At 57.5% G+C, this 56,363-nt stretch carries 58 protein-coding genes and 2 pseudogenes (1 of these 60 running past the window's edge); 32 read left to right on the forward strand and 28 right to left on the reverse strand.

Features of this window, described 5'->3' with window-relative positions:
- Positions 1-674: hypothetical protein (locus EV281_RS31490; RefSeq protein WP_207896906.1), on the forward strand; the 674-nt coding region annotated here is incomplete at its 5' end.
- Positions 675-780: 106 nt separating this feature from the next.
- Here EV281_RS31490 and EV281_RS31875 read toward each other — a convergent pair.
- From EV281_RS31875 to EV281_RS28090, 6 genes and pseudogenes are all read right to left on the reverse strand, one after another.
- Positions 781-923, reverse strand: a pseudogene (locus EV281_RS31875) (DUF6429 family protein); the annotation flags it as partial.
- Between the two features lie 169 nt (positions 924-1,092).
- On the reverse strand, positions 1,093-3,417 hold the full coding sequence (locus EV281_RS28070; RefSeq protein ID WP_132657840.1) for a tetratricopeptide repeat protein: 2,325 nt from the start codon (positions 3,415-3,417) through the stop codon (positions 1,093-1,095).
- A gap of 4 nt (positions 3,418-3,421) precedes the next feature.
- Positions 3,422-4,615, reverse strand: a complete 1,194-nt coding sequence (locus tag EV281_RS28075; protein ID WP_132657842.1) for a M12 family metallo-peptidase — start codon at positions 4,613-4,615, stop codon at positions 3,422-3,424.
- A 26-nt stretch (positions 4,616-4,641) separates the two neighbouring features.
- Positions 4,642-5,145 (reverse strand): hypothetical protein, encoded by a 504-nt coding sequence (locus EV281_RS28080; RefSeq protein ID WP_132657844.1) that lies wholly within the window; start codon positions 5,143-5,145, stop codon positions 4,642-4,644.
- Positions 5,146-5,768: 623 nt separating this feature from the next.
- Positions 5,769-6,724: pseudogene (locus tag EV281_RS28085) on the reverse strand (DUF4158 domain-containing protein); the annotation flags it as partial.
- Between the two features lie 39 nt (positions 6,725-6,763).
- A complete protein-coding gene (locus tag EV281_RS28090) occupies positions 6,764-7,645 on the reverse strand; it encodes a hypothetical protein (RefSeq protein ID WP_132657846.1) in 882 nt (293 codons plus the stop codon).
- Between EV281_RS28090 and EV281_RS28095 the strand changes: the two genes are divergently transcribed.
- The 5 genes from EV281_RS28095 to EV281_RS28115 all read left to right on the forward strand — a co-directional run bounded on the left by EV281_RS28095 (position 7,645) and on the right by EV281_RS28115 (position 11,778).
- Positions 7,645-8,103 (forward strand): hypothetical protein, encoded by a 459-nt coding sequence (locus tag EV281_RS28095; protein WP_245508386.1) that lies wholly within the window; start codon positions 7,645-7,647, stop codon positions 8,101-8,103. The genes EV281_RS28090 and EV281_RS28095 overlap by 1 nt on opposite strands.
- Positions 8,104-8,362: 259 nt before the next feature.
- Entirely contained in the window at positions 8,363-8,623 is a 261-nt protein-coding gene (locus EV281_RS28100) for a WGR domain-containing protein (protein ID WP_165911987.1), read from the forward strand.
- 157 nt (positions 8,624-8,780) lie between these two features.
- Positions 8,781-9,374, forward strand: coding sequence for a DUF6088 family protein (locus EV281_RS28105; RefSeq protein ID WP_132657849.1), 594 nt, complete (start codon positions 8,781-8,783; stop codon positions 9,372-9,374).
- Positions 9,367-10,380, forward strand: coding sequence for a nucleotidyl transferase AbiEii/AbiGii toxin family protein (locus EV281_RS28110; RefSeq protein ID WP_132657851.1), 1,014 nt, complete (start codon positions 9,367-9,369; stop codon positions 10,378-10,380). Before EV281_RS28105 ends, EV281_RS28110 begins: the two co-directional genes overlap by 8 nt.
- A gap of 21 nt (positions 10,381-10,401) precedes the next feature.
- Positions 10,402-11,778 (forward strand): hypothetical protein, encoded by a 1,377-nt coding sequence (locus EV281_RS28115; RefSeq protein ID WP_132657852.1) that lies wholly within the window; start codon positions 10,402-10,404, stop codon positions 11,776-11,778.
- A 191-nt stretch (positions 11,779-11,969) separates the two neighbouring features.
- Here the strand turns inward: EV281_RS28115 and EV281_RS28120 are convergent, their stop codons facing one another.
- Together EV281_RS28120 and EV281_RS28125 are read right to left on the reverse strand one after the other, a co-directional pair.
- Positions 11,970-12,869, reverse strand: a complete 900-nt coding sequence (locus EV281_RS28120) for a DUF2971 domain-containing protein (RefSeq protein WP_132657854.1) — start codon at positions 12,867-12,869, stop codon at positions 11,970-11,972.
- A gap of 173 nt (positions 12,870-13,042) precedes the next feature.
- On the reverse strand, positions 13,043-13,501 hold the full coding sequence (locus EV281_RS28125) for a hypothetical protein (RefSeq protein ID WP_132657856.1): 459 nt from the start codon (positions 13,499-13,501) through the stop codon (positions 13,043-13,045).
- Here EV281_RS28125 and dinB point away from each other — a divergent pair.
- Entirely contained in the window at positions 13,466-14,551 is a 1,086-nt protein-coding gene (gene dinB / locus EV281_RS28130; protein WP_132657857.1) for a DNA polymerase IV, read from the forward strand. The genes EV281_RS28125 and dinB overlap by 36 nt on opposite strands.
- A gap of 15 nt (positions 14,552-14,566) precedes the next feature.
- On the opposite strand, the gene EV281_RS28135 is transcribed toward dinB, so the two are convergent.
- From EV281_RS28135 to EV281_RS28165, 7 genes are all read right to left on the reverse strand, one after another.
- On the reverse strand, positions 14,567-15,700 hold the full coding sequence (locus EV281_RS28135) for a DUF3800 domain-containing protein (protein ID WP_132657859.1): 1,134 nt from the start codon (positions 15,698-15,700) through the stop codon (positions 14,567-14,569).
- A 34-nt stretch (positions 15,701-15,734) separates the two neighbouring features.
- The gene (locus EV281_RS28140) at positions 15,735-16,331 is read right to left on the reverse strand and encodes a DUF1353 domain-containing protein (protein ID WP_245508387.1); all 597 of its coding nucleotides are present in this window, start codon (positions 16,329-16,331) and stop codon (positions 15,735-15,737) included.
- A 328-nt stretch (positions 16,332-16,659) separates the two neighbouring features.
- Complete coding sequence (locus tag EV281_RS28145; RefSeq protein ID WP_132657861.1) at positions 16,660-17,316, reverse strand: hypothetical protein; 657 nt, start codon at positions 17,314-17,316, stop codon at positions 16,660-16,662.
- 73 nt (positions 17,317-17,389) lie between these two features.
- Complete coding sequence (locus EV281_RS28150) at positions 17,390-18,013, reverse strand: hypothetical protein (RefSeq protein ID WP_132657862.1); 624 nt, start codon at positions 18,011-18,013, stop codon at positions 17,390-17,392.
- Positions 17,988-19,172 (reverse strand): XRE family transcriptional regulator, encoded by a 1,185-nt coding sequence (locus tag EV281_RS28155; RefSeq protein ID WP_132658046.1) that lies wholly within the window; start codon positions 19,170-19,172, stop codon positions 17,988-17,990. The genes EV281_RS28150 and EV281_RS28155 overlap by 26 nt, the downstream gene beginning before the upstream one ends.
- 5 nt (positions 19,173-19,177) lie before the next feature.
- Positions 19,178-20,557: a 7-cyano-7-deazaguanine synthase gene (locus tag EV281_RS28160; RefSeq protein ID WP_132657864.1), complete on the reverse strand. Its 1,380-nt coding sequence runs from the start codon at positions 20,555-20,557 to the stop codon at positions 19,178-19,180.
- Entirely contained in the window at positions 20,554-21,132 is a 579-nt protein-coding gene (locus EV281_RS28165) for a hypothetical protein (protein WP_132657866.1), read from the reverse strand. The genes EV281_RS28160 and EV281_RS28165 overlap by 4 nt, the downstream gene beginning before the upstream one ends.
- Before the next feature lie 88 nt (positions 21,133-21,220).
- On the opposite strand from EV281_RS28165, the gene EV281_RS28170 reads away from it, so the two are divergent.
- The 3 genes from EV281_RS28170 (at position 21,221) to EV281_RS31880 (ending at position 23,955) form a co-directional block, all read left to right on the forward strand.
- Entirely contained in the window at positions 21,221-21,850 is a 630-nt protein-coding gene (locus tag EV281_RS28170) for a hypothetical protein (protein WP_132657868.1), read from the forward strand.
- Between the two features lie 23 nt (positions 21,851-21,873).
- Complete coding sequence (locus tag EV281_RS28175; RefSeq protein ID WP_132657870.1) at positions 21,874-22,722, forward strand: hypothetical protein; 849 nt, start codon at positions 21,874-21,876, stop codon at positions 22,720-22,722.
- Between the two features lie 72 nt (positions 22,723-22,794).
- Positions 22,795-23,955: a hypothetical protein gene (locus tag EV281_RS31880; RefSeq protein ID WP_132657871.1), complete on the forward strand. Its 1,161-nt coding sequence runs from the start codon at positions 22,795-22,797 to the stop codon at positions 23,953-23,955.
- Between the two features lie 80 nt (positions 23,956-24,035).
- On the opposite strand, the gene EV281_RS28185 is transcribed toward EV281_RS31880, so the two are convergent.
- Positions 24,036-26,327: a restriction endonuclease gene (locus EV281_RS28185; RefSeq protein ID WP_132657873.1), complete on the reverse strand. Its 2,292-nt coding sequence runs from the start codon at positions 26,325-26,327 to the stop codon at positions 24,036-24,038.
- 89 nt (positions 26,328-26,416) lie between these two features.
- On the opposite strand from EV281_RS28185, the gene EV281_RS32090 reads away from it, so the two are divergent.
- Entirely contained in the window at positions 26,417-26,608 is a 192-nt protein-coding gene (locus EV281_RS32090) for a hypothetical protein (RefSeq protein ID WP_132657875.1), read from the forward strand.
- Between the two features lie 268 nt (positions 26,609-26,876).
- Positions 26,877-28,016: a DUF4062 domain-containing protein gene (locus EV281_RS28195; RefSeq protein ID WP_245508388.1), complete on the forward strand. Its 1,140-nt coding sequence runs from the start codon at positions 26,877-26,879 to the stop codon at positions 28,014-28,016.
- Between the two features lie 145 nt (positions 28,017-28,161).
- Here EV281_RS28195 and EV281_RS28200 read toward each other — a convergent pair whose 3' ends face one another.
- The 3 genes from EV281_RS28200 to EV281_RS28210 all read right to left on the reverse strand — a co-directional run bounded on the left by EV281_RS28200 (position 28,162) and on the right by EV281_RS28210 (position 30,710).
- Positions 28,162-28,776 carry a hypothetical protein gene (locus EV281_RS28200; protein ID WP_132657876.1) on the reverse strand — a complete coding sequence of 205 codons (615 nt, stop codon included), beginning with the start codon at positions 28,774-28,776 and terminating at the stop codon, positions 28,162-28,164.
- Between the two features lie 11 nt (positions 28,777-28,787).
- The gene (locus EV281_RS28205) at positions 28,788-29,405 is read right to left on the reverse strand and encodes a hypothetical protein (RefSeq protein WP_132657878.1); all 618 of its coding nucleotides are present in this window, start codon (positions 29,403-29,405) and stop codon (positions 28,788-28,790) included.
- A gap of 168 nt (positions 29,406-29,573) precedes the next feature.
- The gene (locus EV281_RS28210) at positions 29,574-30,710 is read right to left on the reverse strand and encodes an RHE_PE00001 family protein (protein WP_165911976.1); all 1,137 of its coding nucleotides are present in this window, start codon (positions 30,708-30,710) and stop codon (positions 29,574-29,576) included.
- A gap of 184 nt (positions 30,711-30,894) precedes the next feature.
- On the opposite strand from EV281_RS28210, the gene EV281_RS28215 reads away from it, so the two are divergent.
- Genes EV281_RS28215 through EV281_RS28230 form a run of 4 tightly spaced genes read left to right on the forward strand, consistent with a single transcriptional unit; the run spans position 30,895 to position 33,002 of the window.
- The gene (locus tag EV281_RS28215) at positions 30,895-31,152 is read left to right on the forward strand and encodes a type II toxin-antitoxin system VapB family antitoxin (RefSeq protein WP_132657882.1); all 258 of its coding nucleotides are present in this window, start codon (positions 30,895-30,897) and stop codon (positions 31,150-31,152) included.
- Entirely contained in the window at positions 31,149-31,550 is a 402-nt protein-coding gene (locus EV281_RS28220; RefSeq protein ID WP_132657884.1) for a type II toxin-antitoxin system VapC family toxin, read from the forward strand. Before EV281_RS28215 ends, EV281_RS28220 begins: the two co-directional genes overlap by 4 nt.
- Before the next feature lie 13 nt (positions 31,551-31,563).
- The gene (locus tag EV281_RS28225) at positions 31,564-31,854 is read left to right on the forward strand and encodes a hypothetical protein (protein ID WP_132658049.1); all 291 of its coding nucleotides are present in this window, start codon (positions 31,564-31,566) and stop codon (positions 31,852-31,854) included.
- Positions 31,851-33,002, forward strand: coding sequence for a site-specific integrase (locus EV281_RS28230; protein ID WP_132657885.1), 1,152 nt, complete (start codon positions 31,851-31,853; stop codon positions 33,000-33,002). The genes EV281_RS28225 and EV281_RS28230 overlap by 4 nt, the downstream gene beginning before the upstream one ends.
- A gap of 191 nt (positions 33,003-33,193) precedes the next feature.
- On the opposite strand, the gene EV281_RS28235 is transcribed toward EV281_RS28230, so the two are convergent.
- Positions 33,194-33,925 (reverse strand): SDR family oxidoreductase, encoded by a 732-nt coding sequence (locus EV281_RS28235; protein ID WP_132657887.1) that lies wholly within the window; start codon positions 33,923-33,925, stop codon positions 33,194-33,196.
- A gap of 81 nt (positions 33,926-34,006) precedes the next feature.
- Here EV281_RS28235 and EV281_RS28240 point away from each other — a divergent pair, with 81 nt between their 5' ends.
- A complete protein-coding gene (locus tag EV281_RS28240) occupies positions 34,007-34,399 on the forward strand; it encodes a helix-turn-helix domain-containing protein (RefSeq protein WP_132657888.1) in 393 nt (130 codons plus the stop codon).
- Between the two features lie 153 nt (positions 34,400-34,552).
- Positions 34,553-34,846, forward strand: coding sequence for a hypothetical protein (locus EV281_RS28245; protein WP_132657890.1), 294 nt, complete (start codon positions 34,553-34,555; stop codon positions 34,844-34,846).
- Positions 34,847-35,175: 329 nt separating this feature from the next.
- Here the strand turns inward: EV281_RS28245 and EV281_RS28250 are convergent, their stop codons facing one another.
- The 5 genes from EV281_RS28250 to EV281_RS28270 form a co-directional block, all read right to left on the reverse strand.
- Positions 35,176-35,478: a DUF2934 domain-containing protein gene (locus EV281_RS28250; protein ID WP_348631036.1), complete on the reverse strand. Its 303-nt coding sequence runs from the start codon at positions 35,476-35,478 to the stop codon at positions 35,176-35,178.
- 203 nt (positions 35,479-35,681) lie between these two features.
- Positions 35,682-36,962, reverse strand: a complete 1,281-nt coding sequence (gene repC / locus EV281_RS28255; protein WP_132657894.1) for a plasmid replication protein RepC — start codon at positions 36,960-36,962, stop codon at positions 35,682-35,684.
- A gap of 154 nt (positions 36,963-37,116) precedes the next feature.
- On the reverse strand, positions 37,117-38,124 hold the full coding sequence (gene repB / locus EV281_RS28260) for a plasmid partitioning protein RepB (protein ID WP_132657896.1): 1,008 nt from the start codon (positions 38,122-38,124) through the stop codon (positions 37,117-37,119).
- Between the two features lie 4 nt (positions 38,125-38,128).
- Positions 38,129-39,322: a plasmid partitioning protein RepA gene (gene repA / locus EV281_RS28265; RefSeq protein ID WP_132657897.1), complete on the reverse strand. Its 1,194-nt coding sequence runs from the start codon at positions 39,320-39,322 to the stop codon at positions 38,129-38,131.
- 1,177 nt (positions 39,323-40,499) lie between these two features.
- Complete coding sequence (locus tag EV281_RS28270; RefSeq protein WP_132657899.1) at positions 40,500-40,721, reverse strand: hypothetical protein; 222 nt, start codon at positions 40,719-40,721, stop codon at positions 40,500-40,502.
- A gap of 143 nt (positions 40,722-40,864) precedes the next feature.
- On the opposite strand from EV281_RS28270, the gene EV281_RS28275 reads away from it, so the two are divergent.
- The 11 genes from EV281_RS28275 to trbI are packed head-to-tail and all read left to right on the forward strand — an operon-like array spanning position 40,865 to position 50,789.
- On the forward strand, positions 40,865-41,494 hold the full coding sequence (locus tag EV281_RS28275; RefSeq protein WP_132657901.1) for an acyl-homoserine-lactone synthase: 630 nt from the start codon (positions 40,865-40,867) through the stop codon (positions 41,492-41,494).
- A 10-nt stretch (positions 41,495-41,504) separates the two neighbouring features.
- The gene (gene trbB, locus EV281_RS28280) at positions 41,505-42,464 is read left to right on the forward strand and encodes a P-type conjugative transfer ATPase TrbB (protein WP_132657903.1); all 960 of its coding nucleotides are present in this window, start codon (positions 41,505-41,507) and stop codon (positions 42,462-42,464) included.
- Positions 42,454-42,822, forward strand: coding sequence for a TrbC/VirB2 family protein (locus EV281_RS28285; protein WP_132657905.1), 369 nt, complete (start codon positions 42,454-42,456; stop codon positions 42,820-42,822). The genes trbB and EV281_RS28285 overlap by 11 nt, the downstream gene beginning before the upstream one ends.
- The gene (locus tag EV281_RS28290; RefSeq protein WP_132657907.1) at positions 42,819-43,118 is read left to right on the forward strand and encodes a conjugal transfer protein TrbD; all 300 of its coding nucleotides are present in this window, start codon (positions 42,819-42,821) and stop codon (positions 43,116-43,118) included. The genes EV281_RS28285 and EV281_RS28290 overlap by 4 nt, the downstream gene beginning before the upstream one ends.
- Before the next feature lie 8 nt (positions 43,119-43,126).
- Entirely contained in the window at positions 43,127-45,556 is a 2,430-nt protein-coding gene (locus EV281_RS28295) for a conjugal transfer protein TrbE (RefSeq protein ID WP_132657908.1), read from the forward strand.
- Positions 45,557-45,590: 34 nt separating this feature from the next.
- Entirely contained in the window at positions 45,591-46,340 is a 750-nt protein-coding gene (gene trbJ, locus EV281_RS28300) for a P-type conjugative transfer protein TrbJ (protein WP_245508394.1), read from the forward strand.
- A complete protein-coding gene (gene trbL, locus EV281_RS28305) occupies positions 46,334-47,536 on the forward strand; it encodes a P-type conjugative transfer protein TrbL (RefSeq protein WP_132657912.1) in 1,203 nt (400 codons plus the stop codon). Before trbJ ends, trbL begins: the two co-directional genes overlap by 7 nt.
- 17 nt (positions 47,537-47,553) lie before the next feature.
- Positions 47,554-48,213: a conjugal transfer protein TrbF gene (gene trbF / locus EV281_RS28310; RefSeq protein WP_132658051.1), complete on the forward strand. Its 660-nt coding sequence runs from the start codon at positions 47,554-47,556 to the stop codon at positions 48,211-48,213.
- Between the two features lie 14 nt (positions 48,214-48,227).
- A complete protein-coding gene (gene trbG / locus EV281_RS28315) occupies positions 48,228-49,058 on the forward strand; it encodes a P-type conjugative transfer protein TrbG (protein WP_132657913.1) in 831 nt (276 codons plus the stop codon).
- A 1-nt stretch (position 49,059) separates the two neighbouring features.
- Positions 49,060-49,485: a hypothetical protein gene (locus EV281_RS28320; protein ID WP_132657915.1), complete on the forward strand. Its 426-nt coding sequence runs from the start codon at positions 49,060-49,062 to the stop codon at positions 49,483-49,485.
- Between the two features lie 11 nt (positions 49,486-49,496).
- Complete coding sequence (gene trbI / locus EV281_RS28325) at positions 49,497-50,789, forward strand: IncP-type conjugal transfer protein TrbI (protein WP_132657917.1); 1,293 nt, start codon at positions 49,497-49,499, stop codon at positions 50,787-50,789.
- A gap of 214 nt (positions 50,790-51,003) precedes the next feature.
- On the opposite strand, the gene EV281_RS28330 is transcribed toward trbI, so the two are convergent.
- Entirely contained in the window at positions 51,004-52,155 is a 1,152-nt protein-coding gene (locus EV281_RS28330; protein WP_281027732.1) for a YbfB/YjiJ family MFS transporter, read from the reverse strand.
- 353 nt (positions 52,156-52,508) lie between these two features.
- The gene (locus EV281_RS31320; RefSeq protein WP_165911977.1) at positions 52,509-52,664 is read right to left on the reverse strand and encodes a hypothetical protein; all 156 of its coding nucleotides are present in this window, start codon (positions 52,662-52,664) and stop codon (positions 52,509-52,511) included.
- A 261-nt stretch (positions 52,665-52,925) separates the two neighbouring features.
- On the opposite strand from EV281_RS31320, the gene EV281_RS28335 reads away from it, so the two are divergent.
- On the forward strand, positions 52,926-53,429 hold the full coding sequence (locus tag EV281_RS28335; RefSeq protein WP_132658053.1) for a VOC family protein: 504 nt from the start codon (positions 52,926-52,928) through the stop codon (positions 53,427-53,429).
- Positions 53,430-53,537: 108 nt separating this feature from the next.
- On the opposite strand, the gene EV281_RS28340 is transcribed toward EV281_RS28335, so the two are convergent.
- Positions 53,538-54,821 carry an epoxide hydrolase family protein gene (locus EV281_RS28340; RefSeq protein WP_132657920.1) on the reverse strand — a complete coding sequence of 428 codons (1,284 nt, stop codon included), beginning with the start codon at positions 54,819-54,821 and terminating at the stop codon, positions 53,538-53,540.
- Positions 54,822-54,982: 161 nt separating this feature from the next.
- On the opposite strand from EV281_RS28340, the gene EV281_RS28345 reads away from it, so the two are divergent.
- Positions 54,983-55,915: a LysR family transcriptional regulator gene (locus EV281_RS28345; RefSeq protein ID WP_132657922.1), complete on the forward strand. Its 933-nt coding sequence runs from the start codon at positions 54,983-54,985 to the stop codon at positions 55,913-55,915.
- Between the two features lie 136 nt (positions 55,916-56,051).
- A protein-coding gene (locus EV281_RS28350; protein WP_207896909.1) for an SDR family oxidoreductase crosses the window boundary here: on the forward strand, positions 56,052-56,363 show its 5' end (the start). The gene runs 402 nt beyond the window's last position; only the first 312 of its 714 coding nucleotides appear in the window; its start codon is at positions 56,052-56,054; its stop codon lies off the right edge, out of view.

Genomic DNA, 56,363 nt, shown 5'->3' on the forward strand with positions numbered 1-56,363 from the left:
CTCCGTTCGGGCTACGCCCTCTCTGCGTTCCACCGCTGCTGCAGAGTCTCATCTTGATTGACGCTTCGTCTCATCTTGATTGTCGCGCTGCAAACGGCGGGCTGCACGGCTGGGCGCGGCTAGCTATAATTCCCCCATCTATGCTCGCCGACTGGATCGATAATGCGTGCCAATCGAAGGGAACGAAATGCCTATCCCGCGTCACCGCCTATAGCTGGTGTTCCAATCAGCTGTCGTTTCCAATCGCCGCGAACATCATCGAGCCGGGAAGTTCCGGGGGAGGACAAGACGCGGGCTCTCACAACTTCATTTTCTTGCATGGAATAACGGTGCCACGCCCGGCTTGGATCGGCGCTTCTCAGGATCTTGACGCTGATGCGCAAGCAAAAAATCTGGCACCGCTGTCGGAGGTTGAAGAACCGAACGCACTCACAGGCCAGGTGGCGCGACCGGCGGGCATCCGCCGCGAAATATACAGCGAGTTCGGCCCCGGCCCTAAACTCCGTGATATTGGCAACTCATGTCCAGCAACACAGAGAAGCGCCTTCTGGTTTAACGCGTCCAGAAAGGCACTTTTGGCGGCGTGGGACAAACGCCACAACATCATGTTTGATGCGCTGGCGGGTGCGTTGGAAGAGGGACGAGCTGTTGGGGTAGTAAGGTGCTCCCGATAGTGCACCCCCCGGGCCAGCCTTTTGACCAACGTAGCCTTCATGGAGAGAGTGGAAACACAGGCGATCTTGTCAAAGCGGGTTCGGATCTTAGTTTCGCAATCAGTTCAACCGGATCACAGATCAGTCCCTTCTCATGCAACCGGTCCATCGTCGCCCAGTCAAATCCCTTCCAGGCGCAACGTTCGTTGTGAAGCGTAGCCTTAACAGTGCCAGGACCGCGTCATCGATCTTGCCCTCATCGATCTTCATCCTGCTACGCTATCACGCGGGGGACTCCAAGTCCCGCGGCCCGCCTCGGATGGATACTGATGGCCTGGGCCAAGGCTCAGACGAAAAGACACATTTTCGCCGATTCAAAAATTGGCATTAAGTATGGGTTGCCTCATTCGACGTAATATCCGACTGTCGATATCAACCCTCACTCGTTCAAGAGTGCGCGGTATCCCTCGTCCGTTTTAGAAATAATTTTGTTCATTGCCGGACTTGAGAGCGCTCGGCCAACCATAAGTTTATTCACAGCCACTTCCTTGCCGCCAATTATTTGGAGTGTTTCATCGTTCGGCTGCCTGAAATCGTTTAGTTCGTCGAGCTTCTCTTGAGCTTGGATCAGTTGGCTAGCCGCCAAAAATTTGTCTCCATTCAGGTAGCTGGCAGCCGCGAATGCTTGCCTAGAATATTCGATAGCAACCGGATCAGCCTTGCCTGCCGTCCGCAAGTCCAGCGCTCTTTTCGCTGCTTGCAAACCTCGAAAGTCTCCCAGCGAAACGTAACTTGTAGCGAGATTGTGCCAAACCGTCCCCTCCTCAAGATGGTCTCTATCGGTCAGGGCTTCGTCGATTTTCAGGCTTTCTTCCAAACAGGGAATCGCTTTGACGAAAGCAAAATTCATCATGTGCGCAAAACCAAGCTGATTTAATGCCAGCCCCATTTGCTGGGCCGAATGCTCGACGGCGTCCGGGTAATCCGACTTTGCGAGATCTAGCACTTGGCGTCGATAAGCGAAAGAAAGCTGTGCATGGTAGACGGCTTCGGGACCAAGCCGCATTTCCATCATAAGACGGGTGATGCGATCGTTCCAATAAGCCCTGAATGGCCATGACCCCTCGCTCATATCACTAAGAGAGGCTAGGCCTTGTTTCATGTATCGGGCAGCTTCGGCGGGGCGATCGAACTTTTCCAGAACTTGCCCAACAGCCATGAACTGATTGATCCTTTCCTCAGAGGGGGATGTCCGTTCTTCGCTTAATATAATCTGCCACCGCGTGATGAAGTCCTGCTTTAGGAGAAGAAATCCGCCGCTGGAAAGGCGGGCCACAGTTGTTTCATACACTGCTTTGGTAGCAGGATCATCAAACCCATAAGTGCGTGCGAAGGTCTCCCAGATGTCGAGCAGCAGATAGGAGCCGTACCGAGTTTCTGGGGCGCGTTCCGCCAATGCGCCTAGAGAAGCCTTGAGGGGAGCTATCTTCGCCCTTCGCTCTACTGGATCGCTGATTATACGTGCCGCGGTGCGAGCATAGGTTACGGTGAGAAAGATTTCGGGTTCGGCAATTTTGTCGAGAAGGCCCTTCGACTCTGCTAGTTCATGGTTCGCAGTTGTTGCATCACCCGACGCCATCCTCCCGTTCGCGTCGATCAAAGACACATAGATGCGCCGTGCCTCGGGGTTGATCTCGTCGTCAGAAACCGAGCGTTCGAACCAATCAGTATAGGACTTTAGGGAAATATAGTCGGTCTCGTAAATTAGTCGGTCGAGGAACTCCGAGTCTGCCGCCACGTCGTGATTGGGCAATTCAGTTACATCGGCTCCGATAATCGTATCGGCGCACTTCCATTCAGGAGGACTTAATAGACGATCGGGGAGTTCTACTTTTTTAATGCGTGAACGCAGCGCCTCCCAGTAACCTGTTGTGTCGACGATGCCTGGATAGTGCACCCTTAAGATGTCAAAAAGATCGATCGTCCGCACAAACCACGGTGGATGCCAGTCACGTCGCCAAGTGACAACGACGTCAAGCATCGTGCCGAAGACGGGATTCTTGCCGTCATCAACCAAAGCCTGGAATTCATGAGGATGCTGTTGCTTGGCAAGCTTTGCGTAAAGGGAGGTTGCTAGTTGGCTAAGCGTGAAGAAGGATGCGGATTGTTGTTCTGAGTGGTGTGCCATTCTCGAGGCCACGAACGTGTCCGCCTCGAATTCCTCATTGCGGCCCCAGTTTTCACCAGCGTCGGATGCCAGCGTTGGTGCATTTAGTTGATGGCGGAGAACAATATGGCCCATCTCATGGCCGAGCAGCCATAAGCTAAGAAAGCTACTATATAAGGAGGTGAGTACTGTCGCATACCCTGCGTCCTCTGTAGCCGGTACGTTAATCGATCCGATGAAACTGTTTACGAAATCGGCGTCGCAGATAATACTTTCTTGATCGGGGATGCTGTGGCAGTTGCAAGTAGCTGACGAAAGAGAAGTCTTTCGCAAAGCGGCGCGGCGGAGCATGAAGAAATTGAGATAGCCTCTCTTGGGTGGAAGATTGATACGGACGCGGCCACTATATCGCGTTCCTTTGAGGACTTGATCGCCAACGCTTTCGATCAAGTTGTCAAACGTCGACGTCGAGCCGCCGGTTTCAACCAACCGCGTAGTAGTTTCGGACAGACTGCCTGCTGCGGCGAAAGCTGCCGACACTGTGCCCATCACTGATATCAAGACCAGTAGAGTAAGGAGCCAAAGTGCTCTCGCCATGGCTTCACCTAAATTGTGCCGCCCTCGGAGACGTCTCCTCGATAACCTTAGCGTCATAGCTCACACTGTCGTCACCCCAAACCGGTGGGCGGGCCCACTGGGTCGTCCTTGGACAATCATGGTTTAGGCAATCGTAAGCCATAACCGTTCTCATTCGTTTGCCAGCGTCAAGGAATCCATGTCCATAGGCGAATGGTGAACAATCGGGATTGACCTCCGGATTGTGACAAGCGCCTAGTAGATGACCTATCTCATGAGGAAACGAGAGGTTATCAACAGCGCACAGCCAATAAACGGTAGCAAATGCATTTGATGAATTCGCGAAGATGTCGCGAGCCAATCCGCAGTAGGAGTCGTCGTTGGTAAGCAGGACAACGACATCAGCCGAAAGTGAATCACGTTCTTTTGTGATATCATCAAGCACGCCGTCGGTACCATCAGCGAGGTGTGCAAGGTCGGCTTCATGGCTGCCAGCCTCCTTGTAGTTGCTTACGTAAGTTCCTGCCAGTTTAAACTTGGCGTGGATGCCCGAGTTATTGAATGACTCGTTTGACACATTCACTGCGAGCTGGGCAAACCCTTGGAGATCGATCTTTGCAGCCGCCGCTGTGGTTGCTGCAACAAGCACAGAGATTTCAGCGATGCTGTCGTCGCCAGCTTTCCGTAGCTCCGACCTGTTGATGTCGCGCTGTTGGTCACGGGGACTGGGAGCGGAATTCGGATGCTCAGCGGGAAATCCACTTTGCTTGATCTTAATGAGCGCATGGAGGCCGTCAGCGAGGGGTTGCAGACGAAACACGCCCTCGGAGGTGCGGATGCTTGCCGAGACTTTGCCATCGTTGACCGCGATAGTTGCGGCACCCTCGATACCGCCTCCCATCGCCAGCGCAGCAGGCGTGGTTCCACTCCAGACATATTGCTTATCGGCGGTCTCTGCAGAAGCTGTCTTCTCGAGACTAAGAATGTCGCGCTCATCGAGAGCAATGGTCAGGTCCGACGAACTACGCAGAAACTCCGGCGAGACGCGCACGATTTCGACCGATTCTGTCGTGGGCAGCGCCTGAAGTACCTGTATGCTCTCTCGAGCGGCTGGAGGCACATCCGCAGCGGCAGGGAGACGTTCTAGGAGTTCATCGGCATGCGAAGCCGACGCGAGTATCACAAAGGAGAGAGCCGCGAATCCCCGTAGAATCAACATCTGTCTTCCTTCCCCTAGCTAGCTTTTTAGATCAGTTTGTCCCAGCGCACGGGGATAACGTGATCGATGAAACCTGCTTGATTATATTGAAGTCGGTAGAGGCCCTTGCATCCGGCAATTGCTGGCCGGGCTGTTTTGGAATCTGCCGTCGCGCCGGCTAATCCATTTGGATAAGCACTCTTTATGAGCGACGCGATCGCTGTAAGATTTTCGCTTGTTTTCGAATCAGCATCGGCCTGAAGTGAATCTAGGCGCCATCCGTCATGCAAAGTGGGTGTTGCTTTAACGCTTCCGAAGCCGGGGGTGAAAGTAACGGCGTATTCTTCAGTTCTGTTCGGAAGCGTTACAATGGAAATCTCGCAGGACGTAATGCCGTCTTTAAAGTTTTCACTCAAAAGAAAATAGTTATCGGGTCGCCAGTAGCGCAGTCCGCTCTGGTTGTCGCTCGTTACTCTTCGGACAGTAACGTTTGCGCAGCCCGAGAGAATTAATAGCAATAGAAGAACAACGCAGCTTCGGAAATACGCCATCTCCCACCCCCCGTACATAATATACTTGCAAAAGGGGAAATGTAAATGCGGCATTCCTAACTTATGGTCGTGAAGGAAAGGCTGGCGTCCGCGATCGTTGACGGTTCCCTCCTTGCTATAAAATGCTGAATGCCTCAGGCATCGTCGCGTGCCCAGAGTGCCCCGGACAGACTTTGGCCGAAACAGCCTGCAGATTTCATCTGGAATATTTCGGGTCAGCGAAACAGGCGCAAAGGCGTGACGCTATCATCCCTCGATGCGGCCGACGATGACGAAGGGTCGCAGCTCGCCTTGGCGCTACGATCGAACCATCGACCGACGCTGCCGGTGACGTGACGGACGACGACCTCCCCATGAGCTTTGGGGTCGGCGCCACAGCGAACTGGTACGCGGCGAAGTCCTACTAACCCTTCATTTATTTTTCTGACGAGTATGCCCCTATGGCGATTACCATCTGGGTAGAACAACATGACCATGCGAATTCGACAAGGGTGATTGCCCAGATCTCGCACTGAGTTTTCCCTTCAAGGTCATGGAGTGGCGGCACGAAGGCCATATGCAGATCGCCGCCGTCGCCCACGAGCGGTTGAGCCCGCAGATCCGGGGGGAAGGCCGATGGGCTGGGCGGTGATCGTATCTAGAGACATGCGCAGCGCTTTGGCGGTGGTCGCTCTGCAGTCCATCTGGCGCTGCTTCTTTCGATTGTTGGCTTGCGAGAACAACTTGCCCATCAGCTTGATGAACATCGTCACCGCATCGTCAGTGAGCTTCTGGCTAAGCTTGTTGACCTGAGCCACGATCAGAGCGTGGCGACGGCTGGCGTTGAAGTCGTTGGCAAGCCAGGCCGGCGTTGCGTTGCCCTCCCAGATCATCTGGTCCCACCGTCCCGATGACACGCGCGCCTGCCGTTTTCGATCGATCTCCAGCCGCCGCAGAAAAGCTATCCGCTCGGTCAGCCCGCCGAGGTTCGACGCAGCCGGCGAGCGCAACCAATGAAAGCGCGTCTGGCCGATCGACGGGCCGTCCGCCAACAGCCTATCCAGAGTTCTTTCTGCCCATCGCCAGGCTATGGCACGGCCGGCAAGGCCGATGCGTTCGATCGTGTCGATCGCCGGCAGAAAAGCTCCACGTTCGCGAACTGCGGCGACAGCCGAGCTGGCTATCGCAGCACCGTCGTCGCACAAGGTCGCCACTTGAATTGCCGCCAATAGTGCAGCGCGGCGATCTTGCAGCGTCGCGCATCTCGTATCCAGATAGAGCATTAGCCGCGCCATACAATCCCGACGGGTTTCTTCACGACGTGCATAAAGGGCAAATTCGTCTGGAGCGGCGCCGATCTGATCAGCAACATATCTCAGCATGGCACGAGGCGGAGTTTCTTCTGCTCCAAGAACTCGGCCCGGGTATCGCATTAGATATAGCTGGATGGCAATCCGAGCCGATTGTGATTACGTCTCCCCAGTTCGATCTCCAAGCGGTCCGACAATGACAACGAATAGTGTCGGATTAAGTTGTCCTCGTCGACTGGGATATCGACAAGCTTCCGGCGCGCCCGAAAACCGCGAATAACTCGGATGATTTTATGGTCGCGTCAGCATGAAGACCATGATGTGCGAAATCACGATCGTTTCTTTTTCTTTCCCGAAGAAGGACCTGAGCCTGCTATGATCGAGGGCATTGGGGTTACGCTGCCTGTCGTTGGCCAGACTGGATCGGCGTGAGCGGATGCGCATCGAAACTCATCGATCTTCCATTTGAGCAAATCCCGGACACATACTTCGTACATCGACTTCTTTTTCTTGTCTCCCCAGAGCCAAGGCTTCGCGTGTACATCTGCTTTTCCTTCCCCATGCTTCTCACCGAATAACGGATGCAACGCAGAGGGAGATCCTGAAGGCCGTTGCCATCTGGTGTCCCAAGCCAGAAGCGCATCTGAGCGTGTCCTGGGATCGAGCAGGTAGTGATAATGCCAACCGACCCCGGGATGATTTTCGCGCTTCACGTAATCATTCCATCCGGGGATTTTCGTGAGAAAGGCCAGGACGAGTTCTGGGACCCGTTCAACGACGGGAAAGTTCCGAACGGGCTGGAGATACCCGCGATGGATCTTGCGCGCCGGGACACGCTGCTCCACCCGGCCAAATGTCCAGAATCCTGCGAATTGGGTCGGATCAAATTTCCCGTCCGGCCGCCAGTTTTCTTCCGTCAGAGCTCGTTCGAGTTCATTGACCAGACGGGTGGCGTGCTCACGGACAGGACCAATCGTCGGCGCTTCCATCGGTAGATCCAGCCATTCACCTTCGTCCAGCACAGCTGCGTCTTCTCGCTGCTCGCGATTGTACGACGGCACCAGGTGCAGCATCTCGAAAGCAATTATCCTGGACCGCACCTGTTCTCCTCGCGAAAGTCTACGTTGCAACCGCGATTTCCATTTTTCGCTCGATTGACGCAATATCAAAATCTGTAAACTTTTATAGCGCAATCCCGAAGCTGCGATCATTGCAAGCGAGCGCCATGAGCAACCCCTACACAGCTGCCGAAGAATTCGCCCGCGACTTTCGCGCCACTGAATATGCCCTGAAACGATCCGGCTTCTTGCGGAAAAATCGTGAAGCTGCCGAAGCAGACTGGGATCTATTCGCCCAATCTCTCGGAAAACCCTTCTTCGACCACGTCATCGATAAGGAAATTGCCACGACACTCGTCCGAAACCCGCCACGTCGACTTTTATCGGACATGTCCTGGTCGCCAGAACAGCCGGCCCGACTAACCAACGTTGCGCAAGTCATCATCAACGGCGTATGCCGGGTCCGAAACAGCTACATCCACGGAGAGAAGTTTACCGGTGGCCCGGAAGGTCAATGGGATCGTGATCTCATCTTGATCAAGGAGGCGCATGCGGTTCTAATCGAGGCGATGCAATTTCCTGGAAGCCCGCTGCGAGACGAGGACAAATAGCTTGGCAGACCGAATAATTCGGCTCCAGCGGCGTGCGAGGTACTGGAGCAGGAGGGAGGCGGACCTTTTCACCACTGCGGGAAGATCGGACCGGTATGAGCGGTGACCTAGAGCTTCGTTCGCGTTAGCGAATAGAGCTACACGCCGCAGGCGGACCGCCCATGGGTTTCAACAGAACTTCACGAAAATGAATCGGTCAGACGAAATCGATTCATATCTCTCTTTGGACGGAATCCGACGGACGGGCGAGTATGCTGCCATGCTCACTCAACCCTACCAGCTCTACGTTGAGCGCACAGACAAAGCCCGCAACATGGCTCGTTACTATGCGATGGCTATCGAGCCTGGTCTATTCGGCGAGATCTGCCTGACGCGCCGTTGGGGCCGGATCGGAGTGCACGGCCAGATGAAGGTCCAGCATTTTGCCAGCGAGCGAGATGCAGTTGCGGCTTTTCTCGATCTTCTCCGACAAAAGCGAAACCGAGGATACCGTGTCGCCCCTTCGGCAGTCCTTTATTGAGGGTCGGCGAACTCTGCCAGACACTGGCTGAGCAATGAGAAAACAAGAGCACTGGACGTTTCGCATATCGCCATGGTCACTCCTGGGCCAAATGCATCGTTGGAGCCGCTTGTAAAGTGTCAGAAACTTACATATATTTCTGACAGGAGAAACGCCAATGCAACGACTGACATCTCAAATCCTCAGCTATGCCGAGCAGTTGCCGGAAGGCACAGCACTGTCCGCGAAAAGCCTCCTGCATCTCGGAAACCGGGCCGCAGTAGACCAGGCCTTGTCGCGCCTGAGTGAGCGTGGAGAACTGATCAGGACTGGGCGTGGGATCTACATGAAAGCCATCAAAACCCGGTTCGGGACCAGACCGCCGACTGTCGAGCAAGCGGTAGAGGCCGTCGCACATCAACGTGGCGAAGTCATCGTTTCGAATGGAGCGGCCGCCGCCAATGCCCTGGGGCTCACGACGCAGGTTCCGGTTCGCTCCATCTACCTGACCTCCGGGCGCAGCCGGACAATGAACGTCGGAAGCCAAAAGGTCGAGCTTAAGCATGTCCCTCGCTGGCAGTTGTCCCTCGCCAGCCGGCCGGCCGGCGTCGCTGTACGCGCGCTCGCCTGGCTGGGGCCGGAGCGAGCGGACGAGGCCCTCGTGAACATCAGGCGGAAACTGCCCCCCGAGGCGTTCAACGAGCTTGTTGCTGCAGCATCGCAGTTTCCGACCTGGCTCGCTCGAAGCGTCGGAAAGGCAGCGCATGGCTGATCAATTCCTGCAGCTCTCGGCCGAGGACAAGCGAGAGATTCTCGCCATTGCGTCAGATCGATCGAAACGTCCGGTCCACTTGCTCGAAAAGGACGTCTGGGTGGTCTGGGCGCTTCGAACGCTATACGCCACCTCGCTCGGCGAGAGCCTTGTCTTCAAGGGCGGGACTTCGCTTTCGAAGGCCTACAGCGCCATTCGACGATTCTCCGAAGACGTCGACCTCACATACGACATCCGCGCGCTTGCCCCTGATCTTGTCGGGGACAAAGAAGAAGCGCTCCCGAAATCCCGGAGCGAGGAGAAGCGCTGGTCGAGCGAGGTGCGCCGGCGACTACCGATCTGGGTAGCTGACACGGTTGCGCCTGTCATCGCCGGTGAACTCCAGAAGCAGTCCCTTTCCGCAGAGATCCGTATTGAGGCCGACAAGCTCTACATCGACTACCAGGCGGTCGGTTCAGGATCTGGCTATGTCGCGCCCAGCGTCATGCTGGAGTTTGGAGCCAGGGCGACGGGCGAGCCGGCCAGCGTTCGAGACATCGCATGTGATGCAGCCGGTCTCATTGATGGAGTCGACTTTCCGACGGCCAAACCGAGGGTAATGCACGCCGAGCGGACGTTCTGGGAGAAGGCAACTGCTATCCATGTCTTTTGCCTGCAGGAGCGGCTCCGGGGCGATCGCTTTTCGCGCCATTGGCACGACATCGTGCGCCTCGACGACATTGGCCTGGCGGACAGCGCGATAGCCGACCGCGGACTGGCAAGCGCCGTCGCAACGCATAAGTCGATTTTCTTCGCCGAGAAAGCCGCCGATCGATCGTCAATTGACTACGAGGCGGCCGTAAACGGCAACCTGATGCTGACGCCTGCCGGCGAGGGACGGAAAGCCCTCGAGGAAGACTACTCCAGCATGATAGCGGACGGTCTCCTCTTTGAGAACGCCGAGACGTTCGACGAGTTGCTTGAACGGTGTGCTGCCATCTGTGGCAAGGCAAACGCTGAAGCCTGATAGCTGCCTGGAGGGCCTCGGATGGCAAGACGCGAGCTGTCGAGAGAAGAGCTTTTCGCATTGGTATGGGAGCGCCCGACCAGCGAGATCGCCAACGAGCTCGGCATATCCGACGTCGCAGTCGGAAAGCTTTGCGAGAAACTGCAGGTTCCCAAGCCCCCGCGGGGATATTGGGCGCGTGTGGAGGCCGGCCAGATGCCGCGGCGCCCGGCCCTGAAAGCATTTCGAGAGGAATTGGAAGCGAAGCGGAAAAGCGCGCTACAAGCCCGCACCGCCGGACATTTCACTGAACTTCAATCGAAATTTCTCAATGCAGCACTAGAGGAACTTCGCAGACGCGGCATCGAACATCAGGTCGATACCTCCCGCCTGAAACATATCTCGAACCTTGATCAGGATATCGCCGCCCAGACGCTGCTTTTGATCCAGGGGCAAGCACAGAAGTGGGCGGAGAGTGGTCGGGTTGCCGTCAAATGGGGGACGTCGGTCAGGGCAAGCATCGGCAAGCTCGTCGAGCGACTGATGCCTCTTGCCCGTCCGCAATTGCTGGCTTTCGAGACAGAAGGCAAGCGCCATTCTTTTTCGGCTGCAGGTCCGATCGTATTCGTCAGGTGGACGGCAGAACTTCAGACCAGAATTGCAACGCTTGCGCGGATCGCACGGGATCAAAATCTTAGCCACCTAGTGCAACCGCTGTCGGCCGCGGACCATGCGTGGTCGAGCACGCATCTCTATCAGCCGGAATCAGATTTCATTCTGAATAGCTACCTATGCATTTCGCCAGACGCGGCCTGGATAGAATGGTATCGGCGGTCGTGGCGCGAGGAAAACCCACCGGAGCGACACTTCACAAGCAAGATCAAATTGCGTGACGTTATGCCGATCGACTTCCTGGATGGAGAGGAGGACAAGGTACTACCACCCGCCATTTCCGAAGCGAAAGTCAAACCCTATCTGGCGCGTTTGCAGGCACTCAATGAGGCCGAGCGGATCTTCGAAATGATCACCAACGCAGCTTATGCCCTGGACAGGTCGGTTCCAAACGAGACCTTGGCCATGGCTGACAGGATCTGGTTTGGATCAGAACGCCCGTTTCAGGCCGCCCGCGAAGCATTTGCCCATATTGAAACTGATCTGGAGCGCTGGGAACAACAAATCGAGGTCGAGCGGTCACAGCTGGCGCAGGCCGTTCTCGGCGTCAGGCCTGGCGACATCGTCGCGTCACAGCAGAACGGGGCGCTCACGCGTATCTCAGCCGAGTCAATGTCGCTCTATTCTACTGAGAAACGAGTTACGTTTGTTGTCTCTGGCAGGCGCTTCCGCAAAGACGGAACCCTCGGCAAGATAAGCGACACCATGAGTTTTACCCTGGATCGCTCTGCTGGAGATGGCAATTAGTCTCCTCAGCAGAGGTCAGATCATTCGCGGCGCTATTGCCAGTCTCCCGCTCTTGAAGGGAGCTGAACCAACGACCCGACATTCCGCGAAGTCAAATGCCTGAAAATATTCTACAATCCTCATCACGGGCAGCCTCCGTGTCGAATTGGGAACATAACCTCGCCCGCGCTTACTTCTGCCCATCAACTGGGTCACGCTCCAGCAAGGCTCGTCTTTTCGGCCTGCTCAAGTGATTCCATATCTACCCACTGGCGAAATTCGCGCCAGTTGTCTCCGAAGTGATGTTGCCCATGAAGAATTCTCCAGGCAAAGTCGCGACCGGTTTGGATTTCGAGCCCCACAAGGCGGCTGCTGAAAGATGCCTTTTGAACAACGACATGCGCAAGTTCGTGAGTGCTCTGAATGTGCTTGATCGCCTCTTCTTCGGTCGGTCCAAACGCACGAGCGCCAAAGGTTACCGTCTTAATGGCAGTCGCGGGTATGTCGATCACATAGACATCCTCGACCTTCTGCCGCAGATCTTTGAGGGATCTTATAAGGCGCCATTCTCGCTCGTACGCCCAAGCTTCGCTTTTGAAGAATAAGGTGCTCCAAACTGGTAGCCGCTCACCGTAGAAGTCTACTCGCTTGGCGCAATACTCGACCTGACCAAGATATTGGAACTCGAGGTCGGCACCCGCGACAACGAGTTGGCCGACATCGATCTCGATGACTGCGCCGCGGTGCTCGTTTGCATAGTGGGCCCAGAGCAGCATGTTTTCCAAAGAATCTGCGAGCGACAGAACACCATACTCTTCACGGCGTGACCTGATGTCGTCCACCTGATCGATGACCATTCCGATCAAATTTCGGCTGGAAATATCGTTCGCCTCTTCCGGCGAATACCCCCTGCCCAGAAGGTGATCATAGAAATGTTTTTTTACACTGAGCCCGTTCACTTCGACGCAGAGCTCATGAGGGTCGTTCAAGAACCGCGGTTGCGTCATTCGAATTTCACCGCTTTTCAAAATTGAAAGAGCACGGTCAAGTGTGACGTATTTGTAGAGGGATGGTACTTTTTTGACTGTTGTCAGCTTGCTTTTCAAAACCATTTGCTTGTTACCAGACCAAGTTACCGACGTCGGCGTGTTGGGCGTCGCTAGAACGGCGTTCTTTGCGATTTTCGTAGTGGCTACATGCTTAAATTGCGTAAATTCAGCTGAACGCGCGCCCCCAAACGGTGGGCCTGCCTACATCAGATTCGCACAAAGGCAGCAGCGATGTGTCAATTGCTGCCAATCCTCAACAGATCAATCTGCATCTCGGCCGAAACTGCATTGGTTTCTGAAGCAGGAGGCTGAACTGGATTCTCATCCAGCGCTTCAGTCTCAGCTTCCTGAGGCTCCTCGTCACTTTTAATTTTCAGTAAAGGCTTTCTGCGAAGGAAGGTCGCACCGCCAGTATCTTCTACCTGGAACACCTTGGTGCCCTCGATACCGCTTGCCCAAGTATGCGCAATTTCATCACGCGGACCGTACGGCTCGTCGATCGTTTCGAAATCCAGAGAGGCAAGCGAGCCAGCCAGCGCCAGCTGGGGCAATCTGCCTTCAATCTGCTGCGCCACGCAGAGCCAGTTGCGATTTTCCGTAAAACAGTTATGTTCTCTTTTCGTTCTAAATGGAAAAACGGCTCGTCGGTATTTGGTACTATGAATAGCACGGCCCAGGTCAGAAAAATCATCCATATAGATATGGATGCCTTCTACGCATCTGTCGAACAGCGGGATAATCCAGAACTGCGTGGCAAGCCGCTGGCCGTGGGTGGAGCCGCCGCCCGCGGCGTCGTGGCGGCTGCAAGCTACGAGGCCCGCAAGTTTGGGGTACATTCCGCCATGCCGTCAGTTACGGCAGTGCGCAGGTGCCCCGATCTAATTTTCGTGAAGCCAAGGTTTGAGGTCTATCGGGCCGTGTCGCAGCAGATTCGGGAAATCTTTGCCGAGTACACGCCGTTGATCGAGCCATTGTCACTGGACGAGGCTTATCTAGACGTGACGGAAAACCTAAAGGGCATACCGATCGCCACAGAAATCGCGCTGGAAATTCGGGGGAGGATCAAGGCCGAAACAGGACTCAACGCTTCGGCCGGGATCTCCTATAACAAGTTCCTCGCGAAGATGGCGTCCGACCTCAACAAGCCAAATGGTCAGGCAGTGATTACACCGAAGAATGGGGCGGCTTTTGTCGAGCAGCTCGCCGTCAAGAAGTTCTATGGTGTTGGACCGGTCACGGCCGAAAAAATGCATCGGCTCGGGATAGAGATGGGGGCGGATCTAAAGGCGCAATCGCTGGCATTTCTTAGCCAGCATTTCGGCAAGTCCGGACCCTATTTCTATGGCGTCGCCCGTGGCATCGATAACCGTGAGGTCCGGCCCGACCGCGTCCGAAAATCCGTCGGCGCCGAGGATACCTTTACGCAGGACATCGACGACCTTGATCTGGCAACTGGCGAGCTGAAACCGTTGGCAGAGAAGGTCTGGGGGTACTGTGAGGCGAAGGGTTTTAGCGGCAAGACCGTCACGGTGAAGATCAAGTTCTCAGACTTCTCCCAGGCTACCCGCAGCAAGACGAGCATTGTTCCTGTTCGGGGCAGTCTCGATGTCCTTCGTATCGCGACGGACTTGCTTGCAACGGTGTATCCATTCAAAAGATCTGTGCGTCTATTGGGTGTCACACTCTCATCATTGACAAGTGATCTGACTGGCAGGGAGCAACAGCAGCTGGACTTCAGCCTTTAGAGCCCACTCCCTAGCTCATACTTCGTCTTCGACCAATCTATTCGGCTCACGAAACGCCTCAGCCATCATCCTGTCGCGGTTGCTCATAACCGCATGAGCGAAGACCAGGTTTTCGTCATTGGAGCGCTCAAGCAGCTCATGCAGAAGAGATAGATTTGTTTCCTGTTGCGGTGTCAAAGTGTGACGGTTTTCTCCTAGTGTGTCGTCGTCAGTTGCGCAGATGAATGAGAAATATTTCCCCAGGAAACCGGCCACGACATCGGAGATTTGAATGCCGGGCTCATCCCGCGAGTTTGCAAACCTGAAGTGATCTAGCTCCTTGTTTCCGTCGAGGAAGCGCACGTCTTTGAGATAGTCGATGATGAGTTCTTCGACATCCAGAATGTGGGAAGCATTCTTGAGAATGTAGAGGCGTTCAATGAAAAAGCTGCCGAAACTGTCGATCAGCACGTTCGGTGTCTCGTCCTCGACAAAAGGGAGCGACTCGGCGTTCCAAGCCATTTCCCAAACGCCCTTCAACATCATGTAGTTGAAATGATCGAGCAGCTCGGAGCGCGCTTCGGCAAGGACTAAAAGCTCTTCGATAAACTCCCGCCTCCGCTCCTTCCCAACGTCTGGGTAAGCATAACGTTGAAAGAGATCGATCAACCCCTCAATGTCATGCCGGAGGATCGTGAACAAATCGTTCTTCAGGTGCCGCTCATAGGGGATAAGATGAGCAGCCTCATCGTTCGATAATATCGAATCGACAATGTCGACGATGCTCCAGTAGAGGGGGTCGACTACCGAGAAATGGACAAACAGACCTTGATCAAGGATCCAGCGGAGGAAAGTTTCCAACTTCCGGCTCGTGAGCATCTTAAGAAGGTCGCCAGTTGCGACATGCTTGAGTTTGATCTCCGGCGCGGTGTCCTGCACCTGCAGAATCTTCCGCAAGTGTTTCAGATCGAATATCCGCTCTGGCCCACAATAAGCTATGCCGCCGATGACAAAGCATGTTGGCTCATGAATATTGAGGCCATTTTCGCGAACATGGACGCGGCGATGATTATTGGTCTCGTCGTAAAAAATCGTATAGGCCTTGTCGACGTTATGTAGGCCATGAAGGGCGATTAGCGCCTTCCGCCGTTCATTGACATCGACAATCATTGGCGTTCCATCCATTTCGCCAGCGCGCTGAGTATCACTTTGTTACGCCTCCGCTGGCAGGCGGCTTTTCATCTTTCAGCGATTGTTTTGGATGGGCCTGATCGGCGATCGCCATCAGCTGATCAAGGGTCAACGCATCCGCACTATCCTCTTTGAGGTCGATCGCCGCTGCAATCGCCCTCAACTCCCCTGCTCCAGACTGATCTTGCAACTCGCCGGGCAGTTGAACGAATGCCGCTTCCTTTCCCGTCATCTGGATGCAATTGCTTCCTGCCGCACAGGACTGTCCTGGAACAAGATAGCCCCAACGCGGACCAAACGCATAAACTGCGTAAAACAGAAGCTTGGCTTTCGCCTTTTGTAATCCGCTTGCGAGCATCGCATCATAGAAAACGCGATGCGTCTGTTTCCAGGTCCGGACGTGGCGATCACAGTACCAGTCATGGATCACCGCGGCCCGGATATAGCCATCTTCCCATGGAGATCCCACGAAAGGTTGCAGTAGCGGCGGGATTGATGCCCCGTCGGTCTTGGTTGCCTTGTTGGTCTGCCAACCCACGCCCTCGGCATCGATATAGCCGAAATCTGCCTCAAGCAGCTTGTGGTCTGGATCGCCTGGAATGTCGACCAACCCGAAATTACCGGTAAAGCAGTTCCGATCATGCCGGTTTGGCAGAACGTTATCGCAGAGGCGCTACCGCAGCCAAGCAACAGCCCCAATGCGGCAATGGAGGTCGCGAGTATAATCTTCATGGAAAGCCCCCTTCCCTATAAACGCCAGACTAGCAATTCCGCAGCCGAGATCAACGCGGAATGGTGCAAAGCTAACCGACATGCTGGCCGGACCGTGGTGATCGGGCGTCCTGACTAGGCCAATTGAGGTGGCTGGGATGCGTGGCGTGAAGCCGAGGATCGGCCAGTGATGTATAGGACTTAAAGCTGGCGGACCTGCATCCCTCTCAGCGCTCAACAAGCCGCGTGAGCATCGACGTAACTTTGAACACGCCAAAGAAGCGGTGCACGATCGTAATGCTACCCCCGAAATGCGGAACACCGTAAATTTCAACGGTGTAGATCCGTTCATTTTGCGCGTCGGGTCTGCCGAAATCCAGCACCGTCTCGGGTTTTGCGCCATAGAATTCATCAACCGCGGCTACCAACTGCTTCCATTCAGCGCTGCCATTGTCCAGAAGCTGGTGATAAATGTGGCTGATGCGGTAGTTCGGCGGCAATTGTGCCTTCTGGGATTTGTAGACGAGACCACAGCACAAGGCGGTGAAAAACTCATCGAAACGAGCCTGGTCAACAGGATACAAAACCCCTCCCGGGACCTGAACCGCTCCCTTTGAGAGAAGTCGCCTCAAAGCATCATTATTGTGGGAGAGCTGTGGCGCAACGCGATCCAGAAAAACCTCGCGCGCACGATTGCTTGGAGATGAATGCATACAGATCTGGGCGAGAACGTATAGGTCGTTCGTCGATTTGTCGTTGTTATGGGTCTTGCACGCCTTCACCGTCAGAAGCTGATGCCTCTCGTCTTCAGGAAAAAACGACCGTGGGGGGATATGTTCCTTGGTTACGCCTGTTTCATTGCACCCCTGGAAATAGCAGATCATAACCAAGCCTCCGTGAAGATGGTAGGGTCGCGCGGCTTACGTGAGACCTATGCATCACCAGCCTCCTGCTTTCTCAGCCCGCTTGCCTGGCCGCCTGGCGCAGTGCCGCAGGAAGACTATGGCAATCGATGGCACGCGGACCGAGGAGATCGACTATCAAGCCGTGATGTCTTTCTGGAACAAACATTCTCGCCCCCATCAAGCTGTTGAAGATTAAATCTCCGACTTGTTCCGCGCCTAGCTTTGTCACCACACGCTCAGAACAGAGTATGTCTGCAGTGGCGATAATATGCATGCCGGCATACCGCTCCGCTGCGATCCTCAGAGCTTTCCGCTCGTCTATCACAACGGTATTCCCTGATACTTTGCCCACCGCCAGCGTTGCAGCTTCACCGTCATCGAGCGTCTCTGCGGCACTGCCACTAACAAGGCTCGCAAAGATCCGCTCACCCTCATCGTCAAATTCGACGAATTCAAGCAGTTCTTGGCTCACGAGCGCCGCGGCCATTTCTGCGTCGTTGCGTGCGCTAAATCGGTCGGCGAGAAGCTCGTCGCGGACGACATCGGATGCCCGAAGCTTTACTCCGAAGGCGCGCACGATATCGCCCGCTCGTCCAGTTGCATTAAGGTTGATGATCACGCTCGTATCGACCACGATATGAGCCGAGACATTACCGGAGAATAGAGGTTGCCGCATTGGCCCCGCTTTCTTCGGTATCGATATCGCCGAGGATGTCACGCACTTTGACGCGATCCATGTGTAGCATCCGAGCGATCTGGCCCTCACTCAACAGACCGCGCTTTGCCGCTTGATAAGCCATAAGCCCAGTCTTGAGCGGGACCGGCAAAGCTGCCTCATCCTTCATGCGATCATTTTTGACTGCATCACCGAGAACCTGCCTAACATGGTCATCCGTGATGTTGCCGTTCGCTTGAAACCAGTCCCAAGTTCCACGCTTGGTCAGTTGCAACTCCTCCAGGCGCCGCACCATGGCCTCTCGGGAAACGTGGAAGAAATGAGCGAGAACGATAACATGGCGCCGAGTCAGGCTCGATGCGCCAGCCGTGACCTCCTCAAATTTCTGGCGGACCGCTTGGGCTGGGGTGAGGAACCCTCGCGCAAATGCGTTCGCATACTTCTCTTCTCGCGAGCTTTCCAACTCGTCGATCTCATTGACCTCAGGCTGAGTCCGCGTTGCAACGAGGTGCCCAAGCTCGTGGGCTGCCGTTTGCGTGCGCCGATCGAGGGGATGGCTTGAGTTTAAGAGAATGCAAGCGCCCACGGATTCCTCGTATGCGAAGAGTCCAGAGATCTTCGCAGGCAGACGACGAACATAAAGCCGCACACCCATTTGTAATTCTAGGACGGCACCGATGTCAGCAACCGGAGCGAGCCCTAGCCCCAACCAGTGACGGAGTTCCAAGGCATGCTGCTCAGCCTGCTGGCGAACATCGCCAGCGAGGATGGCACGCTCAGGCGGCAGATTACGAACATGGGGAATGCCGAGAAGCGTTTCCAATTCGACATCGGCCCGAACAAGATCCGCCATCAGTTCTGCTGCTTTTGAGACGACGGCTTCTTCGTGGTCGGCAAGCTTCCGAAATTTGGGGGTGAGCTCGACGTGGACGGCCTCCTTGCGCAGGATCGCATTGGCACTGGTGCCGTAAAAGCGAGCGAGCTGTTGAAGCTCGCCGATCTTTACCCGCCGCGCGCCTTTCTCCATGGCAACGAGAGTTGTACGGGCAACGCCGATTAAGTTAGCAGCGTCCGCCTGGGTTTTCGCTGCGGACTCTCGCGCAACGCGAAGTCGTTCCCCCAGTTGCTCTGGATTGAGTTGGTCGTGACCTTCACTCATATCGATCACGCCAGCCATTGGGCGACGAATGATTTTGGCCCAAGATCCTTCATAAACGCCTTCCATTCTCTTTCATGCTGTTCCAGGAGGCCAAAAAGTCGCTCTTCGGCCTCGCCTGTCGATATCTGCAGATGGTCTGCAAGCTGCCATGCACTTCGTTTCACGCGTGGCTGATGCACCGGGGAAAAGCGCATTTCGGCGAGATGATCAAGATGCAACGCTCCAGCTATGCCGTAGCGCTGCATCGCCCGCGTCACTTTGGTAAACCCTCTTACGGCGCCATCGGCAAATTTACCGGCGCTAAGATCTTCCCAAATGTAGTTCTCTTTCGGCTCGCTGATACCGGCAGAATGAAAGCTAAGCCTACGCAACATGCATGCTGCGCAGATCCCACAATGCCGGCGTTTTCCGTCAAACGAGGAATTCCGGCTCTGCTGCCAACACGATCGAGTCTTGTTCCACTCATCGGGATCGGTTTCGAGCGCCGCGAACTCTGCAAGGGTTTGTCCTTTCGTGTTCCACAGCTGGGGTAGCCGGAAGGAGACACGATGCTGGAAGATTGCATGGACAACGTCCTCCATTTTGCGAAGGAACCGCGGATGGTTGCGATAATCCTCGTAGCCGTGGCTCGTCGGGACAAGCGTCGGACCCAAGGCGCCCTGGCCGCTTTCTGGCATTGCGACGTCGTGCGTTCCAACAAGATAAGCGGCCAACGCGCTCAATAGAGAAAATTTGAACCCTCGGGTCCGAACGGACGACTCCCTGATTCCGTCCCCGTGCCGCATGTTGACGGAAAACGGGATATTCACAAACGGGACTTTCTTCCGGTCACGGAGAGGACGGTCATCGGCTTTGGAGCCGACCCGGACCCGTATCAATCTGTCGGCACGCCCTTTAGCGCCCAGGATGGCCGACATCGCCCGCGAATCGAGACCGTCGCTAAAAGGCGTTATCGTGCGGCCCGGATCTCCCCACTCTAACAGGCTTTGCTGACCAAAGTCGTGATCGACTTCGATCGAAGCAGCCGTAAACGTGATGTTCCAATCGTCACCGGTCAAAAATTTCAGTGCGCCAACGATCGCGCTGGCAATATCGGGATTCTGCCAGTGCGCCAGGTCGTGCACCGGCAGGAGTAGATCAAATCGCCGCGACCATCGAAGGCCAGATCGTTTCAACGCTTTATCGCAATATTCGACAGCGGCAATTAAGAGCATGGCATCGTAAACGCGACTATCCCAGTTTTTCGTCCGATAATCATCCAAATCTTTAGTCTTAAAAACGATCGCCTTGCCAATTTCCGCAGAGTGCCACCCCTGGTCGGGTTTACGCCCTGGCTCAATGACAGCAACTCGGATCGAAGGTGCATCTGCTGGTATGGTGCTCAAAGCGGAACCCCCTGATCCAGGCCATCGTGAACAGTCGGCGTTCGTGCAACATTGACGGAGCGATCGCCCAGAATGGATTTGGCCATACGGTCGAAAGTCCCGCTATTCGTCATTTGCGTGATCGTTTCGTTCATTCGTCGGCGCATCTGCTGGCACGCGCCTGGGCCAGCCTTCACCAGATAGTGCTCCTCCATGGCGCGGCCTACAGCAGCGAGGCGTTCAGCCAAAGCGGAAGCTATCCCTTTTTCTAGAGCAACAATTCCACCGTACCCGTCCCGAAGCGCCATCTGAGCTCCTTCCACGGCGTTGGCCGCTAACGTGTCGACCGCCGGATCGACCCGCATGCGATCGAGCTGGTCATGCATTGAGGATGCCAGGCTCAAAAGGTCTTGCCCGTCAACGATGCCGACAAGAGATTTTATCGTTGGAGTAACCTCGATCGCGACATCACGCAGGAGCGCCACCTCGGCCGCTTCGCCGACCTGGGTTATGCTGAAAGCGGGCTTGAACGCCCAGGCAGCAACACGTTGGTATCCGTTGCGCAGAGGCAAGCTTTTATGCGGACCGTCGCTCATTCGAATCTCCTAATGTCAGATAGCTTGATATTTTTTATCTGACATGTCAACTTCGCTCAGGTAGACTTTCGCAGAGGGAGGGAGAGGCATGATCGATAAGAATGGCGGAGGTGTTCGTGGCATTTATCTCGCGCCGCGACGAAGCGCTGAAGACTGGTGGATAGTCTCCAGCCAGCTGGTGATCGGCGGTGACGCCTCACTTTGGGCCGAGGCGTTTCAGGATTTTTTATTTGCGCGACTGCAAAGCCGATATCTCAAACCCATACGCCTTCTCCAGAACGAGGGAAGCTGGGAGGGCGAAGGTTTCAGCATAGTCTCCATTCAGTGTGCCATGCTGGAATTTCTCGCGGCATGCCGTCGTGGGCTGATCTATCGGCACAAAAATCCCCAGCCGCCTTTCGAGTACAGCGCGAGCGGAGAGCTCTTTGCATCTTTTTTGTCGGAAACTGCGCCGTTCAACGCACTATTTAGCAGTGACAATGCTGTCGAATTCTATCGGAAGGTTCGTTGCGCATTGTTGCACGAGGCAAGGACCAAGAGCGGTTGGACCATTCATGCGTCGGGGCAGACCGGCGTCGATTGCTCCCGTAAAATCATCTATCGAGACGCGTTGCAAAAGCTAATTGAAGGCTACATCGATGGCTACGGCCGTGATCTACTCACCGACACTTATCTGCAAGCTGCGTTTGTGCGCAAGTTCAATGATCTTGCTTTATAATTCCGACCAGGGGCAGAAGGACGATGGGTGAATTTAACAGGATGACAGTGGTTGCCGCTGCGGAAGTTATTTCCGATAGCTATTCCCATAGCGACATTGATGTTTTCGAAGTGCAATGGGGTATTGAGGATCGGGGAGGCGGAGGAAGCAAGTCGGCAAGGGTCGTCAGCCTCTCCAAAGCTGCTATCGAAGGTGGTCTATTAGTTTATACGGAATCCGGCCAAGTCAGCTTGGAGCGTGCCATAATCGAGAAGGCCCTCGCAAACTGGTTAACTAAAAAGGACACGGCGTCCTGGCAAAAGCTGAAAGCAGGTCTCAGGTTCGACGGTTTTGAAATCGTTGAACCTACTGAAGACGAAGACGTGTGGGGAAAACCGGCCCCAAATGCATCCGCGGCGCTTGTGAGGATGTTGCCAGCCGATGCGCCCGAGCTAGACATGAGAGAGGCTGAGAACGAAGTCGTTCAACTTCTCAGCAAACACCGACTGACCACAGCCGAAGGCCATTTGTCTCGAGCGTTGTCCGCTTTCCAGCGAGGCGAATGGTCAGGTGCAAATGGCGAGCTTCGGAACTTCCTTGAGAGCTACTTTAACGAGATCGCGGTCCTCGCTGGTTGCGATCCCACCTTGGACAGCCGACAGAAGCGAGACTTCTTGGGCGGAAGCGTCAACCCGCCGTTTCTACTGGCAGATTACAATGAGTGGAGTCCTGACGGCAAAAAATCTCCCTTTGTCCAAGCACTCATGAGCCGAATGCATCCCCACGGCGGCCATCCTGGGCTGTCTGAAGAGGAGGACGCTACGTTCAGGCTCCAGATCAATCTCGTCGCAGCGAGGCTGTTTTTGCGGCGCCTGGACCGCGGGAAATATTAATCGAGACCTGTTGGCAGCAGGGCCCAGCACGGCCGCCGAGATGCGAAACTGTAATTCACGAAGAAAACAAGAATGTTAGGATTGTTTGACCCAAGGTTCGGCGTGGAAAAACTCCACCGTCATTTTCGTCTTATCTCCGCCGATCCGGACTACGCAAAGGTGCAGCCCATCATTCAAAACTGGGCTACGGGACTGCTGGACCGAAGGGGAGAGAGCCAGAAGTTCATCAAGGAATTTCAAACGACCTTCAATTCCTCGATGTGGGAACTCTACCTGAACAGAGCACTGATTGATTTGGGATGCAGCGTCGACTTTTCAAAGTCAGCGCCGGATTTCTTTGTCCGAGGACTCGGAGGCTACGAGTTCAACGTAGAGGCTGTCGTCTCTGACCAACCTCCGACCGCGAAGCAGCAGAAAACTTTTGACGTGCAAGATTTCAAGATCCGTGGTGCGCTGAAACTTGCGGGGAAAATCAAGGACAAGCTGGATCTTTACCGCGGAAGGAATGGAAAGAAGTACCCGTATTTCTCGATGAGCCACGTTCGAGGTCGGCCGTTTGTGATTGCGATCGCTCCCTTCGATAGCGACCTCTCGCTCACTCAAAACAACGAACTCATCAACATGGTCCTCTTTGGCTTGGCGCCGCCCGTGCTCGAAGGGCCAGAACTTGGGAAGCAAGACAAGATGAGCTCTCTTCTGAAGCCGTCGGGGGCGCGCGTTGAGATGGGAATTTTCACAAACGATTCGTTCAAGGAGATCAGCGCCGTCTTCTTCTCGACGGTCGGGACATTTGGAAAAGCAGTCGTTGAAAGCAAAATCGATAGGCTCGTGCGGGCAACTCGCTACAGGGTAATCGACAAGGACCGGATTGCGCCAGATTCGGAGCTCTGGCAGCTCGGGACGCACAGGTTTCAGCTCGCCCCGATGAACTACCTCCTGACGCAGCGACGAGAAAGCGAGCACCAGATTGAGGGTGCAGACGTGATTGTTCAGCACTCATCGTTTCATCGTGAAACCCATCTCGATGGGCTTCAGGTCTATTTCAATCCGTATGCAGAAGTGCCGTTCGACTCAAAATTCCAATGGCCCAGAGAAGTCGCTCTCAATTACTACGACCTTGAAAACGGCGAGCACCTCCAGGCCCATCCTGACGGGGCGCTCGTCTCCAGGCAAGTTTTCGACATAACTCCCGAATACATCCGGCTTCTACTGGGGACATATGGTTTCCTTTGATGATGGCGAGGCGGCTCGCGGGATGATAGCCTTCGTAGGCGGTGACTGATCTAAACGTCGAGAAAAGGGCACCAGGCTAGTCATCTCTTCTTTAGAGAAGAGAACATCGACCGGAGATCTTCATTGGAAAAACCCCTATCATAGGCCGGGCGCGATTGGCCCGACGACTGCGAGCGGGGTGTCGAACCCCTCCTTTCCTCCATCTGCTGTCGAAACTCCTCCATTTGTTGGATCGATGCGAGTCGCTCCTCAAAGTCTTTCCGTTTCCAGTAGAATGCAGACGTGGAAGTCAGGCTTTCGATCTTGTCAAAATGATCCAACCACTCTCCAATTACCTGTTCAGCATCTTCGTCCTTGCCGATCGAGTTCAATTCGAGGGCATCCCCCGCTTCTTCAGCCGCCTCTTTGAAGTTGCGATAGAATTCCTCCGACATCTCGACGGGGGAGGCCACGAGGTTTGTCGCGAGCTCGGAAAGTTCTTCAATCTCCATCGCGTACTCACGCTCTGAAGACACATACCTGTATACCTCCAGCCTCAGATACCTTGCGTAAGCCTTGGCGTGAGGAAGATGGCTGTACACACCGGTCTCAAGCTCGCCTACGAGCATCGGAAGCTTCGCCGTGACCGTCCAAAAAAGGTTATCAAGCCCTTGCTTACGGAGGCGCCGACAGAAGTCGGCATCACCGGTTTTGAGGACGAGTTCACCGACGAAACCCGCAAGCTCATGTAGGGCAAGCTTGCCAGATACGGATGAGTCAGACAAAGCTTCCAGCAGCGATACGGCGACCTGGTGCCGGACACTATCAGTGACTTTGAAGTCCAGCTTTTTCCATATCGACAATGCTCCCGAAACCGTTGGCACGCACCCCGCAAGCGTAGCGGCGACAGTGACATCTGAGGATTCGCGAGAAAGGTAATCCTGGACAGAAGGGTTTATGAAGTTTGCTTTGTCATTCTCAATGACGACAAACGAAGACTTCACCTCGCGAAGCGTTTCTTCAAAAATCGACCCTCGCAGTTCCGCCCTTTTTATGGTGCCAAATTCTATGATCGCACGGTTGAAGAAGCCTCTGAGCGTATCCAGCTTGATGCCGCTATTTGAGTACCGCTCCTGTTCCGAAAGAAACATGCAGTGGAGGAGAATCTGCGCCTTACCGCTAATGTGCTGCTTGAATGCTTTCTCCCAGATCTTCTCAGGGTTGGCGAGGGTATCGAGGAATGCCTTGGGATAGTCGGACGGCGCCACGTGCCGTTGCATTATCTCATCTGTCATCCACTGGATGATGCGAGGCATGTAGTTGCGGTGATCGACGATCTGACGAACTACGTCACCTTCAAGCAGCGCATCGATCGATACTCGATCGATTTCTGAGTGATAGAGATGGTTATATAGAATTCGAGCTTTCAGCTCTCTGGTATAGGTCGCGAGATCGAGCACCATCTCGGATAGTTCGACCTTCTTGTCGTCGAGAGCCTCCGAAAGCTCGCGCGCGGCGTTGAGAATATATGCGCGCGTCGTCAGGATGAAGCGCTTCGTTTTATCCTTGAGCACCACAGACATGAACCGCGCGATATGTCCGTCGTCGCGCGCCAGAGACGCCGCATCGAGCCTGATCTTCCCCAGAAAATCATCGAAGACAAAGACCTGTCGCGCGTCGCGTCGAAATGCTCGGAACGCATTATCGATCGAAGCGACGGATACCAGCTCCCAACCCTCCTCGCTGTAATCAGCGGCAAGTACCTGAGCAAGCGTTGTCTTGCCGACCCCTGGGGGGCCCGAAATGATCAGGCAGTGAGTTGATTTCAGAATCTCTGCTGATCTGTTGAGGCTGGGATTGACGACAAAGACATTGAGGATCCTTTCAATTTCCTCAACTGTCGCTTCGCTGAATACCGCGATGTCGCTCTTGAGCAGTCTATCAAGGACGGCAGCACTGGATAGCCAAAGCTTGATATGACGCCTCTCGACCGCAGAATGCTTTGCGAGGTAGCCGTTCAACTCCGTACGCCCCCACACACGAGATGCATCAACGGAGGGATGATCCAGCAATGATATCAATTTCTCTTTTTTCTTCGGGGTCAACGCCTGCGAAGTGAGGAGGTAGTACTCGGACGGACCTAGCAACGCGACGTTTTTTCTCTCTGCCTTCACTGCCTTTTGCAAATCCGACCAAGAGCTGTTCTTGTAGTGTTTCGTCTGGATGATGATATCGCCGTCCGCTCTGCCATGGCGGCCATCCACACCGCCGTCTGGGCCTTCAGCGAACGTCTCGAACCGAAGCCCGGTTTCCGAAGCCACCAAGTCTGCGCATAACCCCTCGAACTCGATTGGCGACAAGTTGGCGAAATCGTATCGGTCGGACACTGACATGCGACTCCCGGGAGAACGATGCCGTTATGCTACCATTGGAATAATCCGCGTCTATATACTCTTTATCCCAGAACAGCAGGAGGGGCCTCATGGCCTACCGCCTTACCGGTCACCTCACGCAGGCCAGCTCCAATACAATCCGCCGCGCCGCTCGCGGCGTCACGTCCAAAGTCTTCGCGACCATCCCCCGAAACCAGCTATTTCGCCATGACGAGCCGACCAGCTTCTGCAATTTTGACGACAGCCGTCTCCCAGCAATTTTGCGGGTCCGCAAGATGTAGCGGGCCATAGTCAGTTAGTGGGTCGAGGTGCGGATATTTCGATAGCGTCGTGGAGCACGGGGTACTCGATATGCACCAGCTCGCGATCCAAAGAGAGGCGCCGGCGAACTGGTTGCCGTCGAGGGAGCTCGACTCGCCGGGCGCGCGACCCGTTCCTTGAATCGCGCCAGTTCGGCAGGGATCAACCCGTGAGGGAAGCTGTGGAATATTGGGCGGCCGCGCAGCTGCCTTTGCCTGCAGTCGTGGACCTTTTGGACGGACACAACTAGTGTTGACGCTGCCGGATCTAGAGGAACGCAGCGTGCACGACAAGCGGTATCAGGTCTTCATCAGTTCGACATTTCAGGATCTCCGCGAAGAGCGCCGCGCTGTACAGGATGTAATCATAAGCATGGGGGATTTTCCTGTGCAGATGGAGTCCTTCCCGGCCGCCGACGAAGATCAGTTCGAGTTTATCAAGTCCCTGATCGATAAGTGTGACTACTACGTCCTCATCATCGCCGGACGTTACGGCAGCCCGGCCGAAGACGGCCTTAGCTACACCCACAAGGAATTTCGATATGCCGTGGAGAAAGGTGTCCCTGTTCTGGTGATGCTCCACGGAGAGCCGGGCAAGATCCCGGCCGAAAGCCTCGAGCCAACCGATTCTGGACGGCAATCCCTGAAAGACTTCATCAAAGAGGCCGAGCATAAACGCCTGCGGAAGACTTGGACGACACTTGGCGATCTTAAGTTGGCCGTTCGTGAGGCACTAGATCACGCGAAGGCGACCAAGCCGCGTGTTGGCTGGATTCGGGGAGACGCTGTCGCAAGTATCGACACGCTTGAGGAATTGAATGAGGTCCGCAAAGAAAATGAGAAATTTCGTATTGCGCTCGGCAACCTCAGCGTCGAGATACCGCTTCCTAAGCTACCTAACGCCGACGAGCTCACTACTCTCACCCTCCTGCCGATGACGTCGAATAAAGGCACGAAGCGCGGCAGCTCCGCCAAAATCCAGGGATCCTGGATATCCTTCTTTCCACTGTTCTTCTCCAACCTTTATGTGTCGACGAACGACTGGAACGGCGAGTTCTACTTCAACATCGATCACGATGCTTCATGCGTACAGATCGCCTCAGCAATCGCTGGGGAGCTCGCTCCAGTCGAAACGGCTGGCTGCTTCAAGATAACCCGGAGCACGCTAGATCGCCTTATTTCCTACTATACCGAAGCCGGACTTATGATAGCATCCGGAAACGAGGGTCAGACGCCATTCACGGAGACTGCGCAGCGTCTTGCACGTCGTCACCACGTCGTGGGGAGCGCGCCGCCGTTTGCAATTATCGAGGGCGAAGTGACCATCACCGCTATCGGCTCCTCAGGCGGAAATTTCTCAAGAAACCTGGACGACGACATCCCGTTTTAGGGGCGCCAATTTCTACGACTGATCTTGGGCTGCCGGTACTTTTCGCAACAGCGTAGCAGAACACAACTGGAACTTTCGGGAACTGGAAGTTAGGCTGTGGCTGGATCAGCTTCGACGTCGAAGCGAGATGTTGGCCAATATCTATTCAAGTTTGCGGCGGCTGGTCAGGATTTCCGCCTGAAACTAGCGGCGGTGAGGGAACCGGTGCTGACCAGATGATGATGCCCGATCTAAGAATATCTAAAACTTCCCCGCAGTCATCCCTCCGAATGAGGAAGGGCATTCTTGAGGTTTTGTAGGCTTGGGCTAGGTGATATCGATGCATCCCCCCGTCGATATGGATTTGGTCTTGGAAGCGTCGGATCACGGGCGGCGTAACCAAAAGTCCATTAAGCCACCTATAAGCCGTCTTGCAGCTTTTGGATTTATACTCTCTGTGCCAAGGATCCTTGTCACGACTGGCGTTGTAGGTGAGGCTACGATGGACCTCGGCGACGTCTGCCTCGATAAGGGCGAAATCATGGGGGTCGTGCTTGTTTGGAGCATCTCCATCAAAGGCAAGATAGAAGTTGGCCGGGGACAGGTCCCAAAGCGCCGTCAACGTAGCTGGGACATTTTTCCGCCTTCTACACCATTTTGCCACAGCAGCGCGCTCTGCAGCCATGCCAAGCTCTGTCATCTCGTCTCGCTTCCCATCAAGAATGTCGCATATCACGGGGAAGCTTAATCCCAGAGCGTGCAGGCGATTAAAATCGTCCACGTCAACCGCCATTAATACTTCTCGAATGTGGGATTGTAGGATCGGTCCGCGAGCTCTTCGAGGGTCCTTTTCACCTCCCGGACAGCTCGGACGGTTAACGGTTGAACGGCAATCTCGGATAGTGTGTAGCGGCCACCGTGTAGTTCTATGATACTGCGCATCAAAACAGCCATGAACGCTCGCATACGGTCGAGTGCATAGTCCTCGGCCCAGAAGTCAGAGAAATCCTTTTTCCTTTCTTCGCCTTCCCATCTAGAATTTCGGTTGAAGACGACTGTGGTCTCCATCCTGATAGGCAGGCCGTGAACAAGGTCATTCCTGACTTCGAACGCGAGCCGGGCAGCTGTGCACCAATTTTCCAAGAAGGAGCGCTCTTCGCGCACAGGAAGCGTTGTGGCGTGGTCGGCAAGCATCTTGATCAGATCAGTGATTTTTTTCAGATCCGTGACAGGTCTGACGTTTTTATAGGGGAGCTTCAGAGCGTGCCAAAGGTATCTTTCTAAGTGGTACTCGATCGCCGATCCGAAGGTCACGATGGCGCCGATCCTTGCTCCGATTTCCGGGGTAATACCTTGCATGCTCTGCAACCGCTCGGGCTGTCCATATTCCTCGTAAGCAGGCGTTTTCATCGTTGCACAGCGCTCGCGCGAACCCTATCTTCCCGCTTTCATACAGGAGAGAGGACTACCCGAGAAGCCTTGCAAAGCCTATGTGAACGGCTATCTCGGCTCAAGTATTGGGATTGAACCTTGCGTGACTGCGACGCGGATCCGCAGAGGACGCAGCTTTTTTGGCGCTCAGAAAATCCCCCATGCCCGAAACCTCCCCCTCCCCGTCATCTCCCTTAGGCCGAGCTCCAGAACGATCCGCCGCGCCGCCTGCGGAGTCACATCCAGCGTTTTTGCCACCATGCCGGCCGACACCAGCGGTTTTGCCATGACCAGCTCAACTAGCTCCGGCAATTTCGACGACGTCCGCCTCCCCTCCAGCTTCCGCTCGAACATTTTTCGCGCCAGCGCCAGCCGATCATGCTCTTTCAGACCGAGCTCGGCGGCTGCGATCAGGCCGTGAGCTATGGCGAGCAGCCGGGTCTCCCGGTCGCGATGCCGGCGCCGATCGACGGGAATGGTTTTCAGGGCGAGATTGATCGCGGCGAGATGCGCGCCGGTGGCGATGCCGGCCTGCCGCAGGATCGACGCGGCAAACAGGCGGCCAAGCCACGGCGCATGCTGCAGGACGGAAAGTTCGTTCCAGGCATCGAGGGCGACGATCGCCTGCAGCACCGCCGGAAGATCTTCGGCCTGGCGCAACACGCCGCGCCATTCGTCGAGCCGGGCATCCTCGTCCCAGTCGAGATCGTAAATCATTGGGTCTCTGTCTTGAACGCGGCCGCCGGGCCGCTTGGCACTCTCGATTGCCGCGTCCGCCCGGGCCAGCAGCGCATCGATGGCGGCATAGTCGACGCCAGGCAGATTTTCCGCGTCATCACCATCGTCCCCCTCTCCTTCCGGATCGGAGGCGACAGCAGGCCGAATGACGCCGGCCGGCTCGATTGCCCCAGCGCAAAGCGGGTTGGTGTCTGACGTCTGTCGTAAGGTTCGGATACCCTCTGCCGTTAGGACCCAATCCGGCGCCTGCGCAGCAATGCGCCGGCGGGTGCGCAACACGTCACGAGCGATGGTGAGTTCGTGGGTGGGCGTGCGGATATCGCGGGTGGCGTCGTGCAACACGAGGTCCTCAAGATGGACCAGTTCGCCGTCGATCCACAGCGAGGCGCAGGCGTCGGCGAAATTTTGGCGCTCGAGGAAGCCGGCGCCGACAGCCGAGCGCGCAATCCGCTCATCGAGCCGGGTGAGCGCGACGCCGGCGTCGCAAGCCGGGCGCATGAGGGCTGTCATGCTGATTTTTGTTAGATCGTAAGCCATTGAAATCATGGTAAATGATTTGCTAAACGAACTCTATATGAATATTACGATTCCTCACATCGTATGATCTTCAAGTGGTGCGATAACCATCGATAAGTACTGCTTATCGGAAGTTAGCCATCCAACCCTGTTTCCCTTGCCATCTGAAGCCCCGACCGCTATATTTCAGGCACGATTTCGATGAGGAAACGCAATGTCCGAACCGCAACTCTCCGTCCGCAGCACCAAGGCCAGGGATCTCGCCCATGCGCTGGCGAAGCGCACCGGCCAGCCGATCAACAAGCTTGTCGAAATTGCGCTCGAGCGCTACGACCGGGAACTGCGGCAAAACCCGACGCAGACGCCTGGTGACGCGCTCTGGGAACTGATGGTCGAAGGCCGACGATCCGTGCCGCCCGGCACAACCTCTGCGCATGATGACCTCTACGACGAAAACGGCTTACCGAAATGATCGCCGTCGATACGTCGGTCATTGTCGCCACCGCACTCGGCGAGCCTGAAGCTGAACAGTTTCATGCGCTGGTTACCGGTGAGGAGATCGTGATCGGGTGGCCCACCTTACTTGAAGCGCGCATGGTGCTGGCCGGCAAGAACTTTCCCAATGCCGCGACAATCATTTCACAGCTGGTTGCCTTGCCAAATGTCACCGCCGTGGCTTTTGGTGAGCGGCACTACTACGCCGCTGAGAAGGCTTTTGAACTTTTCGGTAAGGGCCGTCATCCGGCCGGCCTCAACATGGGCGACTGTTTTTCCTATGCGGTGGCCGCAATCGCCAAGGCGCCGCTCCTATTCAAGGGTCAGGATTTTGGGAAGACGGACCTGAAACTTCACCCGTCGTCGTCGCAGTGAAGGACACAGAGTGATCGAAGACCGAGTGAGATTTGCGCCGGAGAAATTGTTGAACGTAGCCCACGAAGACACCAGCCAGGGCCGGCGGGTGGCGAATTTCCTGCTGGCCTGGTGGAACGCCGAAGTGCATGGCGGCTTCGATCTGACCGATCTCGCCAATGTCGATCCGCATGTCGCCGCGGACATGGCGACGATCTTCACATTTCTCGCCCGCGAGGAGGATGTCATCTATCCCTACGACTACCGCAGCGAACTCGAAGCGATCATCGCGCGCTGGCGACCACAGGCGGAGAGCGCTGGATGACCCTGGCGTCGGGACCACTTGCGACCGATGTCGAACGTCGGGCCGAAGCGCTCGACACCATCGCCGCCATACTGCCGATCGACCGCCGCGACAAGCTCGCCGAACTACTCACCGACGCCGACGTCGAGACGCTGCGGCATCTGGTCAACGAGGGGATGGGCGACAATACACTTCGGGCGCTGTCGTCCGACTTGGCCTACCTCGAAGCCTGGTCGCTTGCCGCGACCGGCGCTCCCCTGCCCTGGCCAGCGTCCGAAGCACTGCTATTAAAATTCGTCGCCCATCATCTGTGGGATCCGGCGAAACGGGAGAGCGATCCCGATCATGGCATGCCGGCCCCCGTTGACCGGGTCTTGCGGGAGGGTGGCTCCCTGCGGGCTGCCGGACCGCATGCGCCGGACACGGTGCGCCGGCGGCTCGCCAGCTGGTCGACCTTGACGAAGTGGCGAGGCCTCGACGGCGCCTTTCCCTCCCCTGCCCTGAAATCCGCCATTCGGCTTGCGGTGCGCGCCGTGCCGCGGCCTCGACGGCGCAAGAGTGCAAAGGCGGTCACCGGTGACGTCCTTGCCCAATTGTTGGCCGCCTGCGGCGGCGACAGCCTGCGCGATATCAGGGACCGGGCGATCCTGATGGTTGCCTTTGCCTCCGGCGGCCGGCGGCGCAGCGAGATCGCCAGTTTGCGCAAGGAGCAGCTGACGGTCGAGGCGCCAGTAATGGGTGGCGAGGATCTCCCCCTCCCCTCGCTCTCAATTCATCTCGGCCGTACCAAGAACTCCGGGGCCAGCCAGGATGAAGTCGTCTATCTCGTCGGTCGGCCGGTCGACGCGCTGAACGCCTGGTTGGCGGCGGCCAAGATCGACAGCGGCAGTGTGTTTCGGGCGATCGACCGTTGGGGCAATGTATCCCGCCGGGCACTCGACCCGAAGGCGGTCAACGATATCGTCAAGCGGCGGGCGAGATTGGCTGGATTGGATGCTGGAGATTTTTCGGCGCACGGGCTGCGGTCAGGATACCTGACTGAAGCAGCGAACCGCGGTATCCCTCTTCCCGAAGCGATGGAACAATCACGCCATCGCTCGATTCAACAAGCGTCGAGCTATTACAACAGCGCGACTCGGCGCAGCGGCAGGGCGGCGCGGCTTCTGTGATGGCCGGCCCGAAGCCGACGTTTCATGACAGGCAGACGGGGTTTGCCGAGGACAGAGGAGGCGCTAACAAGATCAATGTTCAGTGACTTCTTTTCGATGTTGAACGGCTCCGGCTCAAAGTCGATCTATCGTCCGGCGCGTTTTGCTATACCCGACCTACTGAGGATCGGGTACAGCGCGTTGAGAGCTCCTTAGACTTGCCGCAAGCCGCCGTCGACGCACAGTTCGGCACCGGCGATATAGCTCGCGTCATCGCTCAACAAGAACAAGGCGGCTGCAGCGACTTCTGAAGGCCGCGCCATTCGCCCCATCGGGATCGGAGCGACAAGTGCTGCACGCATGTCTTCCGGAACCGCAGCCATCATTTCCGTATCCGTTGGCCCGGGCGCAACAACGTTGACGCGGATATCTTTGGGCGCGAGTTCTGCCGTCCAGGTTCGGGCATAGGAACGGACGGCCGCTTTGGTGGCGGCGTAGGTTCCGTAGGAAGAATAGCCCGCGCTATCGGCGATGGATCCAACGAGGACGACCGATCCACCTCCTATCATCGCGGGGAGAGCCGCCTGCAGACCGAAAACCATCCCGCGGACGTTGACGCCGAAGTGGCGGTCGAAGTGGTCTGGCGTTATGTCCGCGATTTGCGCAGGCTCGGAGAGACCCGCATTCAATACGAGTGCGTCAATACGGCCGCATGCTTTTCGCACTTTTTCGACAGCCTCCACCATATCTTCGGGGACACTGGCATCGGCGGCAATGCCGACCGCGTCATTGCCGATACCCTTGGCCGCCTTCTCGGCATCTTCACTTCTACGACTGGTAATGAAGACCTTCGCCCCTTCGGCAGAAAGCCGCTCTGCAATTGCCAAGCCGATACCCTTGGCGCCCCCGACGATCAGGGCAACCTTGTTACTCATTCGAGCCATCGTGAATCCTTTCAATTGATGGTCTCATCATGATATACGTCCTATATCTGGTATCAATTACGCACCTGAAGTAGCCTAGATATGGACGAGTATACTGACCTGGAAGCCCTTTCTCAGTGCGCCTTTGAGGACATGGCACGGGTTCGCCCGGTGCTGGACAAGATCGCTGACAAATGGACAATCCTGATACTGACAGTGATCTGTCCCAAACCCTCGCGCTTCAACGAGATCAAGCGGCGCCTCGATGGGATCACGCACAAAGCTCTGGCCGACGCTTTGAAGAGGCTTGAGCGGAACGGCCTTGTGACGAGAACCGTACTCCCGACGCAGCCGATTGGCGTGGAATATGCGATTACCCCACTCGGCCATTCACTGCGCGAGCCGTTTGAAGCACTGTGTTCATGGGCAGCGGCCAACGCTGACAAGGTCGAGGCAGCCTCGCTGCACTATGACAACACGGCATCTCCTCGCTGACGATGTCGCTTAGCAACGATCGACGGGCCGATTACAGACGTGATCGGTGGGAGCGCGATTAGCGGCGGAAGCTGTCGCTTGCGTGAACGGCGTCTTCAGCGCCGGTTCACGCCAACGCGCGCTAAATATGGCCACAACATCAGGAGAGTCCAGATGCGAAAACTGCTTATCACAGTGGCCCTTCTTGCGGCCGGAACAACCTCAGGAGTGGCGAACGCGGCGCCTGTGGGCGGCGTTGCCGTTGCGAACACTTCGAATGTCCTAACGGTCGATTATGCTTGCGGGCGCGGATATCATTTGAGCCCCCGCGGCTTCTGCCGCCCCAATCGATGGGGACCACCGCCACGCTATTACGGATGGGATCGCGGCTATGGTTGGGGTCGCCCCTATCGCGGCGAATGGCGCGAATACAGGCGCTACGATCGTTGGGACCGCGACTGGCGGTGATAGCCGCGTACAGATCCTCGATCTGCTGCGGGGCTTATCCGATGTTCAGGGCAGCTCCGCAGCGCGTCAATGTCGGCCATGAGCAATTCGACCAGTTCCGGCCGGCTCGCCGATCTGCAGAACCTGATGGATCCCGTTGCGATGACAAGGCGGGGACTATAGCTTAAGGCGCTAGCACGACCTGGGACAAGGTGCGGCATGAAAGTTGATATGTCCCGCCCGACGATGCGGACTGGAGATCCTCACTTCGATAGTGACATCGCCGAGCGGGAAGACCGCGACGTGATCTTGCGTCGGGTCGAACCTGCATCGACAGCCGAAGATTTGCCTCAGTGCCTTGTAGCTCCTCGTGCTGTTCTTTGGCCTGCAGGAGGCGGGCTTGTGGTCGAAACGCCCTGTGCGCTGCCGGCCTTTGGTTTTGCCCTCGACTTCGGCGCTACATCCGTGGCTGTCGCCTTCTTGGCCCGAGGTTTCTTGGCGGCTTGGTCATCCGCCTCCGCCTTCGCGGCAATCTCCTGGAATGCCTCCAGCCAGTGCTTCATATCCTCGCCATGTGGCCGGCCTTCCCGTTCCCATATCTCGTAGGCCCTTTGCCTGATGCGATCCTCGTTCGACGCCATCTCTGCCTCCATCCAAACCGTGACCTGCAAAGTCAAATGGCGCAGGAACCCGGTATGGCAATAGCCGTTCTTCGCGGTCTCCGTACGCTTATTCCGCTGTCACCCAGGCGTCGCGTGCACCATCTCTCGACCACTCCGGTTCTCGCAGATTTTAGATCCGCTTAACCATGTTTCACTGACCAGGTTCAAACGAAACGCTTGTTGGCGCCTTACGATCATCCCGTTCTTCTGGCGGTAACGCCATTTGCCCTTACGAGCGCCATCAGCATCGGACCAAGCGCAAATTCACCGCGTTCGGCCCGTCTTGTCAGGTCACGCAGATAGCCGCCAGCCGAGTTGATGTGCCCTCCCCTCTCCAGGATGCAGGCAATGACCGTTGCAGCATTTTCTGGCCCCATGATGTCGCAGGCCTCCTGATAGGCAGACGGGCTGACGCCAAGCATCGAGCGGACGGTAACGGCGGCCGCCATCAGATCCCGCCAGCTGCTGATCGAGCCGCCCGCCGCATAGTCGGATATTTGCGGGCAGGCCTGTAGCACCAAGCCCAGCGGAAAGGATTTCAGGTCTCCGACGGGCTGCCCTCCTGCCCGTCTTGCTGCTGTCCCGCTGCTGCTGTCCTGCTGGGCTTCCGTCTTGGGATGGCGTTCGTTGTCGCCCTCGGCTTTCGCGCCCTGCTTCGTTTCGGAGCTAGGTTCAAGTTCAAAAATAGAGTCGGGGTTTGAATTCTGTATGTGCCGCTCATCCTGATCGGGATTGCCGCTTATTTTTCTTGAATCGAGCAGGTTTTCCAACTGGTTGACCACATCCTCGCGCAGCTGCTCCATGTCTTCGAGGGCCCCCTCGAGTTCAGAGGCGCCGGGATTACGCGAGAGTGCGCCGACAAGGTCCCGCTGATATGTGATCACAGCGTCCCAATCGCCGGTAAGGTCCTCTTCAAGCGCGGTTTCCACGAGCTTTGAAACGTCGCGACGGCAAAGGGTGAGGCGCTCTCTCAGGCGCTGCAGATGCAGCCGATCGGCGACGACCTGGGCGGCCAACGCCTCGATTTCTTCCGAGCGTGCAAGCAGCGGAGCGAGCGAAAAGCCGAAAGCATCCTCTATGGACCCCGACCTGTCCTTGCGCGCGTAGCGCTTGCCATTCGGGCTATCCTTGCGGATCAATAGCCCAGCGCCGACAAGGACCGCCAGATGGCGACGGATCGTTTGCTCGGCCATGCCATGGGCGCGCAGGGACAATTGAGCATTGGACGGGAAAACCACGAGGCCGTTTTCCTCCGAAAGCTCATTCTTCGGATAGAAGCTCAAAAGCGCGTTCATGACGGCGAGCGCCCTGTCGGATATGCCAAGCATTGAGCGCGCTTCGCACAGCGCCCGATACAGTTTCCATTTGTCGACCGATTTGTCCGGTTCGATCTGGCGCGAGACGACCTGGCTTGAAAACATGCCAAGCGTCATCGGCCGCCGCCCAAAGGGCGTCGTCACACTTCCACCATTCATTTTCTTTCACCCTCTGTCAGGCAAAAGAAACCCGCTCGCCAAACTGACGCCTAAAGACTCTTGACTGCGATTCGTGGAAATGCGATTCTTGATTTGCTAGAACGAGAAGGGCTTCCACGACGGTGACGTTTGGGGGCCTTTTTCTTTTGCTTTCCTAAGCTCCTCTTTGCTCTTGATATTCCGCATAGAGGCGCTTGAGCCTCTCCTGCACGAATTCATCGAAACCAGGCGCTGCCTTACTGTCGAAGACGAAGGTTGCAGTCGCCGGCGTACGTTTGAACTTCACCGGCAGATCGCCGACTTGCGTGGACGTTGGGGCTGCCTTCGCACCCCCAGGTTTTTTCGTCGCAAGCGCAAAGGCATGATGGAACCGGTCATTGCTCGACATGCCGCGCATGTTGTCCGCGGACAACATTGTTAGGAGCGCGTCTATGTCGGCCCTCTCGAGGTGCTCGCCGAACTCAAACCAGCGCCGTCGGCCGATCTCCGGCGCCGATCCGATCGCACTGATCAGCGCGATGGGAACCTGACGCGTGACGACGCGCATTTTTGACAAGGCAGCCCGGTCGACGTTCAGCGCAGCCATCACCACGTCGCTGCCGAAACCTTTTTCATCGAGCCGATAGGCAAAGAGCGCCCGCTCGATGTAGGAAAGATCCGTGCGGGCATTGTTTTCCTGACCTTGGCTGACGACCAGCTGTTCGTCGCTCAGCACCCGCACGATCGCCTTGACCTTGATGCCCAGTGCTTTGGCCGCGGCGAGGCGGCGATGGCCGAAGGCAACCTGGAAACGGCCTTTGGCATCAGGATGCGGACGCACCAGAATGGGAACTTGCTGGCCGTGTTCGCGGATCTGATCAGTCAACTGCGCAAGCTCGGCCGCGTCGACCTCAAGCCTGTCGGCGACGAAGGAGGCATCGACCAGCGCAGTGTCGAGTTCAACGACCGTCTGGCCTTCGGCAAGTTGGCGTTCCAGGTCATTGGCGCGCTCAACCTTTTCGGTGATATTGCCAAGCGTCCTGGTAATGCCGCCGACCGGGCCGCCACTGCGAGCCTGGGGAATGAAGCCGGCGATCGGCCGGCTATCACGCGGCGCTACGGAGGGCGGTTCCGGACGAACCTCGTTTGGATTTGCGACTTCGATAAGGTTCTTGCGCGCCATTCAGCTATCTCCTGCCCCAGGTCGAGCGGATGTGGGCCTCTATCTCGCCGTTGACGAGATTCATCGATTCCAGCGCCCGGTCGTAAGTTCCACGGGTGAACTGGGAGCGATCGACTTCGTAGAGCGTCTGCTTGGTGACGCCGGCATCCGAGATTGCCGTCGACTTCAGCATCGAATTCTGAAGCATACGATTGCCGAAGATCGCCCGCATGAAGCCGGTCATCTGGCTCTGCGGTCCGTCATTGGGCTCAAAGCGTGTCACGAGATAGCGCATCCAGTCGTAGCTGGTGCGCCCGCCTGCCCGCTCGACGACCGACATCAGTTCGCTCGTCATCGTCAGGAACTGCGACATCGACATGACGTCGAGCATCTGCGGGTGCACGGTGATCAACACGGAGGTCGCAGCACAAAGGGCCGACATCGTGAGAAAGCCCAGCTGCGGCGGGCAGTCTATGACAACGATATCATAAAGGCTTTCGATATCGGTCAGTGCCTCACCGATGCGGGCGAAGAACAGGGACTCGGCAGTGCCCCCCGCCATTGCCTTCGGCGTCTCGTGCTCGAATTCCATCAGCTCGAGATTGCCGGGGACGATATGAAGGTTCGGCGTGTAGGTCGAGCGTACCACGTCCGAGATCGGCACCGGGTTTTCGTAGCGGATCGCGCCGTAAATCGTTTCTCCCTCACCGACGTCGAGTTCCGGCTGATGGCCGAAGAGCGCCGAGAGGGACGCCTGCGGGTCAAGATCGATGGCAAGGACGCGGTAGCCACGCAGCGCCAGAAACTGCGCAAGATGGGCGGCAGTCGTCGTCTTGCCGGACCCGCCCTTGAAGTTCATGACCGAGACGACCTGAAGCTTTTCGGCGCCGCGCCGGATCGGCACGTATTTCGGCGTGCCGTTGCGCTCGTCGAGCGCCTGACGGATGCGGTTCATGTCGTCGGCATCATACTGGCGCCGGCCGTTGGCCAGCGGATCCGGTCCGTGACCGTCCTTGGCGATCTGACGGAGATAACCTTCGCCGATGCCGATATAGGAAGCGGCTTCCGCCGGAGAAAATAGCCGCATCGTCTTTCGAGACAGGGGCGGGAAGATTTTCGCCTGGTGCTGCTGGAGCTGATAGGCGAGCTCCTGAGCATCCGTTGCCAGAAGCGACGGAAGGTGCTCTTGATCGTCTTTCAGAACTGGATTCGCTAGCATCTTGGTTTCCGATTCAATTGCGCAATTTTGGGGGAAAGGGCATCAACTGCGCAGTTATATTATCGCGCGATTCGTTACCGATTTACAAACGCTTAACCATAAGGCTATCCACAGGCCTTTTTGACCTCCTTTTCTCCAGCACGACCCTCCTTGATGCCCCGCTGTCGAAGCGCAAAAGGCCTGCTGGTCAACTGCATGATCCGCGTACCAAGAGCTTCGATAGGCGACACGATCGTCGACCGTCTGCGTACTTGTGCGCCGGAATCGATGATATGCGAAAGCCCATCGAGTCTCATCCCCACGCATGTGAGGGGGCCCACGTTGCGTTGCCAATCGTGAGAGCAAAAATGTTGTCCGCGGACTACAAGAGGTGTGATGCAACGAATGCAGCGCCGAGATCAGAGCGGCATCGGTCAGGCTAAATGCCCGATTGACCCATAACTCGCGCGCTGTCCGCGTCTCGAGTCTTAGAGTTGCTCAGCCGCGAAATCCCTCTGTCCGAACCAGCAAGATTTGAAGAACGTGACTGGTGCGGGAAATGACCGAGGGCTTCGGTGATTGTCCGTTGAGCAGGCCAAAGGCCGAAACGGTCGCCATTCCCATAAAGGACAGATCCACGATCGCATCAGCTCCCGATACCGCCCTCGACGCTCACCACCGATCAGGTCTGTTCGCAGAAGTAACGCAGGGCAGGAACTGAAGGGCCTGGGGTGAGGTCGCCATCGGCCAAGGTAGCGCGACAGCTTGCGGATCACATGAAACGGTCACGACTTGACTGTGGGGGAGGGGAGGGGGATCGAAGCGGCAGTGGAGGGGCGCAGAAGGTTTGCTTCAGGACACCACCCCACGGCGCCTCTGCCTGGCGCCGCCAAGCCAGGAACAGCGTTTCACGCGCGTGGATCTGCTCTGATGACTGCGAGCTCTGGCTCCGCACCACAGCCTAATTCGCGTGCCGCTCGCTGGTCGATCGAGCGATCTCGAATGGACCGGCCGTCTTGCTCGCGGGCTGCAATCGACAGACGACGACCTTCGATTTGCTCAAATCCGGTCAGGTGGCCGGGCGCCCAGATGGCAGGTTCTCTGCGCGACATCAACATGGCCAACGGAAGTGAGCGCAAATTTCGCTTCCGCCTGCCGAAATAACGCAATTTAGTCACATGGTTAATGAACCTGAAATTCAAGCACCCGGCTGCTCACGCGCAACAGCGCGTGTCGCTTGCAGGTCACGGCCTGGCGAAAAGCATCCCCCGTCAAAACTTCGCTGCCGAGCACGAAGGGCTGTCCAGCGCACGCCGCCAGTGTTGCAGAGATCGTCAGCAATGGCTGCACTGAGGATCTCGTCCCCGGCAGCCGCGATCGTCGCCGACGTGCCGACGAGCATCGTTTCGAATGGCTTCACCGACAACATGTCCAGCCGACGACGGATAGGGGCACATGTGCGCCGGGACCAGCATGATCAGGGGCCCCTCACATTAGAGGGTCTGACAAGCTCCAGACATCGTGATTTGGATAGCCGCAGCTCAATTGGCGTGGAGAACCATCATGTTTGCGACGGCTATCGCACCGGCAGATGCGGCATCACATCAATATCTTCTCGACAGTATGTTCCGCCTCAGGGCGCGCGTGTTTGGCGCGCGGCTGAAATGGCAGGTCACAGTCGAAGACGGGAGGGAGCGCGATCCCTTCGACGCCCTTACAGCCTCCTACATCATCATCGTCGATGAGGGCGGTGAGGCAATTGCCTCGGCACGTCTGCTTCCAGCGCTTGGCCCGACCATGCTTGTCGATGTCTTTCCGGAGCTTCTGGGTGACAGGCCATTCGTGCCGCATGCACGAATGGTGGAAAGTTCCAGGTTCTGCGTCGACACAGAGACGAATCCGGCCGCGACCGGAGCCTTCGGTTTGAACGAGGCGACCGTCTTTTTGTTTGCCGGCATTCTCGAATGGTGCCTGGCCAACGACATGACGGAAATTGCCACCGTGACGGACCTGCGGTTCGAGCGCATTCTCAAACGCGCCGCCTGGCCGCTTTCGCGCTACGGCAAACCGCGTTTGATCGGCAACGTCATGAGTGTTGCTGGAAGCCTGCCGGTCTCGCAGCAGCTTTTCCAGGCGCTGCGGCCGCCTGCCTATCGCTCGACCCTGTCGAGCTCCTTTCGCTGTGCGGCTTGAGGACCTAGCCATGCAAGCACGCTCATTGCCGCGGCTCGTGCGAAAGCTCGAGGACGCTCTTGGTCCCTCGCTCCTGACTGCGCTCGAAGACCCCTCGGTAAGCGAGATCATGCTCAACCCTGATGGTTGCCTCTTCATCGAACGGATCGGCGCCGGCATCGCGCGCGCGGGCGAGATGGAGCAAGGGAGCGCCGAAATCATCATCGGCGCCGTCGCTCATGTCCTGAACACGGAGGTCGATACGGCACGACCCATCGTATCAGGGGAGCTGCCGATCGGCGGCCATCGTTTCGAGGGCCTGCTCCCGCCGATCGTGGCGGGTCCAGCCTTCTCTATCCGCAGGCATGCGAGCCAGCTCATCGCGCTCGATGACTACGTGACCTCGCGTATCATGACGGCAAGACAGGCCAGCATCCTGCGCGAGGCCGTCGATGCCCGGCTGAACGTCGTCGTCTCGGGCGGCACCGGATCGGGCAAGACGACGCTGTCGAACGCGCTCATCGCCGAGATTGCAAGCCGTTGCCCGAACGATCGTCTCATCGTTCTTGAAGACACGAGCGAGCTTCAATGTGCTGCTGCAAACGTCCTGTCCCTGCGAACGAGTGACGAGGTCGGCATGGCGCAGCTCCTCAAGAGCACGATGCGCCTGCGCCCCGACCGCATCATCGTCGGCGAGGTACGCGACGGCGCGGCACTGACCCTTCTGAAAGCATGGAACACCGGTCACCCTGGCGGTGTGACGACCCTTCATGCCAATTCGGCGCGGTCTGCACTCGTCCGTCTCGAACAGCTGACTGCCGAGGCCAGTAGCCAGCCCATGCAGGCGGTCATCGGCGAAGCCGTCGATCTCGTCGTGTCGATCGAACGGACCCCGCTGGGCAGACGCATCACGGATATCCTGAAGGCGAAAGGATTTTCCGGCGGCGCCTATCATCTCGAACCCGACATGGAGGGACGTCATGCGGCATAGACATCGTGCTCTGATCGGACTTGTTTTCCTTGCGCTCACAGGCCTTCGACATCCGGCTCTTGCAAGTTCGGGAGGTAGCTTGCCCTGGGAAGCGCCGCTCGAACAGATCCAGGAATCGATCACAGGTCCGGTCGCAGGCTTCATTGCCCTTGCGGCCGTGGCGGTCGCGGGGGGCATGCTGATCTTCGGCGGCGAACTCAATGATTTTGCGCGGCGCCTGATGTACCTGGTTCTCGTAGCCGGCGTTCTCCTCGGAGCCACCCAGATCGTCGCACTCTTCAATGCGACAGGCGCCACGGTCGGCATATCTGCGCTCGCGGTCCAGGTGGGAGACGAGCGGGGAGGGGAGGCCCGATGAGCCCGCACCTCCCGGCGCTGCAGAAAAACCGGATCCATCGCGCCCTCTCTCGGCCGAACCTTTTGATGGGGGCCGATCGTGAGCTTGTGCTCGTCACCGGCCTTGCAGCCATCATTCTCATCTTCGTCGTGCTGACCATCTACTCCGTCTTGATCGGCATTGCGATCTGGTTGGCGATCATCGGGCTGCTGCGTCGCATGGCCAAGGCCGATCCGATGATGCGCAGGATCTATCTTCGCCATATTCGTTACCGCTCGCGCTACCGGGCAGCGTCGACGCCCTGGCGAAGGGTTTGAGGTGGGTCATGGTGGCGCTTCGCCTTTTCCGCCATGCCGGACCGTCCTTTGCCGATCTCGTCCCCTATGCCGGCCTCGTCGGCGAAGGGGTCCTTCTCCTGAAGGACGGCTCCCTGATGGCGGGGTGGTATTTCTCCGGGCCGGATTGCGAAAGCTCGACCGACGGCGAGCGCAACGACGTCGCCCGGCAGATCAACCAGGTGCTTTCGCGTCTTGGTTCCGGATGGATGATCCAGGTGGAGGCCGTCCGCGTGGCAACGGCCGATTATGCCAGCCCCGATCGCTCGCATTTCCCGGACCGCGTGACGCGCGCAATCGACGAGGAGCGCCGGCGGCATTTCGAGAGCGAAGGCGGCCACTTCGAATGTCATCACGCCATCATTCTCACCCATCGACCACCCGAGCCCCGCCGGTCCGCTTTCGTCAAATACCTCTATTCCGACCCCGGCAGCCGCAAGCAAGGTCATGCCGAGATCGCACTTTCAGCCTTCGAGGCGGCAATACGCGAGATCGAGCAATATCTCGCGACCACGTTGTCGATCCGCAGGATGCGCACGCGCAGCGTAAAGGCCGGACGCGATAGCGGCCGCTATGACGAGCTCCTGCAATTCATCCGCTTCTGCATCACCGGCGACAATCACCCCGTCCGGCTGCCCGACGTGCCCATGTATCTCGATTGCCTCTTGACCGCACATCTGGAGCACGGGTTGGCGCCAAAGATCGACAATCGGTTCGTCGCAGTCGTTGCAATCGACGGATTGCCGGCCGAAAGCTGGCCCGGGATCCTCAACAGTCTCGACCTGATGCCGCTTGCCTATCGCTGGTCGTCGCGCTTCATCTTCCTCGACGCTACCGAGGCGCGGATCAGGCTCGAGCGAACCAGAAAGAAGTGGCAGCAGAAGGTACGACCATTTGTCGACCAGCTCTTTCAGACACAGAGCAGATCGATCGACCAGGACGCGCTGTCGATGGTAAGCGAAACCGAAGATGCGATCGCTGAAGCCGCATCCGAGCTCGTCGCCTATGGTTACTATACGCCCGTCGTCGTCCTTTTCGACGATCATGCAGAAGGCCTGCAAGCAAAGGCCGAAGCGGTTCGCCGGCTGATACAGGCCGAGGGGTTTGGCTCTCGTATCGAAACGCTCAATGCCACAGAGGCCTATCTCGGCAGCCTGCCCGGCAACTGGTACTGCAATGTCCGCGAACCCCTTATCACCACCCGCAACCTCTCCGATCTCCTGCCGTTGAACGCGGTGTGGACAGGCAGCGCGACCGCCCCATGCCCGTTCTACGAGGAGGCCGCACCGCCCTTGATGCAGGTCGCCTCTGGCTCGACCCCGTTTCGCCTCAACCTGCACGTTGACGACGTCGGCCATACCTTGATCTTCGGGCCGACGGGCTCGGGAAAATCGACGCTCCTGGCCCTGATCGCCGCCCAGTTCTTGCGCTACAGGAACGCGCAGCTCTTCGTCTTCGACAAGGGCTCGTCCATGTTGCCGCTCACTCTTGCTGCCTGCGGCGACCACTATGAAATCGGCGGGCAAGGGGAGGGCGCCGCCCTCACCTTCTGCCCACTCGCGTCCCTGTCGGACGAGGCCGATCGCGCCTGGGCGTGCGAATGGATCGAAACGCTGATCGGCCTTCAGGGCATTTCCATTACGCCCGATCATCGCAATGCAATAGCGCGGCAGATCGCACTGATGGCCAATTCACCAGGGCGTTCGCTATCGGATTTCGTAAGCGGAGTACAGGTGCGCGACCTGAAGGCGGCGCTGCGTCATTTCACGGTGGATGGTCCGATGGGGCAGCTACTCGATGCCGAAAGCGACGGCCTGGTGCTCGGGCATTTCCAGACATTCGAGATCGAACAGCTGATGACGATGGGCGAGCGGACACTGCTTCCGGTTCTGACCTATCTCTTCCGGCGTATCGAAAAACGGCTGACGGGCGCACCGAGCCTCATCATTCTCGATGAAGCCTGGCTGATGCTCGGCCATCCGACCTTTCGCGAGAAGATCCGCGAGTGGCTCAAAGTACTGCGCAAGGCCAATTGCGCCGTCGTCCTCGCCACCCAGTCTATTTCGGATGCCGATCGATCGGGCATCATCGACGTCCTGAAGGAAAGCTGCCCGACGAAGATCTGCCTGCCGAACGGTTCGGCACGCGAGCCCGGCACACGCGAGTTCTATGAGCGGATAGGGTTCAACGACCGCCAGCTCGAAATTGTCGCCACCGCCAGACCGAAACGGGACTATTACGTCGTCTCGCCTGACGGTCGGCGCCTCTTCGACATGGCACTCGGACCGCTTACGCTTTCCTTCGTCGGTGCCTCCGGCAAGGACGACCTCAAACGCATCCGCAAGCTGCGCAGCGAGCATGGCGATGAATGGCACTCGGTCTGGCTGAGGGAGAGGGGAGTGTCGGATGTCATCTTCTAACAGCCGCATCTTGGCCCTCTCACTGACTGTCCTCATGACGGTAGCAGCCAGAGCGCCTATCGTTATGGCGGGGGCGGCAACCGGTGCTGCCACCGAGTTCACGCAACTTGCCAACAATGGCGAGCTGATCAAGCTGCTCGAAAGTTCGGGCGTCCAGGTCGACAATCAGCTGACCCAGATCACCCAGCTTGCCGAGCAGATCCAAAACCAGCTGAAGATCTACGAGAACATGCTGCAGAATACGAAGCAGCTGCCAGCCCATATCTGGGGAGAGGTCGAAGGCGACCTCAATCAGCTGCGCTCGATCGTCTCCGACGGCCAGAGCATCGCCTTCTCGATGGCCAATGCCGACGACCTTTTGCGGCAGCGTTTTGCAAGCTACGCGAGCCTGCGGACAAACCTGCCGGAAGCAGAGAGCTTTTCAACGATCTATCAGACCTGGTCGGATACCAATCGAGACACGATCGCGGCAACTCTGAGTGCGGCGAGCCTCACGGCAAGGCAATTCGACAGCGAGGAGTCGACGATGGCAGCCCTTCGCTCGCTATCGGAGGGCGCCGACGGGCAGCTGAAGGCACTTCAGGTCGGCCACCAGATCGCCGCCCAGCAAGTCGCCCAGATGCAGAAGCTGCGTGGTCTCGTCTCGCAACAGATGACGATGATGGGCGCGTGGCTGCAAAACGAGCAGACGGACAGGGACCTTGCGCAGGCCCGCCGCGAGCGCTTTTTCGAGTCCACCGTCCCGCCGACGACGGGCGGCCGGACCATGGAGCCGCAATGGTGAGCTCCGTACAAAGTCACACCGCGCCGATTGCCGGGCGCGCCGTTGCCTCCGCAGTCTTCTTTCTTGCCCTGACGATCGTTCCCGCCCATGCTCAGGAAGGCTCCCTCATCACATCCTTGCAGGACGAGATCAGCAGTGCGGCCAGGGGTTGGGAACAGACCGTCTCGAATGCGGCACGATCGCTCTTCTGGATCCTCGCCTCGATCGAGATCGGTCTGGCGGCGATCTGGCTCGCACTGCAGGCGCCATCGCTGCAGGAATGGTTCGCAGCGCTTGTGCGCCGTATCCTGTTCGTCGGCTTCTTCGCACTCGTCCTCGACCAAGGCCCGAGCTTTGCAAAGGCCGTTGTCGACAGTCTCTTCCAGATCGGGGCGTCCGGCGGCAACGCCTCACCGGCAGACATCTTCAACGCAGGCCTGGTGGTGGCCGGCAAGATGGCTGAAAAAATCCGTTTCGGCCTTTTCGAGGACAACGCGCTCGCCATCTCGGCCGCCTTCGCAACGATCGTGGTGGTCATCGCCTTTTCGCTGGTGGCAGCGATCTTCGTGGCGATCATGGCGGAGATGTATATCGGCCTTCTCGCCGGCATGATCATGCTCGGGCTCGGCGGTTCGTCCTTCACCAAGGACTTCGCCATCAAATATCTTGTCTACGCGTTCAGCGTCGGAATGAAACTGATGGCGCTCGTCATGATCGCCCGCATAGGCTCGCAGGTTTTGATCGGTCTGGCCAACCGTCCGGAGATCGGCGAGCAGTTCCAGACGCTGCTTGCGATCGCCGGAATTGCTGTCGTGGTCTTCGTTATCGCGATCTATGTGCCAAACATCATCCAGGGCGTCATCCAGGGTGTGTCGGTCGGCAACGGCATGGAGGTCATGCGCCACGGCGGCCAGGCCGCATCCTTTGCAGCGGGCGCAGGCTTCCTGGTCGCCGGCAGCGCATCGGCCGGCATGGCGGCGGCCCGGTCGAGCCGGGCAGGCGGCGCTTCGATGGCGGGCGCCATCTTAAGCGGCATGGCCGAAGGTGTCGGTGCAGCAGGCAAGGCGACCGCGTTGGCCATGAAGGACAAGGCCATCGAAGCGCCCGGCTCCCATGCGAGCTCGCTGCTCGGCCTCGCCAATGCCAAGCTCGACCAGGGACGCATGACCGCGGCCAGGCCGTCCTCGACGGCGGCCAGACAAGGGCAGCGCCGATGAGGAGCGACGACAAGGTCATGATGCCGGATGCCCCGGAGAACCCTTACCTGGCGGCGCGGCTGGAATGGAACGAGCGCTACGGGTCCTACGTGAGGGCAGCGACGGTCTGGCGCATCGTTGCCATTCTCTCCCTGTCGATCGCCCTCGTCGGCGTCGGCTACGCATTATACCTTAGCACTCAGGTTAAGCTCGTTCCCTATATCGTCGAGGTCGACAGGCTTGGCACGCCCGTTTCGGCCGGCTTTCCCGAGCATATCGAATATGCCGATGCCCGCGTCGTGCGCGCGACCCTCGGAGGCTTCGTTACCAGCTTTCGATCGGTTACCCCGGATGCGGTCGTGCAGAAGCAATATATCGACCGGACCTATGCGTTGCTCAGAACCTCCGATCCGTCGACCCAGAAGATCAACGCCTGGTTTCGAGGCAATTCCCCCTTTGAAAAGGCAAAGACCGCAACGGTAGCCGTCGAAGTCAACAATATCGTCGCATTGTCAAACCAGTCATACCAGGTCGACTGGACCGAATTCGAACGGGATCGGCGCGGCAAGGAAACCGGCACGCGACGGTTCAGGGCAATCGCCACGGTGACGATGACGGCACCACAGGACGAGGCGACGATCCGCCTAAACCCGATCGGGCTTTATATCAAAGACCTCGACTGGACCGCACAGCTGTGAGAGGAGGACAATTCATGGATCGCAGGACATATCGATTGCTTACCTTCTCCTTTGTGATCCTTGCTGCGACGGCCACCGCCATGGCGCCGGCCAAAGCACAGTCGATGAGCGCAAACGAGACGAAGGGGACGAGCCTGTCGTCCAGATGGCGCGACGGCGCCGGCCTCGTCACCAGGGGGCCCGATGGCAAGATTGTCTTCCTCTTCGGCGAGACCCAGCCGTCCATTGTGTGTTCACCCCTTCAGGTCTGCGACATCGAGCTCGAACCGGGCGAAGTCGTACGCGACGTTCTCGTCGGCGATACTGTCAGATGGAAGGTGGAGCCGGCAACTTCGGGAGCGGTCGGGGGTCAGGCGATCCACTTGATCGTCAAGCCCGCAGAGCCCGGCTTGGTGACATCGATGGTCATTACGACATCGCGGCGCACCTATCATATCCAGCTGAAATCTCACCCCACTCAGTACATGGCACGCGTCGGCTTCTCCTATCCGGACAATGTTTCCGACAGGCTCGCCGAAATCAATGCGCGCCTGGAGGCCAAAGGAGCGCCCGGAACGGGCGTGCCGGCAGAAGGTCTGAACTTCTCCTATACCGTCAGCGGCAACGCATCATGGAAGCCGACGCGCGTCTATTCCGACGGGCTAAAGACCTATATCCAGTTCCCCCGCACGCTGGCCGGACAGGACGCACCCGTTCTCTTCGTCGTTTCCGGCGGGCAGAACCGCATCGTCAACTATCGCCTCGCAAACAACATGATGGTGGTCGACTACAATGTCGAACGCGCGGTCCTTGTCTCCGGTGTCGGCTGGCGCAAGCAGCAGGTGACGATCCGGCGGAGCAGCTGACGTGCGCCGATCCCTTCTTGCATTGGCCTGCTGCATGGCTCTCGACGGCTGTCAGGCCCCGATCGAGGACGGGAGGCTTGCGATCGAGCCAGTCCAGGTTTCGCCGGATGTCGCGGCGGTGATCGCAGGCGACATGGCGGTCCGGCTTTCCGAGCGTCTGTCTCCTGCATCGAGCCTGATCAGGCTCTCAGATGAGGCATCGGAATTCTCGCCGGCGCTGCGCGCGTCCCTGAAAGCGTCGGGGTACACCGTCGTGAGCGATTCAGCACCCAAGGCGAAGGCGATCGTGCTCTCCTACGGTCTTACGCAATCTCCCGATGGCCTTCTCGCCAGTCTCTCGACAGATGGGATGCGGCTTGCCCGGATCTACGCCGTCTCGGGTGCACGGGTAACGCCGATCGGCCCCTTGTCCGTTGCGACATTCTAGAGGAGCACGCCATGGCCCAATCACTCCAGCTCGTCCTCCCAACGGAGGGACAGGGCCAGGCGATGCGTCGCCTCAGCCGGTTGCCGGTGCTCGTGGCGCTCGGCCTGATCCTCATCTTCTTTGCGGTGATCGTTTTCGGCCTTGCAGGACGGGGATTCTACGGCAGGCAAGCGCAGCAGGAAGAGGGAACCGGCAGCCCGGCCTCGAACTATGCGGACCAGCTCAAACGCGGGATTCAGGACGGCATCATCGGCGAGCCAGACCCGGCCGACGGCTTCAGACCGCAGGCTCCCGAGATGCCCAAACAGCTGGCGCCCGATCCAGCGCCCGTCGTTCAGAAGGCGGCTCGCGAAGCGGTCGAGCCTGAATCCGATGACAATTTCGAAGCTCGCCTGGCGCGCGAAGGGCGCGAACGCTATCTGCGGGAGATCGAGCGCCGCCGCATGGCACGTTTGCAGGCGGCGGAAGCGGCGCTGGATTCGCCGCTTCAGGTCGATATCACGCAGGCGCGCGTCCAGGCGCGGCCCGGCGATGAGGCAGAGGGACGATCCGACAGCAGCACGGCGGCAGCGGCGCCTCTCGATCTCTATCAAGCGGCGCTTGAGGCGGGATCTGCCGACCAGAATGCAGATCCGAACAAGCAGCTCTCGAAGGAGGACTTCTTCAACGAGGGCATAAAAGAACTCGGCTACCTGCCAAACAGGGTCGTGCCGCAGCTTTCGCCCAACGAGCTCAAACGGGGATCTGTCATTCCCGCAACGCTGATCTCCGGCATCAATTCGGACCTGCCGGGACGGATCATCGCCCAGGTCAGCCAGAACGTCTATGACAGCGCGACCGGCAACCGCCTGCTGATCCCGCAAGGCGCAAAACTCTTCGGTCGTTACGATTCGAAGATCGCTTTCGGCCAGGCGCGCGTGCTGGTCGTGTGGACCGACCTCATCTTCCCGAACGGCCAAACGCTGCAGATCGGCGGCATGGCCGGAACGGACGCCGAAGGTTACGGGGGCTTCAGAGATCGCGTCAACAACCACACGCTTCGGACGTTTGGGTCAGCAGCACTCATCGCACTGATTGGAACGGGCATCGATGCCTCTATCCCCGAAAGCTCGACGCGGGCGACACAGGACACCGCCTCTGACGCGGCAAGGCGCAATTTCGCAGAAAGCTTCGGACGCGTTGCCGAGCGGACGATCGAGAAGAACCTGAACGTTCAGCCGACATTGCAGATCCGGCCCGGTTACAGGTTCAACCTCCTCGTCGACCAGGACATCGTCTTTCCTGGGGCCTATCCCGCACGATGACGAGGGCCCATTTTGATGAAACTGAAACAATTGTATCCTTTTATAAACAATTACTTCATCTGCGATAATGATTTTTGACGCAAGTAAGGAGGCATGACCTCCTCGGGGTTTGCCACGCGCGAGGACTGGGTTTTCGAAATGCTGCTGGATCATGAGCCGACTCACGGAGGGTTCTCGCATGAACGCGCGTTCTGGAGGCAACAAAGTCAACTCGTTAAGCTGTCTGCCTCGAGATGCAAAGGAGCGCCCCTCCGGCGAGCACCGCTCCTGCGATCGCCAGCGAAGCGTCAAACGAGCCGGTAACGCTTCGTGTATAACTGGCGACAAGCGGTCCTAGTATCTGCCCTACGCCATAGGAGGCAGTCATGATTGCAATCACATTGAATCGGACGCGGTGGGCGATCCGCCGGGCGGCTGGTAGTGCTATTGTAACGGTCCCCATGAACGTGCCCCCGACAAATACAGCGCTGATTAGATAGGCGGCAGGGATGTGCAAGAGCGGGAGGATCACTCCAACCGCCTGCAGCATTAGATTAGAGAGCATCGCTCGGTTCGTTCCCCAGCGCAAATGGACGAAATGCCAAACAAAACATGATGGTACAGCGCCCAAACCGAACAGTGCCCATACGTGAACTGGATCCGCATTCGACAGTGCTTCCTTTACTAGAAGCGGCAGATAAGTTGCGGTGATGATGTAGCCGAAACCTGCGAAGCCGTAGACGAGGATCAACCTTGTCGCAGCGAGAGTCGAAATATGCTCACCAACCTCAACGTCCGCGCGCTCGCTGATCGCCCTGCGTGCGTCCGCCAATGCCTGCATCTTGATTGCGACGCCCGCGGCGGCAAGGCTTGCCGAGGCCATCGCCATCCAGATTGACGCACTTGAGAGCCTTCCTGCGCGTCCGGTAACGATAAGTTCGGCTGAAAGCAGGATTCCCATCCCAACGCCCGAAAAGAGCGCGGGAGCCGCGCTATGCTGCCTTCGGTCATGGATCAGCCACCTGGAGGCGGCGACCATGGCAATTGCGCTCGCCGCTCCCGAAAAACCTCGAATGACTATAATGAGCCACTCGGGCAGAGGCGGCACGAGTAACACAAGCGAAACAACGGTAGCGAGCATGGAGAAGGCGCAGAGGCGGCGACTCGAAATACCGGAGAGTGCAGCCGTAAGCAGGGCGCCCGCGAGGTACCCCGTATAGTTGGCGGAAGCGGCATAAGATCCACCGGTCAGAGAAATCTGCCCGTCCGCGACCATAAGCGGATAAAGCCCCGTGAACGCGAAGCGGCCGAACCCCATACCAACGACCAGAACGAGTGCGGCAGCAACTCCGGCAAAGTGGTCCGTTCTCTGCACAGATTTCTCCATCCTTGAACATTCACTTCAGTCGGTCAGGTCAGCATGACCCATTCAGCGATGCTCTCTGTGCTGGCTGCATTCTCGGGTCTCGCAATCGACAACGACGAAACGCCGGAAGTCGAATTCTTCTCGAATCCTAGGATCTTGAGGCACGTGAAACGCTTCCTGGGCGGTGATAAACACGCGAGCCTGCTTACGCGGTTCGCCGGTATTCTCTCGGTAGACGAGGACGGCTACGATCCCCATCATCGAAAGGAGAATGACCGCGCAGGGAATGTGCGTGTAGGATTGTTCCGGGGTTTCGTCGGATCTCCATCTTGGCATGGCGAACTCCAATATAGGAATGGCTCTGGCTAGGGCAGTTACTGCGCCCTCAAGAGCGTCAGGCGCCAACCTTCCTCTTCGGTGGCTTTGATCTTCGCCCTCAAGAGCTCGATGTCTTCCTGAAGCTTGATCATCCGGTCTCGCAGCTCTTTCATCGGAATTTCCGATTTCGTGACTGAATCGAGATCGTCCATCGTGCTTCCTTTCGGGCGATCCCTCGTCGCCGTCTGAAAGAGATGCTGCCGCGGGGATCCTGGCGACGCCACTGCACGAAGGTATCGGCGAAACCTTGGTATCGGCCATACCTTGGTTCAATGGTTGCCTTGTGAGCACCTTTCTACGGTCGGCGGCTGTGCCAGAAGGCGCAGTTGAAGCCAGACAAGGAGGCTAGAACGGGAACGAGAGTGACAGGGCCGGGATCGGTAACTGATGATCCTGCAGAGCGCCCACTGACGATGATGAACCTGGAGCTGGTGGTCATTCCCGTGTCCGATGTCGATCGCTCGAAGGTTTTCTATTCCAGCTTGGGGTGGCATCTCGACATCGATCATGCCGCACGCGACGATTATCGTATCGTGCAGTTTACGCCGCCGGGCTCAGGATGCTCAATCATGTTCGGGACAAACATCACGGCGGAGGCCCCAGGATCCGCCCAGGGACTTCATCTGGCCGTGGCTGACATAACGGTTGCCATCGAGGATCTTCGACGTAGGGGCGTAGAAGTGAGCGACGCTTTCCACGACGAGGGCGGCATCTTCCACCATTCGAATGGCGTAGGTATTCGAAAAGGGCCGAACCCGGAGCACAAGAGTTATGCGTCGTATGCGACCGTCTACGATCCCGACGGCAACGGATGGACGCTCCAAGAAATCACGGCGAGGCTGCCAGGAACGCCCGGAGACGCGTCTTTCACCCCTCAGTTGATCCGAGCTGTCTGGGGAACGGGTGGCGCAACTTAATTCGACGTTGCCCTCCCGCCTCCGGTTAATGACACTGCGAACGAGGTTAAAGGAAGAGATCGAGAACTTGGCCGCGCGGATCATACGTTGGCCAAGCTCTCAGCGGCATCAGGCTCGCAGGCTACGGAAGGCCGTTCGGAGTTCGTCGCAGAAAACGGCTGTCTGCTCCCACGCAGCGAAATGGCCGCCTTTCGACAAGCGATTGAAGTGTATCAGGTTGGGGTAGGCCTTCTCGGTCCAGCTCCGCGGCGCCGCGTAGATCTCGTCCGGAAAGACGCTAACGGCAACCGGGATCTTGACGCCCTTGGGGGCGAAGAACTGCAGTTTGTTCTCCCAGTAAAGTCTGGCGGAAGAGACTGCGGTGTTCGTTAGCCAGTACAGCGTGACGTTGTCCAGGACGTCGTCTTTCGACAGTCCCTCCTGTCCGCCATTGAACACTCTGGTAATCAGCTCGTAGCTTCGGATGTCGTGATCAATCATCCAAGCCGCCAGTCCAACTGGAGAGTCCGCGATTCCGATAAGAGTCTGCGGCCGATTAGCCATCTCGATGGCGTATCCAAGGCCGTGCTTATAGAAATCATCGAGTTGATCGAACGCACTGCTTTCGTCTTGCGAAAGCCCTGCCGGCTTCTTCCCGGCGCTCAACGCCGTGGCGATCTCATCCGGAACGGTCGCCGGCATGTTCACGTGGATTCCCGCGAGCTCTGGCGGGGCGATAATCGCCATCTGTTCTGTGATTGCGTCTCCCCAATCTCCGCCCTGCGCGACGTAACGATTGTAGCCAAGGCGCTTCATCAGTTCGATCCACGCGTGAGCTATTCTGACCGGGTCCCAACCCTTCTCCGTCGGCTTGCCGGAGAACCCGTAGCCGGGAATCGAGGGAATCACGACATCGAAAGCGTCGTCAGCGTGTCTCCCGTGAGCAGCAGGGTCCGTCAGTGGACGAACGATCTTCATCTGCTCGATGATTGATCCTGGCCAACCGTGGGTGACGATGATGGGAAGCGCTCCTTCCCGCTTCGATTTCACGTGAATGAAGTGTATATCCACTCCGTCGACCTCCGTGACGAACTGGGGAATGGCGGAGAGGCGGGCCTCGACCTTGCGCCAATCGTGCTCGCTTGCCCAATATCTCGCAAGCTTCTCGATCGTGTCGGTCTGCACACCTTGGCTGGCGTCGTCGACGATCTCCCGCTCGGGAAAGCGCGTAGCTTTCACCCGGCGCCGAAGGTCGTCGAGCTGGGCGTCAGTTGCCTTGAACTTGAAGGCCCGGATCTCCTTGCCGCTCGCTCCCGCGTTCGCTAATCCGCTGGGCACAATGCTTAATGCGCCGGCCGCTGCAGCGGAAGCGAGTATGGATCGTCTGGTTACATCGATCGTTGTGGTGGTCATCTTCGATGTCCTTTGCTTCGGGTGGAAAATGACGTCACCGTGGCATTCGGCAGAAACTCCTTCCATTGGACCAAAGTGTGGGCAATACCTTCGTACAATAGTGTGCAACCCGTCGATCATGCTCAGGCCGGGGATGGCGATCATAGAACACGGAGGGGGAGATGGACCGTATCGACGCGATGAAGGTTTTCGTCGCAGCCGTAGACGAAGGCAGCCTTGCTGGCGCGGCACGCAAGCTGAAACGATCGGCGACAGCAATAAGTCGAGCACTTGGCATGCTCGAACAGCACGTCGGAACCGAGTTGCTGCATCGAACGACCCGCAGCCTACATCTGAGTGAAGCGGGCCAGCGGTACGTCGTCGTTTGTAGACGAATTCTCTCCGATCTCGAAGAAGCTGACCTTGTCGCAGTCGGCGAGCAAGCTTCACCGCGGGGAATGCTGACAATTTCCGCCCCCCCAATATTGGGGGAGGAGGTTCTACGTCCGATCCTCGATGATTTTCTGCGCCTACATGAAAGAGTCTCCGTCAGGCTGCTAATGCTAGATCGCTTCGTGAACCTTGTGGACGAGGGCGTCGATATTGTACTGCGCATCGGCAATCTGCCGGACTCGTCGAACATATCGACGAGGATTGGTGGCGACGTGCGGCGGGTAGTCGTCGGCTCGCCAGAGTATCTCGCCGGACCACCCGCCATCGTAGATCCTTCCGATCTAGCGGCGCACAGCATCATCGCGTTCAGCAATTTCGGTCTGGAATCGTGGAGCTTTTCGCCGCCCAAAGGATCCTCGATTCCGAGGTCGGTTCATTTCACGCCGAGATACGTTGTAAACAGTGTGAGAGCGGCCGCGGCGTCGGCTGCGGCCGGCCTTGGTCTTACGAGACTTTACTCGTATCACGTCTCCCATCTTGTCAAAGATGGAAGCCTAAAGATCGTTCTGACGGAGGATGAACTTCCTCCACTTCCCGTCCATCTGTTGTCGCCTCCCGGCCGGATGACGGTTCCGAAGGTCCGCGCTTTCGTCGATTTTGCAGCGCCGCGCCTGAGGGCGGAGCTAGGACGCATCGCTTCCGAATCCGAAGGACTGACATGATTGTGCCGATTATCGGCACAGTGTCGCCCTACAGGTGACAATTCTGCCGATCAACGGAAGCATCTAAATCTTGCTCATCGACGCCGAGGGCGTTGGACGACCGAAGGAAACGGCCGTCAATATGAGAAAGATTCACATCATGAGCACTCAGAAAGTGGCAATCGTCACCGGCGCGTCACAGGGCATCGGCGAGGGTTTGGTGCGGGGTTACCGCGAAAAGGGCTATAACGTCGTAGCGACCTCCCGGTCGGTAGAAGCTGGCCCCGACTCCGGCGTTCTTGCCATCGCCGGTGACATCGCGAAGCCGGAAACCGCAGAGCGTGTGGTTCGCGACGCGCTGGAACGTTTCGGTCGGATCGATACGCTGGTCAATAACGCTGGCGTGTTCACGGCGAAGCCGTTCGTCGACTTCACTCAAGAGGACTACGACCTCAACTTCGGCGTCAAC

The organism is Rhizobium sp. BK418, assembly GCF_004341105.1.
Taxonomy (GTDB): Bacteria; Pseudomonadota; Alphaproteobacteria; order Rhizobiales; family Rhizobiaceae; genus Rhizobium.

Bases quoted from the DNA above. Each gene is read 5' to 3' on its own strand.
- repB (WP_132657896.1), bottom strand. From the start codon at position 38,124: ATGGCGCGCAAGAACCTTATCGAAGTCGCAAATCCAAACGAGGTTCGT.
- EV281_RS31320 (WP_165911977.1), bottom strand. From the start codon at position 52,664: ATGGACGATCTCGATTCAGTCACGAAATCGGAAATTCCGATGAAAGAG.
- trbI (WP_132657917.1), top strand. From the start codon at position 49,497: ATGGCCCAATCACTCCAGCTCGTCCTCCCAACGGAGGGACAGGGCCAG.
- trbB (WP_132657903.1), top strand. From the start codon at position 41,505: ATGCAAGCACGCTCATTGCCGCGGCTCGTGCGAAAGCTCGAGGACGCT.
- EV281_RS28250 (WP_348631036.1), bottom strand. From the start codon at position 35,478: ATGGAGGCAGAGATGGCGTCGAACGAGGATCGCATCAGGCAAAGGGCC.
- EV281_RS28170 (WP_132657868.1), top strand. From the start codon at position 21,221: ATGATCGATAAGAATGGCGGAGGTGTTCGTGGCATTTATCTCGCGCCG.
- EV281_RS28220 (WP_132657884.1), top strand. From the start codon at position 31,149: ATGATCGCCGTCGATACGTCGGTCATTGTCGCCACCGCACTCGGCGAG.
- EV281_RS28090 (WP_132657846.1), bottom strand. From the start codon at position 7,645: ATGATCGCAGCTTCGGGATTGCGCTATAAAAGTTTACAGATTTTGATA.
- EV281_RS28185 (WP_132657873.1), bottom strand. From the start codon at position 26,327: ATGTCAGTGTCCGACCGATACGATTTCGCCAACTTGTCGCCAATCGAG.
- EV281_RS28330 (WP_281027732.1), bottom strand. From the start codon at position 52,155: ATGGAGAAATCTGTGCAGAGAACGGACCACTTTGCCGGAGTTGCTGCC.
- EV281_RS28285 (WP_132657905.1), top strand. From the start codon at position 42,454: ATGCGGCATAGACATCGTGCTCTGATCGGACTTGTTTTCCTTGCGCTC.
- trbL (WP_132657912.1), top strand. From the start codon at position 46,334: ATGGTGAGCTCCGTACAAAGTCACACCGCGCCGATTGCCGGGCGCGCC.
- EV281_RS28275 (WP_132657901.1), top strand. From the start codon at position 40,865: ATGTTTGCGACGGCTATCGCACCGGCAGATGCGGCATCACATCAATAT.
- EV281_RS28210 (WP_165911976.1), bottom strand. From the start codon at position 30,710: ATGATTTCAATGGCTTACGATCTAACAAAAATCAGCATGACAGCCCTC.
- EV281_RS28125 (WP_132657856.1), bottom strand. From the start codon at position 13,501: ATGGATGATTTTTCTGACCTGGGCCGTGCTATTCATAGTACCAAATAC.
- EV281_RS28240 (WP_132657888.1), top strand. From the start codon at position 34,007: ATGGACGAGTATACTGACCTGGAAGCCCTTTCTCAGTGCGCCTTTGAG.
- trbF (WP_132658051.1), top strand. From the start codon at position 47,554: ATGATGCCGGATGCCCCGGAGAACCCTTACCTGGCGGCGCGGCTGGAA.
- EV281_RS28245 (WP_132657890.1), top strand. From the start codon at position 34,553: ATGCGAAAACTGCTTATCACAGTGGCCCTTCTTGCGGCCGGAACAACC.
- repA (WP_132657897.1), bottom strand. From the start codon at position 39,322: ATGCTAGCGAATCCAGTTCTGAAAGACGATCAAGAGCACCTTCCGTCG.
- repC (WP_132657894.1), bottom strand. From the start codon at position 36,962: ATGAATGGTGGAAGTGTGACGACGCCCTTTGGGCGGCGGCCGATGACG.
- trbG (WP_132657913.1), top strand. From the start codon at position 48,228: ATGGATCGCAGGACATATCGATTGCTTACCTTCTCCTTTGTGATCCTT.
- EV281_RS28335 (WP_132658053.1), top strand. From the start codon at position 52,926: ATGATGAACCTGGAGCTGGTGGTCATTCCCGTGTCCGATGTCGATCGC.
- EV281_RS28235 (WP_132657887.1), bottom strand. From the start codon at position 33,925: ATGGCTCGAATGAGTAACAAGGTTGCCCTGATCGTCGGGGGCGCCAAG.
- EV281_RS28145 (WP_132657861.1), bottom strand. From the start codon at position 17,316: ATGATCTGCTATTTCCAGGGGTGCAATGAAACAGGCGTAACCAAGGAA.
- EV281_RS28290 (WP_132657907.1), top strand. From the start codon at position 42,819: ATGAGCCCGCACCTCCCGGCGCTGCAGAAAAACCGGATCCATCGCGCC.
- EV281_RS28100 (WP_165911987.1), top strand. From the start codon at position 8,363: ATGCTCACTCAACCCTACCAGCTCTACGTTGAGCGCACAGACAAAGCC.
- EV281_RS28295 (WP_132657908.1), top strand. From the start codon at position 43,127: ATGGTGGCGCTTCGCCTTTTCCGCCATGCCGGACCGTCCTTTGCCGAT.
- EV281_RS28105 (WP_132657849.1), top strand. From the start codon at position 8,781: ATGCAACGACTGACATCTCAAATCCTCAGCTATGCCGAGCAGTTGCCG.
- EV281_RS28230 (WP_132657885.1), top strand. From the start codon at position 31,851: ATGACCCTGGCGTCGGGACCACTTGCGACCGATGTCGAACGTCGGGCC.
- EV281_RS28345 (WP_132657922.1), top strand. From the start codon at position 54,983: ATGGACCGTATCGACGCGATGAAGGTTTTCGTCGCAGCCGTAGACGAA.
- EV281_RS28080 (WP_132657844.1), bottom strand. From the start codon at position 5,145: ATGGCGTATTTCCGAAGCTGCGTTGTTCTTCTATTGCTATTAATTCTC.
- EV281_RS32090 (WP_132657875.1), top strand. From the start codon at position 26,417: ATGGCCTACCGCCTTACCGGTCACCTCACGCAGGCCAGCTCCAATACA.
- EV281_RS28075 (WP_132657842.1), bottom strand. From the start codon at position 4,615: ATGTTGATTCTACGGGGATTCGCGGCTCTCTCCTTTGTGATACTCGCG.
- dinB (WP_132657857.1), top strand. From the start codon at position 13,466: ATGAATAGCACGGCCCAGGTCAGAAAAATCATCCATATAGATATGGAT.
- EV281_RS28340 (WP_132657920.1), bottom strand. From the start codon at position 54,821: ATGACCACCACAACGATCGATGTAACCAGACGATCCATACTCGCTTCC.
- EV281_RS28175 (WP_132657870.1), top strand. From the start codon at position 21,874: ATGGGTGAATTTAACAGGATGACAGTGGTTGCCGCTGCGGAAGTTATT.
- EV281_RS28110 (WP_132657851.1), top strand. From the start codon at position 9,367: ATGGCTGATCAATTCCTGCAGCTCTCGGCCGAGGACAAGCGAGAGATT.
- EV281_RS28115 (WP_132657852.1), top strand. From the start codon at position 10,402: ATGGCAAGACGCGAGCTGTCGAGAGAAGAGCTTTTCGCATTGGTATGG.
- EV281_RS28215 (WP_132657882.1), top strand. From the start codon at position 30,895: ATGTCCGAACCGCAACTCTCCGTCCGCAGCACCAAGGCCAGGGATCTC.
- EV281_RS28150 (WP_132657862.1), bottom strand. From the start codon at position 18,013: ATGCGGCAACCTCTATTCTCCGGTAATGTCTCGGCTCATATCGTGGTC.
- EV281_RS28070 (WP_132657840.1), bottom strand. From the start codon at position 3,417: ATGGCGAGAGCACTTTGGCTCCTTACTCTACTGGTCTTGATATCAGTG.
- EV281_RS28155 (WP_132658046.1), bottom strand. From the start codon at position 19,172: ATGAGTGAAGGTCACGACCAACTCAATCCAGAGCAACTGGGGGAACGA.
- EV281_RS28120 (WP_132657854.1), bottom strand. From the start codon at position 12,869: ATGGTTTTGAAAAGCAAGCTGACAACAGTCAAAAAAGTACCATCCCTC.
- EV281_RS28165 (WP_132657866.1), bottom strand. From the start codon at position 21,132: ATGAGCGACGGTCCGCATAAAAGCTTGCCTCTGCGCAACGGATACCAA.
- EV281_RS31880 (WP_132657871.1), top strand. From the start codon at position 22,795: ATGTTAGGATTGTTTGACCCAAGGTTCGGCGTGGAAAAACTCCACCGT.
- EV281_RS28135 (WP_132657859.1), bottom strand. From the start codon at position 15,700: ATGATTGTCGATGTCAATGAACGGCGGAAGGCGCTAATCGCCCTTCAT.
- trbJ (WP_245508394.1), top strand. From the start codon at position 45,591: ATGACGGTAGCAGCCAGAGCGCCTATCGTTATGGCGGGGGCGGCAACC.
- EV281_RS28205 (WP_132657878.1), bottom strand. From the start codon at position 29,405: ATGAAAACGCCTGCTTACGAGGAATATGGACAGCCCGAGCGGTTGCAG.